The organism is Streptomyces sp. NPDC050738 (genome assembly GCF_040654175.1).
Taxonomy (GTDB): Bacteria; Actinomycetota; Actinomycetes; order Streptomycetales; family Streptomycetaceae; genus Streptomyces.
This window is the reverse complement of sequence record NZ_JBFAHN010000006.1, coordinates 225,731-281,056: the sequence shown is the minus strand read 5'-3', so window position 1 is coordinate 281,056 and position 55,326 is coordinate 225,731. Positions and strand designations below refer to the sequence as shown.

Genomic DNA, 55,326 nt, shown 5'->3' with positions numbered 1-55,326 from the left:
TCGCCTACTCGGACTCCTGGGCCGCCGCCGAGAACCAGCAGAACTTCATGCTCAAGCACGGCGGCGCGGAGGTCCCGCGCACCGACGTGAAGCCGGGCGACATCCTCTACTACGAGCAGGAGGGTTCCGGCGGCTCCAACGAGGTGGGCAACACCCACCACGCCGCCATCGTCACGGCCGTCATGCCGGACGGCGAGATCAAATACACCCAGCACTCGGACCCCAACCAGAACGTCAGCCTGGAAGGCCGCCTCCCCGCCACGGAGAAGGGCGAAGGGCAGCAGAACGTACGGATCGTCCGCCCGAACCCGGACTGGTACTGACACCCATGACAGACGTGAACACGATCAACGCCCCCGCCCGCCAGGGCGCGTTCCTGCTCGTCCCCCTCCTGGTGGCGGTGTCGGTCGCGCTCCTGGCCGCCTTCTTCTCCTTCGACGGCGACACCTTCCAGCACTGCGCGTACCTCGGCCCGTCCACCCGTATGTACGTCACCGCCTGGGCGGCCCCGCTCTGCGCCCTGGCGGCCGGCGCGCTCCTGCTCACGCTGCGCGCCCGCCCGCGCAGCGGCATGCGCACCTTCGCCACCTGCGTGGCCTGCCTCATCCCGGTGCTGCTGCTCGTCCAGGCCTTCGCGCTCTACACGGTGTACGCGGACGACCCTTCGGGCGGCGACGGCTGCAGCGGCCTCGTCGCCGCGCTCACCCCCTGGGTCTGAGCCAGACTGGGGGCATGCACACCGCACGCACCACCTACGGCCGCCTGCACGTCGAGGGCCAGGACCTGGCCCCGGCGCGCTGGCTGGAGCAGCGGCCGGCGGAGATCGACGACACCTTCTCCACGGTGGCGCGGGTGTGCGCCCCCGGCTTCCCCGCGTACGCGCGCATCCTGCACCCGGCGGGGCTCGCGGGTCGCTCCGTACGGTGGGACGAGGTGGCCGCCGCGTACGGCCGTACGGTGTCGGGCCCGACCCCCTGGCACGAGCTGATCGGCCTCGGCCACCGATTCGACCTCGACAACCGGGAGTTGAGCCGCCCCGGCGTCTGGGACGAACTCCCCAAGGAGGGCCCGACCCCTTCCGCCGTGGCCCGCACCATGATCCCCGTCCTGGCCCGGCACACCCGCACCGCCGACCGCTGCTGGTTCGGCCTCTGGGTGGGCTACGGACAGTACGAGTGGACCGGCGTCCCCGACTTCGAGACCCCCGGCCGCGAGGAGATCCTGCTCAGCGGCCGCCTCGCCGACGCCGCGTCCCCGGCCGAGGAGGGCGAGGCGGACCCCGACTGCCCCTGGCCCGACGAACTGCCCGACCTGTGGTGGCCCGACGACCGGTCCTGGTGCGTCGGCGGCGACACCGACCTGTTCAGTACGTACGTCGGCGGATCGGAGTCCTGCATCGCCGAACTCCTGGCGACCCCGGGCCTGGAGGCCCACCGCGTCACGGAGTCCACGCACCTCGACTAGGTCCAACTCCTCAGCGCGGCCCAGGTGTTCGGCCCCACCTGCCCGTCCACCTCAAGCCCCCGCGCGCTCTGGAACCGCTTCACCGCAGCCGTCGTGTCGGCGCCGAAGTCCCCGTCGACACCGGACGACCCGACCGAGTACCCGCGCTTGGTCAGCATGCACTGCACCTGCACCACCCGCTGCCCCTTGTCGCCCGCCTCGGTCTGCACGGTGCCCGAGTAGTACGTGCACTGGCTGATCCACGCCGGGGTGGGCTTGGGGGTCGGCTTCGGCGCCGGTTTCGTGCTGGTGGAAGCGGTGGCGCCCCGGGTGGGGGCGCTCGTCCTACGGGTGGCCTTCGCGGACGGCGCCCCCGCACCGCTGCCGCTCGCCCCGGGCTTCGGGGTCGAACTCGCCGCGCCGTCCGGGGTCTTCCTGCCCGACGCGGACGGGGTCGCGCCGACCTCCGAGCCCCCGAGCTCCGAACTCCCGCCCGCCTGCGACTCCTTGGCCCCGACCGGCGCCGACGCCGACGAGGCGGTGGTCGCCGTATCACCCTCCGACCCTCCGCCCCGCACCATGAGCACCCCGCCCACGGCCACCGCGCACACCGCCACCGCGGCGGCCACGGCGATCCCCGTGCGCCGGCGCCGGCTCCGGGCCACGGTCGCGGGCGATGCGACGGTGGGACGCGCGTCGGGGTTCCCCGCCGGGATACCGTTCGACGGCCGCAGGAACACCGTGTGCTCCACGTTCATGGAGGTCAGTACCTCGAACGCCCGCTGCCGCTCCCGCACTTCACCCGCGAGCGGCTCCTGCCACTGGGGCTCGGCCCCCTGCGAGCGGGCCGCCGCGTCGGCCAGATACTGCGGAATGGGCCGCCGCTCAGGCTCCTTCGCCAGACACGCGGCCAGCAGCTCCGCCAGCCGGGGATCGGCGGCGGCGAGCGCCCCGATGACCTCCGGGCGGGGCTGCTCGTACGCGACCCGGTGCATGACGTCCACCCCGGTGCCGTCCCCGAACGGGGCATGCCCCGTGGCCGCGTACATCAGCGTGCAGGCCAGCGAGAAGACATCCGAAGCGGTGTCGGTCCTGCCGTCCCGCAGATGCTCGGGCGACATATAGCTGGGGGTGCCGACCCGGGCCCCGGTCGAGGTGATCGCCGTCGACTCCACGGAGTGCGAGATCCCGAAGTCGATCACATGGGCGCCGGTCGCCGAGAGGATCACATTCGACGGCTTGAGATCCCGGTGCACGACACCGACCGCGGCCAGCGCCGACACCGCGCGCCCCAGATGCCCCACGAGCCGCCAGACCCCGGCCGGCTCCAGCGGGCCGTACGCCTTCACGGCCGCCGCGAGACTGATGCCGGGTATGAACTCCGTGCCCATCCACAGGAGTTCACCGTCGTAGCCGGTCCCGGTGAGTGCGGGAGCGTGCGCGCTGCGCACCCGCCCCACCACCGCGGCCTCCCGCTCGAAGCGCCGCCGGAAGGAGGGGTCCTCGGCGTACTCGGGCCGGATCACCTTCACGGCGACGAGCCCCGGACCCCCGTCCGCGGGACGCCCCAGATAGACCCGCCCCATGCCACCGCTGCCGAGCACACCCACCAGCGCGTACGGCCCGATCCTGGTCGGACCGTCGCCCGGCAGGGGCAGGGCGCCGACCCGTTCCAGTACGGCGGGTGGCTGCTGCTCCGGCATGGTGGTTCCCCCTAGTCCCTTCCGGCTCCCACCGGAAGAGGCGAGGCTACCGTCCCGGAGCGGCGGGGGTCAGCGCAGCCCGCGGAAGAATCCCCGCATGTCCTCGGTCATCACCTCGGGCTCCAGGTGGGCCGCGTAGTGTCCGCCCGGCTCCTTGTAGGTGTGCCACTGCGCGATGCTCTTGTGGTCGCGCTCGGCGAACCGGCGGATCGACTTGAAGTCGCCCTCGAACGAGGCCAGCCCCAGCGGCACGGTGGTCGGCTCCAGAGTTTCCGCTTCCGCGCCCTGCTGCTGCGCCTTGGCGTCCTCGTAGTAGAAGCGGATGGCGGAGCCGGCCGTACCGGTCAGCCAGTACAGCGCCACATTGGTGAGGATGAAGTCGTCGTCGATGCTCCGTCCGCCCATCATGTCGGCGGTGAACAGCTGCAGATTCCAGCCGAGCAGCCCGACCGGGGAGTCGGCGAGGGCGTGGGCAAGGGTCTGCGGCTGCTGGGAGTGCAGCTGATTGAAGGAGAACTTGTTCTCCATGAACCACTGCAGGACCTGCATGCCCGCCATGTCCTCCTCCGACATCCCGGCGAACTCGGCAGGGTCACCGCTGGGGAACGAGAAGACCTGTGTGACATGCACCCCGGCGACGTGCGCGCCGTCGATGCGGCCCATCACCGGGGAGATCATCGAACCTGCGTCGTTGCCGTGCGCCCCGTACTTCTCGTACCCGAGCCGCCGCATCAGCTCCGTCCAGGCCTTCGCGGTGCGCTCCGTGGTCCACCCCTTGTCCGTGGTCGGCCCCGAGAAGCCGAAACCGGGCAGGGACGGGATGACCAGGTGGAAGGCGTCGGCCGGGTCGCCGCCGTGCGCGGCGGGGTCGGTGAGCGGTCCGACGAGGTCGAGGAACTCCACGAACGAGCCGGGCCAGCCGTGCGTGAGGATCAGCGGGAAGGCGCCGGGCTCGGGAGAGCGGACGTGCAGGAAGTGGATGTTCTGCCCGTCGATCTCGGTGGTGTACTGCGGAAGCGCATTGATCCTGGCCTCCCACGCACGCCAGTCGTACCCGTCCCGCCAGTACTCGGCGAGCCGCCGCACCTCGCTGACGGAGACCCCGTACTCGCCTTCGTCGCCCGGACCGGAATCGGTCCAACGAGCCTTCGCCAGACGGTCGTTGAGGTCGTCGATGTCGGCCTGCGGTACGTCGATCCGGAAGCGCTTGATCTCTGTTGTCATGCCTCTACGATCCCGCGTACGCCGCCGCCCATCAACGGCGATCCGCAACACGACCGTGCTGCCGTACGCAACGATCCCTCACCCTGCGAAGGTGGCCCCGACCTCGCCCGAGACCTCGGCGAACGCCCGTGCCCAGTAAGTGTGTTGACCGTCCGCCCAGAGGGCCCTGACGGGCATCGGGGGCAGTCCGGTGAGCTCGGTGACGACCACGCCCGGCCGGTCGTACGCGTCGAGCAGGGAGGTGAACGTCAGATGTGCCAGATCTCCCTGCGTGACCATCCGCAGCACATCCTCGACATAGCCGGCGGGAAGACGCCACAGCTTGACGGGCAGCCCGCCAGGAGTGACGGACGGTGCCCACAACTCTCCGAACCACGGAGGGAGTTCGGGGTAGATCACCTCATGCCCGGCGAGCTCCTCGACGTCGATCGACGGCTGTCCCGCGAGCGGATGGCCGGACCCGAGCAGTACTGCGCGCGCCACGCGGTGGATGACGGGGCCGATCCGCAGCGGAGGCTCCACCGGTGCGGATCCAGTAGGCATCCAGCTGACGAAGACGTCGACCGGCCATTCCTTGCCGAGCCAGCGGAACAGGTCGGTGGTCGGCAGACCCGATGCCACGATCCGGCAGTCCGGATACTTCGCCTCGAACGCCGCGATGAGGGCGGGCCGCAGCTTCGCGGGCAGCGTCGTGGAGAACCCCACCCGCAGGACCCCGCCGCCCAGTTCGGTCGACCGCCGGACATCGTCAAGGGCGCGCTCCATACGGATGTACGCGGCCCGTAACTCCGCGAAGAGCTGCTCCCCGGGTGGTGTGAGGCGCACCACCCGGCTGGTCCGCTCGAAGAGGGCGGTCCCGGCCCGCCGCTCCACCACCCGTACGAGACTGCTCACCCGCGACGTCGAAAGCCGAAGCCTCTCGGCGGCCCGCCCGAAATGCAACTCCTCGGCCACGGCGAGGAAGGCCTCTATCTCACGCATCTCCAGCACGCCGTCAAGGTACTTCAGCCCCGCCGCACGGTCAGCCGAGTTCGACCCGCACGCTCAGCAGGTCGTTCCCCAGGGCGCGGACCGCGGCGCTGTTGAGGCGGGGCAGGGTCCGCAGGCGGGCGCGTGCGTCGTCCCCGGGGACCGGATGCGCGGTCCCGGTGTGCCACCGCCCCTTGATCCGGACCCGGACCTGCGGCTGCGCCAGGATGTTCCGCACGTACTGGGACCGCTCCCCGTACTCCGAGACGAACCAGAACTCCTGCCCGACGCGACGCCCGCCGACGGGTGTGCGCCGGGGCAGCCCGGACGTGCGTCCTGTGGTCTCCAGGAGGGTCTGTGTGGGCAGCCGTCTCAGCAGCGGATTGCCGATGCGCCGCTGGAAGGCGGTGACGGCCCGGAACTTGGCCTCGCGATAGCGCGACATGTGCGCATCTCCTCTTCGGTGGTCCGCCCATCTTCCACGGGCATCGGAGGAGCTCTGCTCCACCCGCGCGAAACGGCGCACCCGCTCGGCGTGGGCCCCGCCGGAGAAGGGGGTGATAGTCGTACAAGTAGGGCATGGCTCTGCGTGTCGTTTTCCGTCCCGGTACGGCCTTCCGCGGCCTCGCCGCGCTCGCCGTGCCGCTGCTGGCCCTGTCCGCCCTCGTGCCCGGGGCCGGCCCCCAGGCGCGGGCCGCAGCGGACGACGGGCCGACGATGCCCGGCGCGCAGGCCGCCTCGCGGGCGTGCGACAGCCCGACGCGGACGCTGAGCGGCGGCTCGACGGACGTGCTGACGTTCGCGTCGGGGGAGACGGTGCTGCTGAAGTCCGGCACGTACAGCGGCGGCGTGAACGCCTTCCCCCAGGGGGCCGTGGTGTGCGTGGCGTCCGACGCGACGTTCGCGCCGCCGTACATGAACAACGCGGCGGGCGCCCTGGTCGTCAAGGGGACGGCGACGCTCCAGTACCTGACCGTGGTCAGCGGTTTCCGGCTGGTCAACGAGGGTTCCGTCAGCGCCCAGGGCCTCACCGCGAACGGCACGGTCCTCATCGAGAACACCCGCCGTCACACCATGGACCTGCCCAACGCACTCACCCTCAACGACGGCAGCATGCTGCACAACGCGGGCACGGTGAAGACCGGTTCGATCGTCGTCGCCGCCGATGCCACCGTCGTCAACTCGGGCACCCTCTCCGGCGCGGGCAGCGGCTTCGCGCTCAACGGCACCCTCGACAACACCGGCACGGTCTCCATCAACCAGTACCTCAACGCGTCCACCACCTCGGTGATCAACAACAGATGTGTCATCACCACCACCCAGGGCTGGGCCAACGCGGGCAAGGCCGTCAACCAGGGCCGCATCACGATGGGCGCCGACTACCTCAACAACTCCGGCAGCATCGAGCAGAGCGAGGACGGGGTCATCGCAGGCGCCGAGTTCACCAACGGCGGCACCATCACCGGTTACGGCGGTTACCGCTTCACCGGCAACACCACCAACTTCGGTACGTTCACCGGCGATGCGGCCGATGAGCCGGTGCGGTTCTGGGACACGACGAACTCCGGCGGCGCCGTCTTCGACACCACGGGCGGGACCGTCCGGAACGTCCTACGCCAGGAAGTGACCGTCGACCCCGACACGGGCCCCGCCGGCTGCCACCCCCTCGTTCCGTTCCTCGGCAAATCCGCGGACCTGTACGTGTCCAAGACCGGGCCCGCCGACGTCGCCACCGGAGGCCGGGTCACCTACGAGGTGGCCGTCACCAACCTCGGCCCCGAAGATGCCCGGAACGTCGTCGTCACGGACGCCCTGCCCGCCGCGCTCACCGGGGTGACGGCATCCGGCGGCGGCACCGTCTCCTCCGACGGCACGAAGGTCACCTGGAACGTCGGCACGCTCGCCGCGGACGCGGTGCGGCGCTTCACCGTCACCGGTACGGCAGCGAGCCCCGGCGTCCTCCTCGACATCGTCTCCGGTACGTCGTCCACCATCGACCCCGACGCCTCGGACAACGACGGCAGCGCGGAAACCGCCCGCGTCACGACCACGGTCACCAACTCCGTACCGCTCAACCACGCCCCCACGATCGACGACCAGAGCGTGACCACGACGACGGGCCACCGCCACTTCGGAGCGGTCGCCGCCACCGACCCGGACGCCGGGCAGGAACTGACGTACTTCCTGCCGGAGGCGGTCCAGAACGGAACCGTGGGGCACAGCACCGCGCACGGCAGCGTCGAGCTGCTGCCGAGCGGCCTCTACACCTATACGCCGTCGGGCAACTTCACCGGAAAGGACTCCTTCGAGACGGAAGTCTGCGACGACGGCACCCCCGTGATGTGCGCCAGGGCGACCGTGACGGTGACCGTGCTGCCGATCGCCCAGGACGACTTCCTGACCGTTTCGGCCGACTCGGCCAACGTCATCGACGTCACCCTCAACGACCTCGGGCAGGTGAACGCGCCCACGGTCCTCGCCCAGCCGAAGCACGGCACGGCGGTCGTCAGGGACGGCGTCGTGGTCTACACCCCCGACCCCGGCTACACGGGCGCCGATTCGTTCCCGTACCGCGTCTGCAGCCCCAACGACGCCACCGTGTGCGCCGATGCCACCGTGCACCTGGTGGTGATCGAGAAGCCCGAGCCGCCCGTCGTCGGCGACGACCGGCAGACGATCCACGTGGATGAGACGGCGGCCGGCAGCGTCGTGGTGACCCCCGCACGGAACGGCGCCGTCCTCGTCCGGATCGGCCGGAAACCGCTGCACGGCACCGCCACCAGCACGGGGGGCGGTGGCTACACCTACCGCCCCGACCCCGGCTGGACCGGCACGGACACCTTCACGCTGATCGGCTGCGAGACCCGTACGACGGTCCTCTGCGACACCGGCACCGTGACGATCACGGTCCTGCCGCGCACCTCCCCGTCCCCCTCGCCCTCCCCGACGCCGGCTCCGTCCCACTCCCCGTCGCCGCCCGCGCCGCCTGCCCCGATCGGCCCCAACGGCCCCGACGGAGGCGGCGGTTCGGGCCTGGCCGACACGGGCCCGGGCGACTTCTGGATCCTGAGCGCATCGGCGGCCGCCCTCACGCTGGGCACCGGCACCCTGACGTTCCTGCTGGCCGCCAGAGCCCGCCGCCGGACGTAACGCCCCTGTACATGCCGACAGCACCTGGCTTCGCGCGAAGGCCAGGTGCTGTCGGTGTGTGCGGGGACGGATCAGGCGTCAGGCCTTCTTCGTCTCCCAGAAGATCCGGTCGATCTCGGCGATGAGCTCGAGAGCCTTCTCGCCGGTCTTCGGGTCGGTCGAGCCCTTGGCGGCCGAGAGGGCCTTCAGGGTGTCGTTGACCAGCTGGTGCAGCTCCGGGTACTTCTCGAAGTGCGGCGGCTTGAAGTAGTCGCTCCAGAGCACCGAGACGTGGTGCTTGGCGAGCTCCGCGCGCTCTTCCTTGATGACGGTGGCGCGAGCCTGGAAGTGCGCGTCGTCGTTGGCGGCCATCTTTTCCTGGACGGCCTTGACCGACTCGGCCTCGATACGGGCCTGGGCCGGGTCGTACACGCCGCACGGCAGGTCGCAGTGGGCGCTGACCTGAACCTTGGGGGCAAACAGGCGGGAAAGCATCTAGCTGTCCTTCCTCGTGATCGTCTTCTCAGGTGGGACATTACTCCGTGGCAGAGCCGTTTTCGCGGGTGCCCCCTAGGGCTTAGGTCAAAAGACCGGGGTCATCATGGGACTTGTGGAGGAACGGACATGGCTCGTACCGGGAGGTGCCGAGTGACGGATCTGGAGCGGGAGCCACGCGTGCCGTTGGGGATTGCAGAGGTGATGGGAGCCTCGATGGTGCCCACATTGCGCCAGGGCGACCAGGTGCTCGTGCACTACGGGGCGCAGCTGCGACCGGGTGACGTGGCGGTGCTGCGGCATCCCCTGCAGCAGGATCTGCTGATCGTGAAGCGGCTGATCGAGCGACGCGAGGAGGGCTGGTGGGTGCTCGGCGACAGCCTCGCGGAGAACGCGCTCGACAGCCGGGTGTTCGGCACCGTGCCCGACGAGCTGGTGCTCGGCCGGGTGCGCGGGCGCTACCGGCCGGTGGAGGCCGGGCGCCGGCGGTCGGTGGGTGTGGTGCTGGGGTGGCTCTATCGGTCGCTGCGGCCCGTGCTGTCGGACAAGGACGTCTCCAAGCGCTTGCGTGCGCGGTAGGCGGCGACGTTGGCGCGGGTCGCGCAGCGGTCCGAGCAGTAGCGGCGTGAGCGGTTGGTCGAGGTGTCGAGATAGGCGTTGCGGCACGGCGCTGCCTCGCACAGGCCGAGGCGGTCGACACCGAACTCGGTGAGGGCGAAGGCGAGCCCCATGGCGGCGATCGCGGCATAGCCGGCCGTGACGTTGGAGGGGTGGTCGGCCAGGTGCATGTGCCAGTCCGGGGTGCCGTCCTCCTTGGGATGGTCGTGGCCGGAGATCTGCGGGGAGACCGGGAACTCCAGGAGCAGGGAGTTCAGCAGGTCGACGGCGAGCGTCTGGTCGCCGCCGTCCGCCGCCTCGAAGACCGCGCGCAGCCTTGCCCGTACGGAACGGAAGCGGGTCACGTCGGAGTCGGTCGCCCGCCGGGAGGCCTGCACATTGGCGCCGAAGAGCTCGCGGATCACCTCGACGGAGGTGAGGGAGTCCTTGTTGCGGGCCGGCTCCTCGGTGTTGACCAGACGCACGGCGTAGTCCGAGTAATAGGCCAGTTCCACTTGTAGTCCTTACGAGGGCGGTCTAGGGTCTGACGTGGCAGTCGGTCGTAACGGGCGATCTGGCGTCCAGGGTATTACATGTGGGGTGGTTCCTGATGGCGCAGACAGTGGCGGGTACGGACTGGGCGGGCTGGCAGCGGAGCTGGGACCGCCAGCAGGAGGTGTACCTCCCCGACCGCGAGGAGCGGTTCCGGGTGATGCTGGACATGATCGAGGCGCTGGTGGGGCCCGCGCCGCGGGTGCTGGATCTCGCGTGCGGTACGGGAAGTATTACGGACCGGGTGCTGCGCAGGTTCCCGGACGCCGTCTCCACCGGGGTCGACCTCGACCCCGCGCTGCTGACGATCGCGCAGGGCTACTTCGCCGGGGACGAGCGCGTGAGCTTCGTGACCGCGGACCTGAAGGACCCGGCATGGACCGAGCGGCTTCCGTACGAGAGCTACGACGCCGTGCTCACCGCGACCGCCCTGCACTGGCTGCACCTCGAACCGCTCGCCGCGCTGTACGGACAGATCGGCCGGCTGGTGCGCGACGGGGGCGTGTTCATGAACGCCGACCACATGCGCCACGAGGGAACGCCGCGGATCGACGCCGCCGTCAGGGCGGGCGAGGAGCGCGCCATGGAGAGCGCCAAGGCGGACGGCGCGCTCGACTGGCGTCAGTGGTGGGATGTGGCGGGCAAGGACCCGGTCCTCGCCGAGGCGACCGCGCGCCGTTACGAGATCTACGGGGAGCACGCGGACGGCGAGATGCCGCCGCTGGACTGGCATGTGGCGACGCTCAAGGGCGCCGGATTCGGGGAGGCGCGGGGCGTGTGGGCCTCGCCCGGGGACTCCCTGGTGCTCGCGCTGAAGTAGGCGGGGAGAGACGGAGCAGGGGCGGTACGGGATTCCGTACCGCCCCTGCCTCATGCCGGTGATCGCCGTACTCCTAGAGCACCTTCGACAGGAACGACTTCGTCCGGTCGTGCTGCGGGTTGGTCAGCACATCGCGCGGGCTGCCCGCCTCGACCACCACACCCTCGTCCATGAAGACCAGGGAGTCGCCCACCTCGCGGGCGAAGCCCATCTCATGGGTGACCACGATCATCGTCATGCCGTCCTCGGCGAGGCCCCGCATGACGTCCAGGACGTCGCCCACCAGCTCGGGGTCGAGCGCGGAGGTCGGCTCGTCGAAGAGCATCAGCTTGGGCTCCATCGCCAGCGCACGGGCGATGGCGACGCGCTGCTGCTGGCCGCCGGAGAGCTGCGAGGGGTAGTTCCCCGCCTTGTCCGAGAGGCCGACGCGGTCGAGCAGGCGCTCGGCGCGCGCACGCGCCACGGCCTTCGTCTCGCCCTTGACCTGGACCGGGGCCTCCATGACGTTCTCGATCGCCGTCATGTGGGGGAAGAGGTTGAAGCGCTGGAAGACCATGCCGATGTCCCGGCGCTTCAGGGCGACTTCGCTGTCCTTGAGCTCGTAGAGCTTGCCGCCCTTCTCGCGGTAGCCGACGAGTTCGCCGTCGACGGACAGGCGTCCGGCGTTGACCTTCTCCAGGTGGTTGATGCACCGCAGGAACGTCGACTTGCCGGAGCCGGACGGGCCGACCAGGCAGAAGACCTCCTGCGGGGCGACCTCCAGATCGATGCCCTTGAGGACCTCGACGCTGCCGTAGGACTTGTGGACGCCCTCGGCCTTGACCATGGCGGTGGCGGTCATGCCTTACCTCCCGAGGGGCGGCGGCCGAGCGCCGTACGCAGACGCTGGAGCGGGGTGGGCGGCAGGGCGCGGGTCGAGCCGCGTGCGTAGTACCGCTCCAGGTAGTACTGGCCGACGCTGAAGATCGAGGTCAGCACCAGATACCAGGCGGCGGCGAGGAAGAGCATCTCCACCGTCGAACCTGCTGTCTGCCCGATGTCCTGGGCCACCTTGAGCAGATCCAGGAACTGCACCGCCGAGACGAGCGAGGTCGTCTTCAGCATGTTGATGACTTCGTTGCCCGTCGGCGGGACGATCACGCGCATCGCCTGCGGGACCACGATCCGGCGCAGGGTCTTGGAGTGGCTCATGCCGAGCGCGTGGGCTGCCTCGGTCTGGCCGTCGTCGACCGCGAGCAGGCCGGCGCGGCAGATCTCCGACATGTACGCGGCCTCGTTGAGACCGAGCCCCAGCAGCGCCGTCAGCAGCGGCGTCATGAAGCTGGCCCAGTAGTCCTTGTAGAGCGGACCGAGGTTGATGTACTCGAAGACCAGGCCCAGGTTGAACCAGACGAAGAGCTGGACCAGGACCGGGGTGCCGCGGAAGAACCAGATGTAGAACCAGGCGATGGAGCTGGTCACCGGGTTCTTCGACATCCGCATCACGGCGAGCAGCAGACCGCCCGCGATACCGATGGCCATGGAGAGCACGGTCAGTTCGAGCGTCTTCCACACGCCGGTGACGATCCGGTCGTTGAAGAAGTAGTCGGGGACGGTGCCCCAGTTGATCTTGCCCTGCGAGAAGGCGTAGACGATCGCCACGAGAAGGCCGATCGCGACGGCCGCGGACACATAGCGCCACGGGTGCCGGACCGGGACGGCCACGAGGGCCTCCGGTCCGGCAGCGGGCGGCGGAGTGTCGGCGGGGCCGTCCGTCTTGCTGACGTCAACAGTCACGGATGGTGCCTTTCAGGTCCCCCGTTGGTGAGCGGTACGGACGCGGGTCAGGAACCGCCGTTGATCTTCGCGTCGTGGTTGATGCCGGCCTCGACGCCCCACTTCGCGATGATCTTGTCGTACTCGCCACTCTTGATGATCGCCTTGAGGGCGGCCTGGATGGCGTCGCGCAGCTTGTCGTTGCCCTTGGCGAGCGCGATCCCGTACGGGCCGGCCTCGACCTGCTCGCCGACGATCTCGAAGTACTCGCCCTTGCCGGAATTCTTCACCGAGTAGGCGGCGATGGGGAAGTCCGCGGACACCGCGTCGACGCCCTTGGAGCGCATACGCGTCTCGGCCTCGGGGTTGGTCGGGAAGTCCTCGATCTTCAGGGTCTTCTTGCCGTCCGCGACGCACTTCTTGGCCTGGGCCTTGGCGAGGTCCTGGGAGAAGGTGGCGGTCTGCACGCCGATCGACTTCCCGCAGAGGTCGTCCCAGGTCTTGATGCCCTGGGTGGCGCCCTTGTTGGTGTAGATCGAGACACCGGCGGTGAAGTAGTCGACGAAGTCGACGCCCGCGCCGACCTTCTTCTTGGTTTCGCCGTCGACGCCGTTCTGGCGGTCCTTGGTGTCCGTCATGGCCGACATGGCGATGTCGTAGCGCTTGGCCGCGAGACCACCGATGAGGTCGGCGAACTTGCCGTTCTGGAACTCGAACTTCACACCGAGCTGCTTGCCGAGGGCCTCGGCGATGTCCGGGTCGATGCCCACCGTCTTGCCCGAGGCGTCCGTGGACTCGACCGGCGCGTACGCGATGTCGGAGCCGACCTTGATGGTGCCCTTGGCCTTGACGTCGGCGGGGAGCAGGTTGGCGAGCGGCGCGGAGGACTTGGAGGAACCCGAGTCCTTCGTGTCGTCGCTCTTCGTCTGGTCGCCGCAGGCGGTCAGCAGCAGGGCGCCGGCGACCGCGATCGCGCCGACCGCGGCTATACGGGACTTCGCGGCGGTCGAACGACGGATGGTGCTTGCGGTCATGATCTGGATCCTCCGGCAGGTGGGGAGTTACCGAGTACGGCGTCGACCTCCGACGCGTCCTTGCGTGCGGTGATCGTGTGTGATTAGGGCATCTTGCCATTCGGACTCACCCATTCAGGGGGTCGGCCATGTCAAAATCGGATAACGGGTGACCCCCGTTCCTCAACTGGCCGGTACAGCAAGGCCGGACCATCTGTGGGAAACCAGGCATCCTGCCGGAGAATCTCCGGCACATCTCGCCTGATGGACGTGTTTGATGTCGCGTAGCGGACTTGTCCAGATATTCGGCTATGAGTCATGTCACGGCGTCGATACGCACTCGTGCACGGCACCGTCCATCCGGTAGAAAAGCTCTTTACACCCCTCATCCGGGGCTCAGGGCGCGTGTGCGGCGCGCCCGCGCGTTCGTACCTCCTCCTGCCAGGGCGGGCCAACCGCCTTACGCAGGTCACGGACGTGGTGCCCACCCACCCCTCCTCAACCAGGAGTGGCCACCCTCAACTGATGAAGACTTAAGGGGTCAAACCAATGGCAGCGGAGATCGTCAATCCTCGCAGCGACACCACGACCGACGAACCTTTCGATGCGGCCTTCGCGCTGCACCGCGGCGGGAAGATGGCCGTGCAGGCCACCGTCCCGGTGCGCGACACGGCCGACCTGTCCCTGGCGTACACCCCCGGTGTCGCCAAAGTGTGCAGCGCGATCGCGGAGAACCCCGAGCTCGTCCACGACTACACCTGGAAGTCCAACGTCGTCGCCGTCGTGACGGACGGGACGGCCGTCCTGGGACTCGGTGACATCGGCCCCGAGGCCTCCCTCCCCGTGATGGAGGGGAAGGCGATCCTCTTCAAGCAGTTCGGCGGCGTCGACGCGGTCCCGATCGCGCTCGCCACCACCGACGTCGACGAGATCATCGAGACCGTCGTGCGCCTCGCCCCGTCCTTCGGTGGCGTCAACCTGGAGGACATCTCGGCACCCCGCTGCTTCGAGATCGAGAAGCGGCTCCAGGACGCGCTGGACATTCCGGTCTTCCACGACGACCAGCACGGCACGGCCGTCGTCACGCTTGCCGCCCTGCGCAACGCCGCCGTGCTGACCGGGCGTTCGCTCGGCCAGCTGCGCGCGGTGATCTCGGGCGCGGGTGCGGCGGGTGTCGCCATCGCGAAGATCCTCATCGAGGCCGGTATCGGCGATGTCGCGGTGTGCGACCGCAAGGGCATCGTCTCGGCCGACCGCGAGGACCTCACCGCCATCAAGCGCGAGGTTGCGGGCTTCACCAACAAGGCCGGCCTGAGCGGCCCGCTGGAGACCGCGCTCAAGGGTGCGGACGTCTTCATCGGAGTCTCCGGCGGTACGGTCCCTGAGCCGGCCGTGGCGTCGATGGCCAAGGGGGCGTTCATCTTCGCGATGGCCAACCCGAATCCGGAGATCCACCCCGATATCGCCCACAAGTACGCGGCGGTCGTGGCCACGGGCCGCTCCGACTTCCCGAACCAGATCAACAACGTGCTTGCCTTCCCCGGCATCTTCGCGGGTGCGCTGCAGGTGCGGGCGTCGCGTATCACCGAGGGCATGAAGCTCGCGGCGGCCGAGGCGCTCGCCGCTGTCGTCGCCGATGAGCTGAGCGCGGAGTGCGTGATCCCGTCGCCGTTCGACGAGCGGGTCGCGCCTGCCGTCACGGCCGCGGTGGCCGCTGCGGCCCGGGCCGAGGGCGTGGCGCGCCGCTGATGCGCGCAGGGGGTACGGGACGCGGCTCACACCGGTGCACGGTTACGCCGCGTCCCGTACCCGCCCTATCGTCAAGGTCATGTTCGCCGCCTACGCAGCACGAATCGACCCTGACCGGCCTCTCGAAGGACTCGAGTTGGGGGAGCGTCCCGCCCCCGTCGACCGACCCGGCTGGACGACCGTCAATGTCCGCGCCGCCTCCCTGAACCACCACGACCTCTGGTCGCTCCGGGGCGTCGGCCTCGGGCAGGAAGCCCTCCCGATGATCCTCGGCTGCGACGCGGCCGGCATCGACCAGGACGGCAACGAGGTCGTCCTGCACTCCGTCATCGGTGAGAAGGGGTACGGGGTCGGGACGAAGGAGCGCCGCTCCATCCTCACCGAGAAGTACCAGGGGACTTTCGCCGAGCAGGTCACCGTCCCCGAGTGGAACGTCCTGCGCAAGCCCAAGGAGCTCAGCTTCGCGGAGGCCGCCTGCCTGCCCACCGCCTGGCTCACCGCGTACCGCATGCTCTTCACCAACGCCGGTGTGCGGCCCGGGGATTCGGTCCTCGTGCAGGGCGCGGGCGGCGGGGTCGCGACCGCGGCGATCGTCCTCGGCAAGGCTGCCGGACTGCGGGTGTACGCCACCAGCCGCGACGAGGCCAAGCGCAAGCGGGCGGTCGAGCTCGGCGCGGTCGAGGCGTACGAGAGCGGTGCGCGACTCCCCGAGCGGGTGGACGCGGTGATCGAGACGGTCGGCGCCGCCACCTGGTCGCACTCCGTCAAGTCGCTGAAGCCCGGCGGGACTCTGGTCATTTCGGGTGCCACGTCGGGGCCGAACCCGCCGTCCGCCGAGCTGACCCGGATCTTCTTCCTGGAGCTCAAGGTCGTCGGCTCCACGATGGGCTCCAAGGACGAGCTGGAGGACCTGCTCGCGTTCTGTGCGGCGACGGGTGTACGTCCGGTGATCGACGAGGTGCTGCCGCTGGACCGGGCGCGCGAGGGCTTCGAGCGGATGGCCTCCGGTGACCTCTTCGGGAAGATCGTTCTGACGAACCAGTGAGTGGTTGTCAATGTTGGTTGACAGGCCTCCCCTGTCAACCTACATTGACATCATGAGTGACGCGACGGATCTCGCCCAACGGGCGAGCGACAGCGACCCGCGGATCGGGCTGCGGGCGGTGGCCGCACTGCGGCGACTGCTCGAACAGCTCGAATCCGTACAGGTGCGCAGTGCGCGCAACAAGGGCTGGTCGTGGCAGGAGATCGCGGCCGAACTGGGTGTCAGCAGGCAGGCGGTCCACAAGAAGCACGGGAGGCAGTGATGTTCGAGCGGTTCACGAAGAGTGCCCGGGGCGTGGTGGAGGGTGCGGTCGTACGGGCCGAGCGCGCGGGCGATCCCGCCGTCACGGAGGAACATCTGCTGCTCGCCCTCCTCGACCAGGAGGGCACCCGCTCGTCCTTCGCCTTCTCCTCGCTCGGTGTCGCGCAGCGGCGCGCCTCGGTGGAGCGGGGCCTGGAGCAGGCGCGGCGGCGGGGCGGGATGTCACGGGCGGACACGGAGGCCCTGGCCGGGCTGGGGATCGATGTCGACGCGGTGGTGGGCCGCCTCGAAGAGGCCCACGGGGAAGGCGTGCTGGCCAAGCGCAAGCCCGTGCGGCGGGGCCGTCGCACGCTGACCCCGGGCGCGAAGGACACGCTGACGCGGACGCTGCGGGTGGCGGTGGGCCACGGTGACCGCCGCATCGGCGACGAGCACTTTCTGCTGGCGCTGGCGGGGCGGCCCGGGGTGGTTGCGGATGTGCTGAGCGAGCACGGGGCGTCGTACGGGGCGGTGGAGCGGGTGCTGTACGGGGGAAGCCCGTCCGGCGATTGAGGACAGGCGGCCGTAGGCCGCTTACCGGGGGCCCGGGGGCCTGCCCCCGGTTTCGGGAAGGGGCGGGGTGGGGGAGAGCTCCTCAGGCCCCCGGGCCCCGCAGTGCGGTCGCGATGCGGGTCGCCGCCGTGGCCAGGTCGGCGCGGGCTTCGCGGAGTTGGGACTCCGTGACCCCGTTGTCCCGGGCCGCATCGCGGATCTCGTCGCGGAAGCGGTCGAGGAGTCGGTCGAGGTCGCGGGCCGGGTCACCGGAGGAGTCCTCCTGGGCCCACTTGGGCTCCGGCCCCGGCGCGGCGGCGGGCTTCCCGAAGCCGCCGAACTCCTTCGTGAGCTCCGCCAGTCCCTCGCGTACGCCCGTCGGCCAGTCGCCCCGCGCGAAGTGGTCCTGCACCTGCTCGGCCACCCTGCGCACCTTGTCCTGGGCCTCCTTGGCCTGGCGGCGCGCCTGCTGGGCGTCCTCGCGGGCCCGGCGGGACTCGTCCTTCGCCCGGCGCGCCTGCTCCTTCCACTCCTGCTTGGCGCGCTTGAACTCCTCCTTGGCCTGCTTCCAGCTCTCCTTGTCGCCCCAGGGACCGCCGAGGAAGTCGGCCGGGTCGGGGAAGTCGGGGAAGGGCTTTCCTGAGGTGGCCCGCTCGGAGCCCGCGCCGCGCGCCTCCTTCGCCGCAGCCCGCATCTCGCGCCGCAGGTCGCTCGCGGAGCCGCTCACGTCCGCGCGGATCTCGGCGGCGAGTTCGGAGACGGACTCGCGGATCTCCATCTCCAGATCGGCCAGTTCACCGCCCCGGCCCGCCAACTCCTCGCGCCCCGCGTCGGTGATCGAGTAGACCTTGCGGCCGCCTTCGGAGGCGTGCGTGACCAGGCCTTCGGCCTCCAGCTTGGCCAGGCGCGGATAGACGGTGCCGGCGCTCGGTGCGTACAGCCCCTGGAAGCGCTCCTCGAGGAGTCTGATGACTTCGTAGCCGTGGCGCGGGGCCTCGTCGAGCAGCTTCAGCAAGTACAGGCGCAGGCGGCCGTGGGCGAATACGGGAGGCATGGTTCAGAGCTCCTTGGTGAGCGATGCGGGCGCGTCCGGCACGTCGGTGGCGGGCCTGCGCAGCAGTGCGATCGAGCCGGACACGGTGGACGCCCTGAGCTTGCCGCTGCCGGCCCCCAGTGTCCCGGTGATCCTCTTCGCGCCCCACTTGCCGCTGACCCGCAGGTCCTCGAAGGCGTTGGAGACGGAGCCGGTCGCGGTGTTCGCCTCGACCTTGGCGTCGGCGGGGTGGGGGAGGCGGATGGCGACCTCTCCCGAGACGGTGGTCAGCCCGATGTCGGCCGGCCGGTCCGTACCCGCGGGATCGAGGTCGACGACCATGTCGCCGCTGACCGACTCCGCCCGGACGGACGAGCCGATGCCCTCGAACACGGTGAGGTTTCCGCTGACCGACTTGAAGTGCAGATCGCCGCTGACGGCCTGGGCCTCCAGATTTCCGGAGACGGTGTCGGCCGCCACCTTGCCCGCGACCCCCACCAGCGTGGTGTCACCGGTGACGCCGCGTACTTCGGTGCGTCCCCGTACGCCCGAGATGACGGACCCGGCGCCGACCGTGCCGACCGCGACGCTCGCGTCCGCGGGGACGGTGAGCGAGACGACCGCGCGGCGGGGCTTCCAGCCCTTGCGGTCGAGCCACTTCGGCAGGTCCTTCCAGGTCAGGTCCTCGTACGTGACCGTGAGGGTGCCGCCCTCCTGGGTCACGATCAGCGGCGGTCCGTCGATCTCGGAGACCTCCAGGCGCGCGGAGGAACCTTCGTCGGTGCCCACGACGTTGACCGTTCCGTTGACGATGCGGACGTTCAGCGCCGTCACCGGCTCGTCGAACGTGAGCTTCTGCGGCTCAGACACGGACCACTCGGACATGGTGCAGACCTCCCCGTACGGGCGATGACGCAACATATCGCGTCTCTTGTTAAACAAGATATATCGCGTGTCGCGAAAGTCAAGCGAGCTGGTCGCGAGGGGGTGACGGTGGGTGATTTGTCCTAGCGTGGTGCACATGTCTGTGCCGTCGCCCGACCATGCCGCCACCGGAGCGCTCCTTCTCTGCCGCGCCGACCCCGCGGCCGTACGCCCTGCGGCCCACCTCCTGCGCGAGCGGCTGCTCCTCGCCCCCGCGGGCGACGAGTGGAGCGTCCTGGTCCCCGAGACCAAGCCCTGGCTGCAGGGCGCCGACCCCGTCGACCGCGTCGTCACGGGCTGGGCGACGGCCCTCGCGGTCCCCGTTCCCTGGCCGGTGCTCGCCCTCTGGTGGGACCGCGACCGCGCCGGATTCACCCTGGCGGCGGGCTTCCGCCGCACCGTCACCTACGTATGGCTCGCGGACGGCACCCCGGCCGGCGAGGACGAGGCGATGCGCACCTTCGGAGCCCGCCTCGGGCTCGACCCCGTCCTGGGCTTCCAGGCGCTGACCCCGCTCACCCGCCCGGACACCGACGCGGACGCCCGCGCCCGGTTGATCGCTCTCACCGCGGTCCTCGCCCGTACGGGCCTGGCCCTGCCGGCCGGTCTGGGCCCGGGCGAACCGGCCGACCGGCTGCGCGAAGTCGCCCGTATCCAGAGCGCGGCCGAACAGATCGACTCCTCGGGCTGGCGCGACGCGGTACGGGCCGAACTGGACGTGGTGGAGGAGGGCCCCCTCGGCCCCTGGCTCCGCGGCCCGAAGGCGCGGCTGCTCGGCGCGGCCCAACTGGCGGTCGGCATCCCCCTGTTGGCCTGGGGTGCGACGCGGCGCAGCGGCGGCTGGACGGCGGCCGGGGCACTGCTGGTCACGCATGGCGCGCTGGGTCTCGCGTACGACCGGATGCGCACCGGGGCATAGCGCCTGCTACTCGTCCTCGTCCTCGTCGTCCAGACGCGCCAGCCAGGTGGCCAGGCGCTCGACGGGGACCTCGAAGTCGGGGTTGAGATCGACGAAGGTGCGCAGTTGCTCGGCGAGCCACTCGAAGGTGACCTCCTCCTCGCCCCGCCGCTTCGCCAGTTCTTCGATGCCTCGGTCCGTGAAGTACATGCCACCAGAATAAGTGCAGGAAAACGGCCGGGCCGCACCCCCCGGAGGGGATGCGGCCCGGCCGCGTGACGCTGAAGCGCGCGACTACGCGTCGAACACCTCGTGCACCAGCTGCTCCTGCTCGGCCTGGTGGCGCTTGGCCGAACCGACCGCCGGGGACGAGCTGTGCGGGCGCGAGATGCGGCGCAGGCGCTCGCCGTGCGGGACGTCCGCGCCGACGGCCAGGTCCAGGTGGTCGATCAGGTTGAGCGCGATGAAGGGCCATGCACCCTGGTTCGCCGGCTCCTCCTGGACCCACAGGTACTTCTCGGCGTTCGGGTACTTGGCGATCTCGGCCTGGAGCTCCGCACCCGGCAGCGGGTACAGGCGCTCGAGGCGGATGATCGCGGTGTCCGTGGCGCCGCGCTTCTGCCGCTCGTTCTCCAGGTCGTAGTAGACCTTGCCCGCGCAGAAGACGACCTTGCGGACCGCGGAGGCCTCCACCGAAGCGTCGCCGATGACGGGGCGGAAGCCGCCCGTCGTGAACTCCTCCGCCTTCGACGCGGCCGCCTTGAGGCGGAGCATCGACTTCGGGGTGAAGACCACCAGCGGCTTGTGGTGCGGGTTGTGCACCTGCCACCGCAGGAGGTGGAAGTAGTTCGACGGGAGGGTCGGCATGGCGACCGTCATGTTGTCCTGCGCGCACATCTGGAGGAAGCGCTCGGGGCGTGCGGACGAGTGGTCCGGGCCCTGGCCCTCGTAGCCGTGCGGCAGGAGCAGCGTGACGCCCGAGTGCTGGCCCCACTTCTGCTCGGCGGCCGAGATGTACTCGTCGATGACCGACTGGGCGCCGTTGACGAAGTCGCCGAACTGGGCTTCCCACATGACGAGCGACTCGGGACGGGCCAGCGAGTAGCCGTACTCGAAGCCCATCACCGCGTACTCGGAGAGCAGCGAGTCGTAGACGTTGTAGCGGGCCTGGTCCTCGGAGAGGTAGAGCAGCGGGGTGAAGTCCTCGCCGGTCTCCCGGTCGATGAGGACCGCGTGGCGCTGGCCGAAGGTGCCGCGGCGCGAGTCCTGGCCCGAGAGGCGCACCGGGGTGCCCTCCAGGAGGAGCGAGCCGATGGCGAGGGTCTCGCCCATGCCCCAGTCGATCGTGCCGTCCTCGACCATGGCCGCGCGGCGCTGCAGCTGGGGCAGCAGACGCGGGTGGACGGTGACGCGGTCGGGGATGTTGACCTGCGACTCGGCGATCCGCTTGACGGTCTCCGCGGAGATCGCCGTGTTCACGGCCACCGGGAACGCGGGCTGCGGGTCGGAGAGCTCGGACGACGCGGGTGCCGCGACGGCTTCGCGTACCTCGGCGAAGACCTTCTCCAGCTGGCCCTGGAAGTCCTGGAGCGCCTGCTCCGCCTCTTCGAGGGTGATGTCGCCGCGACCGATGAGGGACTCGGTGTAGAGCTTGCGCACCGAGCGCTTCTTGTCGATCAGGTCGTACATCAGCGGCTGGGTGAACGCCGGGTTGTCCGACTCGTTGTGACCGCGGCGGCGGTAGCAGATGAGGTCGATGACGACGTCCTTGTTGAACGCCTGGCGGAACTCGAAGGCCAGACGGGCAACGCGGACGACGGCCTCGGGGTCGTCGCCGTTCACGTGGAAGATCGGCGCCTCGATCATGCGGGCCACGTCGGTGGCGTACATCGAGGAGCGCGAGGACTCCGGGGCGGCGGTGAAGCCGACCTGGTTGTTGATGACGATGTGGACCGTGCCGCCGGTGCGGTAGCCGCGCAGCTGCGACATGTTGAGCGTCTCGGCCACCACGCCCTGGCCCGCGAAGGCCGCGTCACCGTGCAGGGCGACGGGCAGGACCGTGAAGTCCGTGCCGCCCTTGTTGATGATGTCCTGCTTGGCGCGGACGATGCCCTCGATGACCGGGTCGACCGTCTCCAGGTGGGAGGGGTTCGCGGCCAGCGAGACCTTGATCTGCTCGCCGTCCAGGCCCGTGAAGGTGCCCTGGGCGCCCAGGTGGTACTTGACGTCGCCGGAGCCGTGCATCGACTTCGGGTCGAGGTTGCCCTCGAACTCGCGGAAGATCTGCGCGTACGACTTGCCGACGATGTTGGCGAGGACGTTCAGGCGGCCGCGGTGGGCCATGCCGATGACGACCTCGTCCAGGCGGGACTCCGCGGCGCTGTCGATGACCGCGTCGAGCAGCGGGATGACGGACTCGCCGCCCTCCAGGGAGAAGCGCTTCTGGCCGACGTACTTCGTCTGCAGGAAGGTCTCGAACGCCTCGGCGGCGTTCAGGCGGCGCAGGATCCGCAGCTGCTCCTCGCGCTCCGGCTTGGAGTGCGGGCGCTCGATGCGGTCCTGGATCCACTTGCGCTGCTTCGGGTCCTGGATGTGCATGAACTCGACGCCGGTCGTGCGGCAGTACGAGTCGCGGAGCACGCCCAGGATGTCGCGCAGCTTCATCATCGACTTGCCGGCGAAGCCGCCGACCGCGAACTCGCGCTCCAGGTCCCACAGGGTGAGGCCGTGCTCGATGATGTCGAGGTCGGGGTGCTTGCGCTGCTTGTACTCCAGCGGGTCGGTGTCGGCCATGACGTGGCCGCGGACCCGGTAGGAGTGGATGAGCTCGAAGACGCGCGCGGCCTTGGTGACGTCGTCGTCGTGCGAGACGTCGATGTCCTTGAGCCAGCGGACCGGCTCGTACGGGATGCGCAGGGCCTCGAAGATGTCGTCGTAGAAGCCGCTCTCACCGAGGAGCAGGTTGGCGACGATACGGAGGAACTCGCCGGAGGCGGCACCCTGGACGACGCGGTGGTCGTACGTCGAGGTGAGGGTCATCACCTTGGAGATGCCCAGCTTGTTCAGGGTGTCCTGCGAGGTGCCCTGGAACTCGGCCGGGTAGTCCATCGAGCCGACGCCCATGATGACCGACTGTCCGGGCATCAGGCGGGGGACCGAGTGGACGGTGCCGAGGCCGCCGGGGTTGGTGAGGGAGACCGTCACGCCGGTGAAGTCGTCCATCGTCAGCTTGCCGACGCGGGCGCGCTTGACGATGTCCTCGTAGGCCTGCCAGAACTCGAAGAAGTTCAGGGTCTCGGCCTTCTTGATGCCCGCGACGACCAGCTGGCGGTCGCCGTTGGGCTTCACCAGGTCGATGGCGAGGCCGAAGTTGATGTGCTCCGGCTTGACCAGGGTCGGCTTGCCGTCCTTCTCCATGAAGGAGTAGTTCATCGACGGCATGGCCTTGATGGCCTGCACCATGGCGAACCCGATGAGGTGCGTGAAGGAGATCTTCCCGCCGCGGGCGCGCTTGAGGTGGTTGTTGATGACGATGCGGTTGTCGAAGAGCAGCTTCACCGGAAGCGCACGGACGGACGTGGCCGTCGGCACCTCGATGGAGGCGTTCATGTTCTTCGCGACCGCGGCGGCAGGACCGCGCAGGGTGACGTATTCGGGACCGGCCGGAGCCTCGGTGGCCGGAGCCGCCTGGGCGGGGGCCGCCTTCGCCGGGGCCGGGGCGGCAGCCGCGGGCTTCGCCGCAGGAGCGGCGGGCGCGGTCTGGGCCGGGGCCTGGGCAGGGGTGGCGGGCTTCGCCGGGGCAGGCGCGGCCTGGACCGGAGCCTGAGCCGGGGTGGCCGGAGCGGGGGCTGCTGCAGCCCCCGCGGCTGCGGCGACCGGAGCGGCGGGGGCTGCAGGTGCCTCCGGCGCGGCGGGATTACCCGGCTTGTAGTCGGCGAAGAAGTCCCACCAGGCACGATCGACCGAATTCGGGTCCTGGAGGTACTGCTGGTAGATCTCGTCGACGAGCCACTCATTGGGACCGAAGGCCGCGGCAGGGCTCTTGCCCTGCCCCGCTTGGTCGGTCGAGATGCTCGAGTTACTGGGGGACTGAGACGACACGGCGGTAACCGCCCTCTTCCGCTTCACAAGGTGATGGACAGCGGGAATAAAGGCTACGCCTCTGTGGCCGTGAGGTGCAGACCGGGCTGGCCAACGTCACGTAAGTCACATCGAAACCTGTGTTTCGTGCCTTGAAATGGCGGGAAACAAGCGTGGTTCCGTGCGTTACGGGTACGCGGTGCCGCGGCTGCGACCCCTGGGGCCCGCATCCCACACCCGCTAAGACGCAGAACGTCCGCTTCCGGTTCGAACCCTACGTCAACCGCGTGCGGCAAGCCTGCCCGGAAGAGTGACCTGTATCCGGCAGCCGCGGACCGATTCGGCCACCCCGATCCGGCCGCCGTGCAGGTCCACGGCCCAGCGCGCGATGGCCAGACCGAGGCCCGTACCGCCGTCGCCGTGCCGGGCGTTCCCGCGGTTGAAGCGCTCGAAGACCTGGTGCCACTCCGACTCGGGGATCCCGGGCCCCTCGTCCATGACCTCCAGGGTCAGCGACTCGGGCTGTGCGCCGCGCCGGGCGCGGACGGTGACCCGGCCGTGCGGCGGGGAGTGCTTGACCGCGTTGTCGATCAGATTGGCCACCACCTGGTGCAGCCGCTCCGCGTCCGCGTGCGCGGTCAGCTCGGGCGGCGAGACGTCCAGGTGCAGATGGACGTCGGTACGGGTGTGCTGGCCGCCGGAGCCCCCGGAGGAGGCCCGCTGGGCCGCGGCGAGGTTCGCCTCTTTCAGTACGCCCGAGAGGTACGGCCAGACCTCGAAGCGGTGGGCCTTGAGCGGGACCACGCCGTTGTCGAGCCGGGACAGGTCCAGGAGCGTCTCGACCAGCCGGCCCAGGCGCTCCGTCTGCTTCAGCGCGGTGCGCATCGTCGCGGGGTCGGCGTCCGAGACCCCGTCCACGACGTTCTCCAGGACCGCGCGCAGCGCGGCGATGGGGGTGCGCAGCTCGTGCGAGACATTGGCCACCAGCTCCTTGCGGTGCCGGTCGACCGCCTCCAGGTCCTCGGCCATGCGGTTGATCGTCGTGGCGAGCTCGCCGAATGCGTCGCGGCGGTCGGCGCCGCGCACCCGGCGCGTGTAGTCGCCGTGCGAGATCGACCGGGCGACGGTGTTCATCTCGTCGAGCGGGGAGGCGAGGGCGTGCGCCGCGAACTGGGTGATCAGCACCGAGGCGATCACCGAGAAGATCGTCACGAAACGCAGTTCGATCTTCGCGGTCAGGGCAGCCGTCAGCAGGCCGGTGGTGGTCAGGACCGAGACGACCACCAGGGTGGCGAGTTTGGTCCTGATCGAGATGGAGCGCTTGCGCGTCCCCGCCCGCACCATCCCCGTGCGCACGCCGGTCATGGCGCCGGGGTCTCCAGGGCGTAACCCACACCGTGGACGGTACGGATCCGCTCCGCGCCGATCTTCCGGCGCAGCGCCTTGATGTGGCTGTCGACGGTCCGGGTGCCCGACGCGTCCGCCCAGTCCCACACCTCGGCGAGCAGCTGCTCGCGCGAGAGGACCGCGCGCGGCGTGTTCGCCAGGCAGACCAGCAGATCGAACTCGGTGGGAGTGAGGTGGACGTCCTCGTTGCGCACCCGCACCCGGCGCTGTGCGTGGTCGATCTCCAGCTCGCCGAGGCGCAGGATTCCGCTGCGCGGTGTCGAGGCGGCGATCGTCGCCCGCTCCACCCGGCGCAGCAGCACGTGCACCCTGGCCGCCAGTTCACGCATCGAGAACGGCTTGGTCATGTAGTCGTCGGCGCCCACGCCGAGTCCGACCAGCATGTCGGTCTCGTCGTCGCGTGCCGTGAGCATCAGGACGGGCACCGGCCGCTGCGCCTGGACGCGGCGGCAGACCTCCAGTCCGTCGAAGCCCGGCAGCATGACGTCCAGGACCATCAGGTCCGGCTGCCACGCCTCGGCCGCGTCCACTGCCGCGGGTCCGTCGACGGCCGTCTGCACCTGGAAGCCCTCGGCGCGGAGCCGGGCTGCGATGGCGTCGACGATCGTCGCGTCGTCCTCGACGACGAGCACCCGGCGCTGGGCGCCCGGCGTTGCCGCGACGCCGTTGTGGGTGGTGTGTGTCTGCTCCATCGCCCGCCCCTGCTGCTGTGCTTTCGCAACGTGCTTGGTCTTAAGGTCGTTCAGCAGACTAGAGGCAGTGGCGGCGTCCCGGCTACGCAGGGCGAACACCGAGATGGACCACGTCAGGGACGCCTCGGGCAACCATGATCTCTTCGGTTCTTACGTGCTCAAATCCGGCATTCCGCATAGCCGCTTCGAAGGCTTCGGACGGCTGCGCGGACCACACGGCGAGGATTCCGCCCGGTTTGAGACGGTCGTGGCAGGCGGCGAGTCCTTCGGGGCCGTAGAGGCTGCCGTTTCCGTCGGTAACCGTCCAGTCGGGTCCGTTGTCGATATCCAGACAGAGCGCATCAAAGCGCTCATCATTGGTCTGGACAAATACGACGAGATCGGTGGGCAGGATCACAGTCCTCGGATCGGCGATCGCGGCCCCCGAGATCCGCGCGAGCGGCCCGTCCAGATGCCAGTCGATGATGGCCTGTTCCCGCTCGACGACCGCGATGCGTCCCCAGCGGGGGTCGGCCGCCGCGTGCGCGAGCGAAAATCCGACGCCGAGGCCGCCGATCAGGACGCTCGGCCCGCTCCGGTCCGCGAGGGCGTCCAGCGCGACGTCGATCAGCAGCCGCTCGGAACGGCCGTCCGAAGTGTCCATCAGAAAGCACCCGTTGGCGATGATTTCGTAGTGTTCGCCCCGGCTGCGCAGCACGACCTCGCCGTACGGGCCCTCGCGCCGCTCCACCGTGCGCACCTCTGTCTGCACACCGTTGACGGTGATCGCCTCCTCGGCACGGCGCTGCGCGGACGCCGCTCAAGTCCCATTGGTTGCTCTGTGCGTTGCCTGTGTGGCGCACGTCATAGACGTGGCCGGAGGCTATCGCGGAGAGTGCGCGTTGTACGAGTGAGTTTGTGACGCATGAGGACGACGAGCAGACAGAGGGGGCCTGGGCTCAATGCACCCTGTACGTACGCGCACTGTGCTGGACGGCATCCCGTCCCAGCGCGGCGGCGCCACCGCCGGACCCGTGCCCGCCTCCGGGGCGGCCGGCGCGGACCCCGCCACCTTCGCGGTCGCTCCGGACGCCTCGCTCCCCGCTCTTCCCCCGGCGGCCGCCGTACGACGCCCGTGGCGGCGCCTGTCGAAGCTGCTGCCCACGCCCGCGGGGACCCCGTTCACCTTCGGCTACGCGCTGGTCCTGCTCGCCACGTCCCTCTTCGCCGACCATGCCGACCCCGGCATCGTCGGCGACCTGCTGCGCGGTTCCAGCACCGATGTCGCCCACCTCGCCCAGACCCCGCTGCTCGCCCTGGTGGGCAGCGCCCTGTGGATCGCGGGCGGCCTGCTCACCCCGTACGCCGTCGGATTCCTCTTCGTCCTCACCGCGCTGGAGCGCCGCATCGGCGGCCGGCGCGCGGTGGGGATCTTCCTTTTCGGCCATGTGACGGCGACCCTCGCCACCGAACTCCCGGTGGGCTTCTCGGTCGTCGCGGGCCACCTCCCCGACTCCTCGCTGCACCGCCTCGACTACGGCATCAGCTTCGGCCTGATGACCAGCTTCGGCGCTCTCGCGGGCCTGGTCGCGCCCCTGCTGCGGTGGTCGGCGCTCGGGGTGCTGACGGTGGTGCTCGTCCAGGACCTGCTGTCCTTCGCCGATCCGCTCACCGGCTGGGGGCATCTGATGGCGCTGGCGATCGGTGTCGCCTGCTGGCCGCTGGTGCGGCGGTGGAACCGGGTGCGGGAGCGCGAGGCCGCCCGTACCGCACCGGGCAGTGCCGTTACCGCTTGACGTAGCGCGGGCCGTGCGGGATCGGGGGTGCTCAGCGCTCGTCCGGCGCGAAGTACAGGCTGGCCATGGGGGAGAGCGTGCGCCAGCCCAGCGCCGTGTAGAGGGCCTCGCCCTCGGGGGTGCCGACCAGGACGCCGGTCGTGGCGCCCGCTTCGTACGCCGTGTTCTGCAGCGTCCGCATCACCAGCGATCCCAGGCCCTTGCGCTGATGCGCGGGCGCCGTCTCGATCTGGTCGGCCACGGCGGTGGTGCCGGTCGGGGCGATCTGGCCGCGCGCGGCGAAGTGGCCCTCGGGCGTACGGACCAGGACGCGGGTGACGCCGCCGCGGGTCCAGGAGGTGAGGGTGTAGCCGGCCGGGACCTGGGGGCGGGCGGGGGAGAGGTCCACCGTCATCAGGAAGCCGGGCTGGTCGAACCGCCAGCCGGGGCCGAGCCAGGGCCGTACCGTCGCGTCGTCCGCGAAGAGTTTCAGCCAGGTGCCGGGGGCGGTCGTCGCGGCGACCAGTTTGCGGACGGTCGGCTCGTCCGGGGCGGGCACCACATGGCGTGCGACGTGCTTGGCCTGGCCGACGTCGATGGTGAAGCCCCACGGCTCGGCGATCGGGTCCGAAGTCCCGCGCGACACGATCCAGCCCTTGATCCAGGCCTCCACGCCCTCTGCAACCCGCTCCATGACACCCTCCCGAAGGTAATAGTCAGTACCGCTGAAGGGATATTACATAGCCGCATCGCTGAGAGCGAACATTCTTTGGGGAACATCCTGGGGCTCCCGAGCATTGAGTCGGCATAGCTCAAGTTCACTGCCTAAGGGGAGATCATGGCTTCCACGTCCACACCGCTCACCTTGCCCGTGCTGCCCCTCGACGACGAGGTCGTGCTGCCGGGAATGGTGGTGCCCCTGGACCTGTCCGACACCGAGGTACGCGCAGCCGTGGAGGCCGCGCAGGCCGCCGCCCGTTCCACTGGCAACAAGCCGCGGGTGCTCCTCGTTCCCCGTATCGACGGTACGTACGCGAGCACCGGAGTCCTCGGCACCGTCGAGCAGGTGGGCCGGCTCTCCGACGGCGACCCCGGCGCGCTGATCAAGGGCCGCGGCCGGGTGCGGATCGGGGCCGGGACGACCGGGCCCGGCGCGGCCCTGTGGGTCGAGGGGAGCGAGGTCGAGGAGGTGCTCCCCGAGCCGCTGCCCGGATCCGTCACCGAACTGGTCAAGGAGTACAAGGCGCTCGCCACCAGCTGGCTGAAGAAGCGCGGCGCCTGGCAGGTCGTGGACCGCGTCCAGCAGATCGACGGCGTCTCCGCCCTCGCCGACAACTCCGGCTACTCACCCTTCCTGACCACCGCCCAGAAGGTGGAGCTCCTGGAGACCGCCGACCCGGTCGCCCGCCTCAAGCTCGCCGTCGGCTGGCTGAGCGAGCACCTGGCCGAGCAGGACGTCGCCGAGTCCATCGCCAAGGACGTCCAGGAGGGCGTCGACAAGCAGCAGCGCGAGTTCCTGCTGAGGCGCCAGCTGGAGGCCGTACGCAAGGAGCTCGCCGAAATCAACGGCGACCCCGAGGACGAGTCCGACGACTACCGGGCGCGCGTCGAGGCCGCGGATCTCCCGGCGAACGTGAAGGAAGCCGCCCTCAAGGAGGTCGACAAGCTGGAGCGCTCCTCCGACCAGTCCCCCGAGGGCTCCTGGATCCGCACCTGGCTGGACACCGTCCTCGAACTCCCGTGGAACGAGCGGACGGAGGATGAGTACGACATCCAGGGCGCCCGGACGATCCTCGACGCCGAGCACGCCGGCCTGGCCGACGTGAAGGAGCGCATCACCGAGTACCTCGCGGTGCGCAAGCGCCGTGCCGACCGGGGCCTCGGCGTGGTCGGCGGGCGGCGCGGCGGGGCCGTGCTCGCGCTGGTCGGGCCTCCTGGGGTCGGAAAGACCTCGCTGGGCGAGAGCGTCGCGCACGCCATGGGCCGCAAGTTCGTACGGGTCGCACTCGGCGGCGTACGCGACGAGGCGGAGATCCGCGGTCACCGTCGTACGTACGTCGGCGCGCTCCCCGGCCGCATCGTCCGCGCGATCAAGGAGGCCGGGTCGATGAACCCCGTCGTCCTCCTCGACGAGATCGACAAGGTCGGCTCCGACTTCCGCGGCGACCCCGCCGCAGCGCTCCTCGAAGTCCTCGACCCCGCCCAGAACCACACCTTCCGCGACCACTACCTGGAGGTCGAACTCGACCTCTCCGACGTGGTGTTCCTCGCCACGGCGAACGTCCTGGAAGCCATCCCGGAGGCGCTGCTCGACCGTATGGAGCTGGTGCGCCTGGACGGCTACACGGAGGACGAGAAGGTCGTCATCGCCCGCGACCACCTGCTCCCGCGCCAGCTGGAGCGGGCAGGCCTGGAGGCCGACGAGGTCACCCTCTCGGAGTCCGCGCTGCGCAGGCTGGCGGGCGAGTACACGCGTGAGGCAGGCGTACGGAACCTGGAGCGTTCCGTCGCCCGGCTGCTCCGCAAGGTGGCGGCCCAGCACGAACTGGGCGAGCGGGAGCTCCCGTTCACCATCAAGGACGCCGATCTGCGCGGGCTCATCGGCCGGCCCCATCACGTCCCCGAGTCCGCCCAGGACCCGGCCGAGCGCCGCACCGCGGTGCCCGGCGTGGCCACCGGGCTCGCGGTCACGGGCGCGGGCGGCGACGTCCTGTTCGTGGAGGCGTCCCTGGCCGACCCGGAGACGGGCGCGGCCGGCCTGACCCTGACGGGCCAGCTCGGCGACGTCATGAAGGAATCGGCGCAGATCGCGCTCTCCTTCCTCCGCTCGCACGGGGCCGAACTGGAGCTCCCGGTCACCGACTTGAAGGACCGGGGCGCGCACATCCACTTCCCGGCTGGCGCGGTCCCCAAGGACGGCCCGAGCGCGGGCATCACCCTGACGACCGCACTCGCCTCGCTGCTGAGCGGGCGGCTCGTCCGTACGGATGTGGCGATGACCGGTGAGGTGTCGCTGACCGGGCGGGTCCTGCCGATCGGCGGCCTGAAGCAGAAGCTCCTCGCCGCGCACCGGGCGGGCATCACCACCGTGGTGATCCCCAAGCGGAACGAGGCCGACCTGGACGACGTACCCGCCGAGGTCCTGGACACCCTGGACATCCACCCGGTGACGGACGTACGTCAGGTCCTGGAGATCGCGCTGGCACCGGCGGAGCTGGCGGTGACGGTGGCCGCCTGACGGTGGCGAGCGGACAGCGAGGGCCCGCACCCCCATCTCGGGGGATGCGGGCCCTCAGCGCGCTCGCGTGAGGCGCGCGACGCGCCTCACGCGGTCAGCCAGCCCTTGAGCGTCGCCTGCACTCCGGCCTGGAAGCGGGTCTCGACATTCAGGACCTGCATCAGGCGGCTGATGCGGCGGCGCACCGTATGCACATGCATGTCCAGGCGCCGGGCGATCGCCTCGTCCTTGAGCCCTGAGGCGAGCATGGTCAGCAACTCGCGCTCCTCGTCGGTGATCTGGCCCTCTTGAGCGGAACTGATGGGCGCCGCCCTCTCCCAGACGGCCTCGAAGAGCGGCACCAGGGCGTTGCTCAGGAGGGCGTCGCTCACCACCAGGGCCGAGGCCGTCGGGTCGGCCGCGTCGGTCGGCGGGAGCAGGGTCATCCGACGGTCGACGGATATGAGTTTGGTCGGAAGGTCGGTGCCCATCCGGATCTGGACGCCTTGCGCGGCCAGTTCGTTGAGCCCCCGTGCGCGGCCCTGGAAGCTCAGACCCTCCCGGTCCACGACGGCCCGCACCTGCACCCCGCGTCGCATCGCTTCGGTGAAGTCCAGCGGGGCGGGCATGCCGTCCGCCGCGCTCGCCGCATAGGGCGGACGGTCCAGGAGTGCCACCTCCTGGGTCGCCGAGACCAGCATCGCGCCCACGCGTTCGGCGATGGCCTTGCTGCCGCGGATCGATTCGACGCCGAGTGAATGGGGGCTGTGTGCCGTACGCAGCAGCCGGTCGGCGATCCGGTCCACGGATCCGGTCAGCTCTTCCAAATCCGCCGATTTGCGCAGGAGTTCCGCCTGGTGCAGATGGATCAGGTTGCGCAGGGCGGTCGCCGGGGCGACGGCTCCGGGCAGGGCGGGGGCGGTCCCGTGGGCGGGCGGCAGGGTGAAGCCGCGGTCGGCGAGCAGTCCGAGAGCGGCCGAGACGCGGCGGGCGGAGAGACCCAGTGACCGGGCGAGAGAGACGCGGGTGCGGGGCGAGGGTGCGTCCAGCAGTGCCTCGTACACCCGGAGTTCATCGGTTCCGAGCCCGAGGGCCTGCCATTGTGCATCCCATTCGTCCCTGACCACGCACTGATCTTCACCCGTGTGCGCAGGCCACACAAGTGTGCACGTACACAAGTTGGCACCCGGGACGCATTGTTCACACCCCTGTTCCGGTACTTGCATGTCGGCATCCGATATCCGTTCATGCAGCAGTGCCACCGGAGGGGACCCCCGTGCGGAGTTCAGAACGCAGATCAGCAGCCCGAGCAGGAGGGGCGGCGCGCGGCGCACGCCGCTCCGGCGGGATATCCGTCGGCCACGGTGTGGCGGCTCTGCTCGCCGCCGCGGGCCTGGTGATGACCGGTATGCCGGCCGCCCAGGCGGCAACGGGTACGGACACGACCGGTACGGCTGTCGTCGCGGGCGACGGCACCTCCGCCACTGACACCCCGGCGCTGGTCACCGGGCTGAACGAGACCGCGGATGCCTCGGTCAGCGCGGCCGACGCGGCGCGCGGGCACCTCGCGGGGAAGAAGGGCCGCTACCACATCGCGGACACCTCGTCGAAGGACCTGGCGACGGTCAGCACCGACAGCCAGGGCGGCCGGGAGACCGTCCGCCTGCAGCAGAAGTACAAAGGCGTGACGGTCATGGGCGGCGAGTACGTCGTCCGTATGGACAAGAAGGCCGGCAAGCGCACGGTCACCGGCACCTCTGGCAAGTACTTCACCCAGCTGAAGCTCGCCACGGTCACCCCGAAGGTGTCGGAGGACACGGCGGTCCAGCGCGCGATCGGCGCGGTCACCTCGCAGCTCGGCAGTGCCCCGCTGCGCGCCCCGGCCAAGGGCGCGAAGCCCGGCACCACCCAGCTCACCGGCACGGCCGGCGAACTGACCATCCTGCCGCAGGGCACCGGCGTGCTCACCCGCCACATCACCGTCACGGGCGTCAACCCGGCCGACGGCACGGCGGTCAAGCAGGAGGTGTACGTCGACGCGCACTCCGGCTTCCCGCTGCTGCAGTACAGCGGCATCCAGACGTTCGGCTCGACGGACACCCGGGCGAGCGCCGCGGGTGCGACCGCGGCGACCCCGGACGACGCCTCCGCGCCGGCCGCCACGTCGTTCGTCGTCAAGGGCACCGGCACCCGCTACAACGGCCAGAAGGTCGATCTCAACCTGTACAAGGGTTCCGACGGCACCTACCAGATGTACGACTACGGCTTCCGGGACGCCGCCACCCCGTACACCGGGCCGCTGCTGCAGACCTGGGACGCCAAGGGCGCCGACGTCTCCAGCGCCTCGGGCGTCTGGCCGTCCGCCGCCAAGATCGTCAGTTCGGCCACTACGGACCTCGGCGCGGACTACACCAACTCCGGTGTGGTCGACGCCCACTGGGCCGCGAACAAGGTGTACGCGTACTACAAGGACAACTTCGGCCGTAAGGGCCTCGACGACAACGACGGGTACATGTACTCGATCGTCGGCGTCACCGCCAACGGTCAGCCGTACGACAACGCCTTCTGGGACGGCTCCAAGATGGTGTACGGAAAGGGCGGCGGCGACTACCGCACCTTCTCCGCGGACACCGACGTCGTCGGCCACGAGATGACCCACGCCGTCACCCAGCACACCGCCAACCTCGTCTACGCCGGGCAGTCCGGCGCGATGAACGAGGCGATCTCCGACTACTTCGGCAACGCCATCGACCTGGAGGCCAACGGCCAGTCGATGGACGACCCCGACGCCGGTCTGCTCGGCGAGGACCTGTGCACCACGCTCAGCCCGCGCGAGTGCGCCCTGCGCGACCTGAACGACGGCGCGACCACGTCGAAGAACTTCATCGGCGCCTCCTACCGCAGTGACAACGGCGGTGTGCACCTCAACTCCACGATCTTCTCCGGCGCACTGTGGGACATCCGCCAGGACCTCGACCCCGCGCTCGCCGACAAGATCGTCTACCGCGCCCTGAGCGCGTACATGACGCCGCTCGACGGCTTCACCGAGGGCCGCGCCGCGGTCATCGCGGCCGCTCAGGAGCTGGGCGCCACCAAGGCCCAGATGACGGCCGTCAAGCGGGCGTTCGCCGCGCACGGCATCGTGCCCGGCTGGGAGACGGCGATCGGTGTCGACACCGACACGCTGCTGACCAAGGACAATGTCGCGGGCACCGGCGTCGGCGCGGGCGGCGGCAAGTACGCGGTCTCGCGCTCCAACGAGGACGGCAGCGAGCCCTACTCGGTCTGGGTCGGCAACACCAGCGGCAAGGGCCAGCCGCAGCTGATCAGCGGCAACAACGGTGACTTCAACGTCTACGCGGCCACCGACGGCAAGAACGTCGTATGGGCCGACTACGGGCCCAACGACGTCCGCATCAAGGTGCGCCCGGTCGGCGCCGGCATCGAGAAGACCCTCGCCGGGTTCGGCTCCGACGTCTCCTCGCTCGCCATCGACGGCGACTACGTCACCTACACCGTGATCGATCCCTCGAGCGGTCTCAGCCACGTCGGCTACACCCGGCTGAGCACCGGCAAGAGCGGCCTGGTCGACAACGGTACGTACCAGCAGACGGCTCTTCCGTCGCTGAAGGACGGCAAGATCGCGTACGCCAAGATGTGGCCCGAGTCGAGCGGCTACAAGCTCGGCGTCGAGGTCTTCGACACGGCGACCGGTACCAAGACGCTGATGCCGGTCGACAAGAACAAGCTGATGGGCGTCGGCCAGACCGCCGTCACCGACGACGGAGTCTTCTGGATCGACGACCAGGACATCACCGACACCGGCCAGGCCGCCGTGATGCGCGCGGGCGTCGACGGCAAGAACCTCGTCACCATCACCCCGGAGGCGGGCGCGGGTTCCCTGTACGCCTACTCCCTCACGGCCTCGGACGACGCGGTCACCGTCACCACGCTGCCCCCGGCCACCTCCTATGCCAATGAGACGCTGCCGAAGCTCTATCAGATCGCGTCCGACGGCAAGGGCGGCGCGCAGCGCATGTCCTGCAACCGCGGCGACCAGGTCTACGCCTCAGCGGACGAGGGCCAGCGCGTCCTGTGGCTGGACGGCACGACCGGCTGGACGAACCTCGTGAAGCGGGACCGTCCGGCGGGCAACTGCTGACCTGAGCTCTCGCTCATGAACACAACGGCCGGACTCCCCAAGGGAGTCCGGCCGTCGGGCATGCCGTACGCAGGTCAGCCGTTGGCCAGCGCCTGGACGCGGGACAGGTCGCCGTTGAAGTGGCTGTGGTCACCGACCGTGGGGCCGGTCGACGTGTACTGCCACATCGTCTGGACTCCCCAGCCGGCCGGCAGCGTGCCGACGGCGGAGGCGTAACGGGCCACCCAGAGCGGGTTGATGGACCCGAAGGAGGCCGAGTTGCCCGTGCACTGCGTCCACCAGCTGGTGGCGGTGTAGATCACCGGGTCGCGTCCGGTCTTCGCCTTGTAGGTGTTGACGAAGTCCTTGATCCAGCTCACCATCGAGGCCGCGCTCTTGCCGTAGCAGGCGGCGCCGTACGGATTCCACTCGATGTCCAGCGCACCGGGAAGCGTGCGTCCGTCCTTCGACCAGCCACCACCATGGGCGATGAAGTAGTTGGCCTGGGTGGCGCCGGTCGTGGTGTCGGGGGTGGCGAAGTGGTACGAGCCGCGGATCATCCCGACGTTGTACGAGCCGTTGTACTGCTGCGCGAAGTACGGGTTGGTGTAGGAGTTGGACTCCGTGGCCTTCACATAGGCCCACTTCACGCCGGAGCTCCACAGCGTCGACCAGGCGACGTTGCCGTTGTGGCTGCTGGTGTCCACGCCTTCGGTCTGGGTGACCTGGGGGGTGATCCCACCGGTCTGGACGCCGTCGTGTGCGGCGACCCCCATCCCCAGCCATGCGGTGCCGCGGGCGGGCACCTGGGCGGCACCCGCACTGCCGGGAAGGGCGAGAATGAGGGCGAGGACTGCGAGGAGGATCCCTGCCGCGACGATGTGCGGGCGGCCTACGGTTCCGGATCTGTGCACGGGCATGTACATGCCTCCGAAAGGCTCGGTGGTGCTCGGTGGGGGGAAGAGCAGTGACTGAGCAGTGGTGCGGCAACGAAGCTACGCACGTAGACCGGTGTGGCGAAAGAGGGCCTGGATGCTGCCGATGGTCTACTCCTGCGAAATACTGACGGAGCTGCGGCGATGTCGGCCGCTGAAAGAAACTTTCACGATCGGGAAAGCTCGGGATGGGTGCTGACGTGCACGAGAGTGGTACGGGGAGTGAAGCGGAGCCCACGGCCGGAAGTGGTGTGGACCAGGAATTTCTGGCACTGGAGCGGGAGTTGACCGTTTTCCTCCGCCGCGCCAGAGCCTCGTCGGGCGAGATGTCGCGCGAGGTCCACCCCGATCTGGAGGCCGCCGCCTACGGACTGCTCGTCTGCCTCGACGAGTGGGGTGGCCAGCGGGCGACCGATCTGGCCGCGTACATCGGCATCGGCAAGGCGACCGTGAGCCGTCAGCTCCGCGCCCTGGAGGACCTCGGTCTGGTGCGGCGCGAGCCCGACCCGGTCGACGGCAGGGCCTTCCGGATCGACCTCACCGGCGAGGGCCGGGAGCGGCTGCGCAGGGTGCGGGACGCGCGCCGGGCGACGTACATGACGAAGATGGACGGCTGGGACCGGAGCGAGGTCGCCGAACTGGCCCGCCTGCTCCACCAGTTCAACGCCCGCGCGGCGGATTGATCCCTCGCGGCCGACGCTACGGCTCCAGGAACACCGCGGTCGCGTCGTCGTGCGTCTTGCTCCGCCGCAGGTACCTGCGCTCCGTGTCCCCGTCCTCCAGGGCCCGCACCCGGTCGATCAGCCCCTGCGGCCCCTCCTTGCGCAGTACGCCGAAGCAGTCGGCCCAGTCGCCCTCGCCGAACTTCTCCACCCAGCGGCTCGCCCCGTCGGTGAGCGCCGCCAGGGCCCGTACCTCCGCCAGCGGCACCCGTCCCGTGACCGCCCGTACGGCCACCGAGGGGTCCGCGGCCGCCGTGAAGAAGCCGCCCTCCTGATTGCGCGCCGTGTCCGCCGTCGCCTCCGTGGCCAGCAGCGCGCGCGGCAGCCGGTCCAGGCGGTCGTCGAGCACCGCCCGTACGCCGCCCTCCGGGTCCTCCAGGAGCAGTACGGAGTCCGACAGCACCAGGTACTCGAGCCAGGCCGCGTCCCAGCGCGCCGCGACCACCGTTGCCTGAGGGGTACGTGCGTGAGAAAGGTCACAGGTTACGGAGTGGGTCTCCGCGGTGCGCCGGATTGCCTCGGACAGGATCTCAGGGAGCGTCATATCCCGCCGCGAACCGGACAGTTCGACCATCGCGCCCCCGAGCCGGGCCGTGAACCACGGCACCCCGTGCACGCACCCGTCGTCCCCCGCGGGCGGTGTCACGCCGTCCAGCAGAACGAGCGCGCCGCCGCCGCCCGATGCGGGCAGGACCGTACCGCTCCAGTCCTCGTTGGGCCGTGCGGGATCTCCGGGGATGGTGCCGAGTTCGATGCGCATGGCGAGAAGTCTGCACGACGCCTTCACGGCACGAGCACAGCGAGGGCGGGGGCGGAGAGGTGCGCGCCCTGGTCTGAACCAGCAGGTCAACCACCCCGATCCGAGCGGAAGAAGCCCCTCCGGGAAGCTGCGGGCGCGCATCCTGCCAAAGCCGCTCCCGAAGATCCAGCCGGGCCGCCGGCTCCGCCCCGCGCACGCCGATCGCAGAGTTGTTCGCCAACTCGGCTGTGATGTTCACTCGTTCGGGTGGCCCACCCGACGATGCACGCCCCCTCGCCACAGCCACTGAAATGGTCAGGAGCCATGCCAGGGACGGGGGTTCTCTTGTGTGACCAGCGAGTCAAGGATGCGAGCACCGATGCGGAACAAGTGGCCTCGGGGCAGTAACGACCCGCGCACCATGCGCGTGCGCAGAAGGCTCGTGGCAGGTGTCGCCGTCGTCGGGATCACCGTCCTCGCCGCCGGAGCCCCCTCGGTCGTCACCGCCTCGTCCGAAGTGTCGGACGCCCAGCACCTGGTGGACCTGGCCGCTCTCAACCAGCAGGCCGTCTCCCTGGCGCACACCCTGGCCGACGAGCGCGACGACGTGACCGTCTACATCGCCGCGGGCCGCGACGGGAAGAAGCCGGAGACCGGCGGAGTCGACCGGGCGATCGACGAGATCAGCGTGGAAGAGGCCGGCGCCCCGGACAGCCTGCGCCGCGACCTGGCGGACGTCCCCGGTATCCGGCGTACGGCACTGACGGGCAAGGGCACCGCCCTGGACGCCCAGCGGGCCTACTCCGAGGTCGTCACCAAGCTCCAGGACCTCGCCGAGCAGCTCTCTGAGCAGACGCCGCCCGAAGCCGCCGCGACCACCCGCGCGCCCCTCGCACTGGCCCGCGCCGTCGACCAGGCCTCCGCCACCCGCGGTCAGCTGCTCGCCGCGTTCGCCGTCCCGCGCCCGCCCAAGGAGACGGTCTACGACCCCGTCACGGGCACCTACGTCACCCGGCAGAAGTCCGATCCGGGCAGCGCGACCCGCGACGCCCTGAGCGCCGCCGCCCAGCAGTCCAGGGTCCGCGAACTCGGCGCGCTGGCCGACTTCGACCAGGCCGCGCAGCCCGACGCCCGCGAATCCCTGGCCGCCACGGTCTCCGGCACCGAGGTCAACAGCGCCGAGCGCTATCTGACCCGCCTCGCCGACCAGCCGCAGCTCTCCTCGGCCGACCTGAAGACCAGCCGCACCAAGCTCGACGACGCGCTCTCCGCCAGGACCGACCAGATGCGCAGCGTCGAGTCGACGCTCGGCGTGCAGCAGGAGCAGCGTCTCGCGAAGCTGCGCGACGACAAGGTCACCGATCTGGAGATCCAGATCGCCGAGACCGTCGCCCTGATGCTCCTGGCGATCGGCGTCTCCACCGCCGTGGCCCGCACCCTCACCCGCCCGCTCGCCGTCCTGCGCATCGGCGCGGCCCGGCTGGCCGCCGACCCCGAGGCGGAGGAGCCGGTCCGCTTCACCGGCCGCAACGACGAGTTCGCCCAGGTCGTACGGTCCCTGAACACCCTGCACGGCAAGCTGCTCGCCGCCGGCTCCCGGGCCCAGTCCCTCGTGGGCGACCACGGCCAACTGGCCGCCGAGCGCGAGGTGCTGGCCGCCGAGCGCGCCGAGCTCGAAGCCCGTACGGTCGACCTGGAGGCGCACGCGGCCAAGGTCGCCGCCCAGCTGGACCAGCTGCGCTCCACGGTCCACTCCACCTTCGTCAACCTCGCCCTGCGCAGCCTCGGCGTCGTCGACCGCCAGCTCACCGTCATCGAGTCCCTCGAAGAGCGCGAGCAGGACCCCGAGGGCCTCGCGACCCTCTTCAAGCTCGACCACATGGCGACCGTGCTGCGCCGCCACAGCGAGAACCTCCTGGTCCTGGCAGGCGCGGAGCACGGCAACAGCCACGGCGGCGCGGTCCCGCTCGTCGACGTACTGCGCGCCTCCGTCTCCGAGATCGAGCGCTACGAACGCGTGGCCATCCAGTCGCTCCCGCCGCACGCCCAGGTCGCGGGCTTCGCCGCCGACGACATCAGCCACCTGGTCGCCGAACTCCTGGAGAACGCCACCTCGTTCTCGCCGCCCGACGCCCAAGTGCAGCTCTCCGCCTGGATGCTGGAGAGCGGCGAGGTGATGATCTCGGTCCAGGACGAGGGCATCGGCATGGCCGCCGCCCGCCGCACCGAGATCAACGCCCGCCTCGCCGCCCCGGACCCCGAGGCCGCGGACACCACCACAGGCCTTGGCCTGCACGTGGCGGCGCTGCTGGCCGCACGTCATGGCGTACGGGTCGAGCTGCGCGAGCAGCAGCAGGGCGGCACGGCCGCGGTCGTGGTCCTGCCCCCCGCCCTGCTCCCGACCGAGCCGCCGGTCCTCGCCGCCCCGCGCCGCGCCCCGGTGCCGGGCGCCGCGCCCGCGCTGAATCTGCCCGGTCAGGTGGCGGAGGCCAACTCCAACGCGCTGCCGGCCGTGCACCGTGCCGTGTCGCCGTACGAGATCGGCCCCGACGCCCACGACCGCACGCCCGAACCGCAGCTGGACGAGCCGACGTTCACGATGCGTCGCCCGGAGGCGCCGACCGCACCGGAGCCCGCACCCGAGGCGGCCCACGCGGCGCCCGCAGCCCCCGTGCCGGCCGCCACGACGGCTAAGGGCCTCCCCAAGCGCACCCCGAAGATCACCCGCCCCGAAGGGGCAGCCGCACCCGCCACGCGCCCCGCCGGGGTCGACGCCGAAGCCCTGCGCCGCAGGCTCGGAGGCTTCCACCAGGGAGCCAAGGACGGCCGCAGAGACGTACAGGCCGAGATCGACGACATCGACGCGATGAACGAGACCGATTCCGATTCCGATTCCGATGACGCGGGGGACAGTGTCGAGGAGGCACGCAGTTGACCGCTCCCAGCACATCCGGCACACCCGGCGCATTCGGCCTGAGCAGTGAAGCCCGCAATCTCCACTGGCTGTTGCGGAACCTCGTGGAGGAGGTGCCGGGGGTCCACTCGGTCACGGTCGTCTCCTCCGACGGCCTGATGCTGCTCTCCTCCGAGCCCGACCAGGCAGGCGGCGCCCCTCAGGCGTACGGCAACAGCCCCAAGGGCTCGTCGGCCGACCTCGCCACCATCGTCTCCGGCATCGCCAGCCTCACCGTCGGCGCCGCCAAGCTGATGGACGGCGGCGGCGTCAAGCAGACGATGGTCGCGATGGCCGAGGGCAGCGTCTTCGTCATGGCCATCAGCGACGGCTCGCTCCTTGGCGTACATGCCACGCCCGACTGCGACATGAGCGTCGTGGCGTACCACATGGCGCTCTTCGTCGGCCGCGCCGGACATGTCCTGACCCCCGAACTCCGCAGCGAGCTGCGCCAATCGATGGAGAGCACCAGGTGACACCGCCCGTACCCCAGCTGCCCTCCCGCCGCCCCGCGCGCGTACGCCCGTACTCGCTCACCGGCGGTCGCACCAAATTCGGCCACGTCCTGTTCGTGGAGACCTTCGTGGCCGCGCTGGACGCGGCGCCGACCCGCCCCGAACTGCTCGGCGGCGGCCCGAGGCACCTCATGCCGGAGATGCGGGCGATCGTCGAGATCTGCCGCCGGATGCGTACGGTCGCCGAGATCTCCGCGCTCCTGAAGATGCCGCTCGGCGTCGTCCGCGTACTCCTCAGCGACCTCGCTGACCAGGGAAAGATCCGTGTGTACGGAACCGGGCACGGCGAAGGCCAGCCCGACCGTGCGTTGCTCGAAAGGGTGCTGAATGGTCTCCGCCGTCTCTGAAGCCCAGGCCGACGAGAACATCCAGCCCTGGCAGAACGACCGGACCAGGGCCCCCGTCTCCACCAAGATCGTGGTGGCGGGAGGCTTCGGCGTGGGCAAGACCACCTTCGTCACCGCGGTCTCGGAGATCACCCCGCTGCAGACCGAAGCGCTGATGACGCAGGCGAGCGAGGACACCGACGACCTCGCGGCGACACCGGAGAAGCTGACGACGACGGTCGCCATGGACTTCGGCCGCATCACGCTCGACGACGACCTCGTCCTGTACGTCTTCGGCACGCCTGGCCAGCAGCGCTTCTGGTTCATGTGGGACGACCTGGTGCGCGGCGCGATCGGCGCGGTGGTCCTTGCGGACACCCGCCGGCTGGCGGACTGCTTCCCGGCCCTCGACTACTTCGAGAGCTGCGGCCTGCCCTACGTGGTGGCGGTCAACCACTTCGAAGGCACCCCGGGCTTCGAGCCGGACGACGTACGCGAGGCCCTCACCATTCCCCGTCACGTCCCCGTCCGGATCATGGACGCGCGAAATCGCATCACGGTGATCGAGTCCCTGCTGACCCTGGTCGGCCACGCACTCGACGCCACCCCCGAATAGGAGCAGCCCCGCCATGCGGAAGATACTCATCGTCGGAGCCGGCCAGTCCGGGCTCCAACTCGCCCTCGGTCTCCAGTCGCAGGGCTACGAGGTCACCCTCATGTCCAACCGCACCGCGGACGAGATCCGGGGCGGCCGGGTCATGTCGACCCAGTGCATGTTCGACACCGCGCTGCAGCACGAGCGGGACCTGGGGATCAACTTCTGGGAGTCGCAGGCGCCGAGGATCGAAGGCCTGGGCGTCTCGGTCGCAGGTCCCGAGTCCCAGCGGGTGATCGACTGGGTGGGCAAGCTCGACGGCTACGCCCAGTCGGTCGACCAGCGGGTGAAGATGGCCGGCTGGATGGAGACCTTCGCGCAGCGCGGCGGCCAGCTGGTCATCCACGGGGCGGCAGTCTCCGACCTGGACTTCTTCGCCCGGACGTACGACCTGGTGATGGTCTCGGCGGGCAAGGGCGAACTGGTCTCGATGTTCGGCAGGGACGCTTCACGCTCCCCGTACTCCGTCCCCCAGCGCGCGCTCGCCGTCGCGTACGTCCACGGCATGGGCCCGCGCCCCGAGCACCCCGACTTCGACGCGGTCCGCTGCAACCTGGTCCCCGGCGTGGGTGAACTCTTCGTCATGCCGACGCTGACGACGACGGGCCGGGCGGACATCCTCTTCTGGGAGGGCGTCCCGGGCGGCCCGCTGGACGCGTTCCAGGGCGTCAAGGACCCGTCGGACCACCTGGCGCTCACGCTCGAACTCATGGAGAAGTTCACGCCGTGGGAGTACGCGAGGGCGACGAAGGTCGAACTCACGGACGCGAACGGCACGCTGGCCGGCCGCTACGCCCCCACGGTCCGCAACCCCATCGGCCGCCTCCCCGGCGGCGGCCTGGTGCTCGGCGTCGCGGACGTGGTCGTCGCGAACGACCCGATCACGGGTCAGGGCTCCAACTCGGCGTCCAAGTGCGCGGCTTCGTACCTGTCCTCGATCGTCGAGAGGGGCGACGCGCCCTTCGACGAAGCGTGGATGCAGCAGACGTTCGACGGCTACTGGAACACGGCCCAGCACGTCACCAAGTGGACGAACGCGATGCTGGGTGTTCCGCCGGAGCACGTGCTGAACCTGATCGGCGCGGCGGGCCAACTCCAGCCGGTGGCCGACCGCTTCGCGAACGGGTTCAACAACCCGGCGGACTTCGAGAACTTCTTCTATGACCCGGAGAAGACGGGTGCGTATCTGGCGGAGGTCGGGGCGGCGGCGGCGACGCCGGCAGCGTAGCGGGCGGGCGGGTCCGGGGGCGCTGCCCCCGGACCTCCGAAAAATCAAGCCCGTCCGGCGATTGAGGACACGCGGCCGAAGGTCGCCTACGGGGGTGCAGGGGGCGCAGCGCCCGCTTACCGGGGGTCGGGGGTCTGGGGCGCAGCCCCAGTTTCGGGAAGGGGCGGGGCTGGGGAAATCTCCGGCACCACCGGCGGCGCATACGACGCCACCGGCATCGCCCGCCCCCCAGGATCCGGCCGCACAGCCCCCAGCAGAGGATTCGACGCGATCGGCGACACCTTCACCCGATCCCCGGGCCGCGGCGCCTGCACCACCATCCCGCCCCCCAGATAGATCGCCACATGCGTGGCCTTGGGGAAGTAGACGACCAGGTCCCCAGGCCGAAGCGCCCGCAGGGACACCCGCGGCAACTGCGCCCACTGCTCCTCGCTCGTCCGCGGAATCACCCGCCCCGCATGCGCCCACGCCTGCGACGTGAGCCCCGAACAGTCGAACGAAGAGGGCCCCTCCGCCCCCCACACGTACGGCTTCCCGATCTGCCGGACCGCGTACTTCAGCGCGGAGTCCCCCTCCACGGAGGGCGCCCGCGCAGCCACCCCCGGCGATCCCCCCAGCACCCCGGACCCGATCAGCGTCCGCTGAGCCCCGTCCACGGACGCCTGCTCCAGCCGCGCCACATCGGCCAGTTGCTCCGCGGTGAGCGAGGCCAGCAGCGCCTCGACCGCCTTGAGCCGGCTCTGCACCCCGTCCCGCAGCCGCTTCTGCTTCGCCGCGAGCACCTGCTCCGTGTCCAGCGCCTGCTGCGACCGCGCCGCCAGCCCGCTCGCCGCCTTCTCGGACCCCTCCAGGCGTGACACCCGTGCCAGCCGCTCCGACGAGGCCCGCTCGATCTGATGCCCCTGGTCGATGAACTCCTGAGGGCTGCGCGCGAGCAGCAGCTGCAGATAGTCCGAGAGCCCGGTCTGCCCCTGGTACTGCTCCCGGGCCATCCGCCCGATCTCGCTCCGCCCGCCCGCCAGCGAGATCCGTACCTTGGCGAGCTGCGCATCGAGCCGCTTGGTCTCCGCGGTCTGCGCCTTGAGATCGGCGGCGGTGGCGTTGTACGTCTCGCTGGCCTCCTCGGCCTGCTGGTACAGGGTCTGCAGCTCGCTCAGCGCGCCCGCGACCGTGGTGGGCTGTGGGTCCACGGGTGGGTCCACAGGCACCGCGAAAGCCGGTGCCGCCGCGACCACCGTCGCCATGGCCGCCGTACAGATGGACCGGAGAAGTCGCCCTGACATCCCATCACCTCCGCCCCGACCATGGGGTGATGGCGTCAGGACCGCCTCATGGGTGACCGATTCGGCCCAACGAGGTCACTCGGTCCGGTCCATCCCCGGCGTGGCGTCCGGCTTGACCGCAGGGTCCGGTTTCGACCAGGGCCACTTCACACCGGATGGCGGTTTGCCCTCGGGGGAGTGGACATACTTCCACCGCCGGGTGAGCCCGACCCGCTTCGCGGACTGCCCCGCAGGCGTCCGTACGTACACGAGCACGGTCGGCGCCCCGCCGTCGTCGTCCGGCACCGGCACCTTGTACAGCTTCGGCGGGTGCCCGGTGGCCCCGAGCAGCACGGGCAGCACGCGCCCGTCCAGCGGCCCGCCTTCGAAAGGGGTGTCTTCGCTCTTCACCCCACCAGTGTCCATCACGGTCACAGCAGGTGGGCGGCCTCGCCGACGACGGGGATCACCCGCCGGGCGAGCACCCCCGCCGAACCCTCGGCCGTCTCCAGCGCCAGCGCGGCCTTCACCGCTTCGGCGGCCTGCGCGTCGGTCGCGGCGGTGACGGTCAGCAGTCCCACCAGGTGGTCGACGAGCCAGTCGCGCAATTCGGCCCGCGGCGGCTGCTTCTCCTCGTCGAGCCAGATCAGTGAAGCCGCCTCGACGGCGGCGATCCACGTCCGGACCATCATCCGCAGCCGGGGCCCGGGGCCGGGTATCCCGAAGTGGACGAGGATCTGCTCGGCTGCGGCCCGCCGCACCTCGTCGACGATCGCGCTCGTACGGGACGTCTCGGCGACGGAGCCGCCTTGGAGCAGCGCGGAGAACCCGGTGTCGTGCTCGTCCACAAAGGTCAGATACCGGTCGAGGGCCCTGGTGAGGCGCAGGGTGAGCGGCCCGCTCTGCGCCTCGGCGAAGCACTGCTCCAGCTCGTCGGCCGCGGAGCGGAGCGCGGCCTCGTACAACTGCTGCTTGCCGCCGGGGAAGTAGCGGTAGACGAGCGGCCGCGACACCCCGGCCGTCTCGGCGACCTCGTCGAGGGAGACGTCCTCGGGCGCCCGGTGGGCGAAGAGGGACAGCGCGGCGTGGAGGAGCTGTTTGCGGCGCTCCTCGACGCTGAGCCGTCGGTAGGCGGGGACTGCTGCGGGGGTCACTCCCGCAGCGTAAGCCCGTATGCCGGCTACTTGGCCAGCAATCCCGAGCTCACCCACAGCCGCCGCCCGACCCCCTGCAGGACCCCGATGTCATCGAGAAAGTCGGTCAGCCGCTTCGCGCCGCTCTGCATGACCTCCGCGCGGTGGCCGCTCGCCTTCACCTGGGCGACGGCCGCGCGGCGGTCGAGCCCGACGTTCGTGTACACCTGCGGGTTGATGAAGCAGGTGGAGAAGACCCGGGCGGCCTCTCCGCAGCTGACCCGGGTCAAGTGCTGCTCCCAGCGCGGTGCGGTGACCATCTGGCGCCGCAACTCCTCGCGTGCATACCGCACATGGCGTGCTTCCTCGACCACATGGATACGGGTCACCCCGCGCACCAGGGTCTGCACGCGCTCGTCCGGGAAGGTCAGCCGCTGCATGTAGTCGAGGATCTCCTCGCCGAGCAGAGTCGCGGCGAACGATCCGGGCGTCGTGGAGACGGTCTTCAGGACGCGCGCCAGATTGTGGTAGAAGCGCGGCACCGGATAGCTCGGAGCCTCGCCCTTCTCGATCATCTTCGCGAACATCATCGAGTGCCGGCATTCGTCGGCTATCTCGGTCAGGGCGTAGCGCACATGCTTGCTGGTCACGGACTTGTCGAAGATGTGGCGTACGAGCAGTTGCATCAGGATGATCTCGAACCAGATCCCGAGCGCGGCGATCGAGGCGGCCTCGTGCCGGGCGAGGTCCATGCGCTGGTCCTCGCTCATCCTGCGCCACATCGGGGTGTCGTACAGCGACACCAGCTCCGGCGGCCAGAACCACTTCCCGTCCTCGATCGGCGCTTCCCAGTCGAGTTCCTTCTCGGGGTCGAAGGAGTGCTTGGCGGACGACTCCAGCAGCCGCTCGGCAACCTGTTCGCGGTCCCGGAGGAGGCCGAGGGCGTCGCGGAGCACTTCGCGTTCGGTCACGGTGGTCATCTCTGAGAACACCTCATGCGATCGGGCGGGGGTCTGGGGGTGTCCCCCGGAGGGCACAGTCCGGGGGTCACGTCTTATGAGACTGCGTGTCAGCAAGCTCGTCAATCCCTCACGCACGACTTGTTGACCCGGCGTCTACCACCGTGTGAACCTGCGAAGCATGTCGACACATGAGCTCTACACGGGCGGACCGATCGACCCCAACTGGCAAGTGCCTTCTTCGAGTTCAGCGCGCTTCAGCTGGGAGTACGACGACGGCCGCGACCGCCTCCTCGCCCTCTATCAGAAGGGCAAGGACAAGCAGTGGGACGGCGCGAAGCGCATCGACTGGTCCCTCGAAGTGGATCCGCAGGACCCGCTCGGGACCCCCGACGAGGCGATGACGCTCTACGGCACCCCGTACTGGTCGAAGATGACCGACAAGAACAAGGGCGACCTGCGACGCCACTACACCGCCTGGCAGTTCAGCCAGTTCCTGCACGGCGAGCAGGGCGCGATGATCTGCGCGGCCCGCATCGTCGAATCGGTCCCCGACCTGGACGCCAAGTTCTATTCGGCGACCCAGACCATGGACGAGGCGCGCCACGCGGAGATCTACGGCCGCTTCCTCCACGAGAAGATCGGCATGCTCTACCCGATCAACGACAACCTCCAGGGCCTGCTCGGCGACACCCTGCGCGACTCACGCTGGGACATGCCCTATCTGGGCATGCAGGTCCTGATCGAGGGCCTGGCCCTCGCCGCCTTCGGCATGATCCGCGACACGACGGACAAGCCGCTGCCCAAGCAGATCCTCGCGTACGTCATGCAGGACGAGGCCCGCCACGTCGCCTTCGGCCGCATGGCGCTGCGCGACTACTACAAGCAGCTCTCGGACGCGGAACTGCGCGAGCGCGAGGAATTCGTCATCGAGGGCTGCTACTTGATGCGCGACCGCCTGCGCGGGGTCGAGGTCCTGGAGAACTTCGGCATCCCGAAGAAGGAGGCCGAACAGCTCTCGGAGGAGTCGGAGTTCCTGGCCCTCTTCCGTCAGCTGCTCTTCAGCCGCATCGTCCCGTGCGTCAAGGACATCGGCCTGTGGGGCGAGCGCCTGCAGAAGGCGTACGTCGACATGGGCGTCTTCGAGATGGGCAACTCCAACCTGGACCTCCTGATGACCCAGGACGAGGAGATCGCGGAAGCGCTGGACCAGGAGCGCTTCGAGGAGGAGGAGCAGGCGCGGGTCACGGAGGTGAGGGATGCCATCGCCGACGGGGCGGCCTCCTGAGTCCGGCGCCCTCGTATGGAGTAGCGTGCTGGCGTGTCCATGCCCCCGCCACCCCAGCAGCCGCAGCCGAACCCCTACGGCCAGCAGCCCGCCCCCTATGGCCAGCAGCCGACGCCGTACGGCCAGCAGCAGCCCGCGCCGTACGGCCAGCAGCCGTACCCCGGAGCCCCATACGGCCAGCAGCCCCAGACCCCCTGGGGAGCCCCGCCGATGGGCTTCCCGATGGCTCCGCCGCCCAAGAAGAGCCGCAAGGGCCTGATCTTCGGCATCGTCGGCGGAGTCGCGGTGCTGGTGGTGGGCGTGGTGGTGGCCCTGGCCCTGATCGGCCAGAAGGTGGTGGGCGGCTTCCCGGAGGCGGAGTACGAACTCACGCTGCCCAAGACTCTCCTGGACGGCAAGTACCAGCTCACCAAGGACCAGTCCTCCACCGTGGGCGCGGACGTCGAGAACGAGGTGGACGACGTCCGGGACGCGAAGGACCCCCACGGGGTGGCGGCCCAGTACGGGGTGGGCGGCGTCGACGCCAAGGGCGTCCTGTCGGTGACCGGCATGTACGGCCGCTTCAAGAACACGGGTGAGGGCCGCCGCAGCCTGATGAAGGGCGCCGCGAAGGGCGCGGGCGCCGTGGTCGCGGTCCAGCCGAAGGACTTCCGCCCGGCGGGCTCCGACATCCCGATCGCCTGCGAGGTTCTCACGAAGACCCAGTCCGGGGCCCGCACCACGATGCCCATCTGCTCCTGGATGGACGGCAATACGAGTGCGACCGTCGCGGAGATCAGCCAGGAGTCGGTCCGGCAGGACCCCGCCGACGTGGACCTGGACGCGGCAGCGGCGGCGACGGCGAAGGTCCGCGCCGAAATGCGCAAGCCGCTCGGCTGACGCCCAGCACTCCGACCGGCGTTCGAGCGCCTGCTCCCTGCGAAAGCCCGGGGGCAGGCGCTCGCGCATGTGCGGCGCCCAACGGCCGCCCCGAGTAAAGGAGTTCCCCGCGTCCTGCCTCCTCCGGCACCATGGCCCCCATGACCGCCAACCCCGTCGCCGCCCGCCGCAGCCTCGAAGGCCTCGCTCTCGGGGACGCCTTCGGGGAGCGGTGGTTCCCGCTCTTCCGCGAGCCGCGGCAGGCGTACGACGACATCCGCGCCCGCCGCACCCCCGAAGAGCCCCGCTGGCACTGGACCGACGACACCGCCCTCGCCCTGGCGGTCCAGCGCGTCCTCGACGAGCACGGCGCCATCGTCCAGGACCGGCTCGCCGCCTGCTTCGCGCTCACCTTCGACGCGGATCAGGGCCGCGGGTACGGGCACGGGATGCACATGCTGCTGCCCGCCCTGCTCGCCGCGCCCGAGGAGTGGCGCACCCTCGCGCCCGGACTCTTCGACGGGGGCAGCCTCGGCAACGGCGCCGCGATGAGGGTCGCGCCGCTCGGCGCCTGGTTCAGCGACGACCTCGAAGTCGTCGCCCGCCAGGCCGAGTTGTCCGCCGAGGTCACCCACGCCCATCCCCAGGGCATCGCGGGCGCCGTGGCCGTCGCCACCGCCGCGGCACTTTCCGTACGGGGAGAACTCGCCATCCGGACCGTGGCCGACCGGACCCCGCAGGGCCCCGTGCGCGACGGACTCCTGCGCGCCGCCGACGTCCCCTTCGCCACCGAACCCTGGAAGGCCTCCGACCTCCTGGGCAACGGGCAGCGCATCCGTGCCGACGACACCGTCCCCTTCGCCGTCTGGACCGCGGCCCGCCACCAGGAGGATCTGGAGGCGGCGCTCTGGGCGACGGCGGAAGGGCTCGGCGACGTCGACACGACCTGCGCGATCAGCGGCGGCATCGTGGCCGCCCGCACCGGGGTGGACGGCGTCCCGCCGCAGTGGCTGGCGCGGCGCGAGGCGCTTCCGGGAGGGCAGAGCTAGGCCGACGGCGGCGGGAAGCTCGTACGCAGCGTGAAGGCCGTGGCCGTCGGACCGTTCTCGCGCAGCTCCACCAGGCGGGCCTCGGCGTCCTGGGGTGTGGGGCGGTGGCCGGCCGGGACCCACCACAGGGCCGTCATCGCCTCCTCGATCCGCTCGAAGAACTCGTAGCGGCGACCGAGGAGTTCGCGGTGCTGCCCCTGGTACATGAATGCCGTGAGAGCGTTCGGGTCCCGCCACACCGACATGTTGATCATCAGCCAGTCGTCGCCGAAGACGCGCAGCTCCGTCGCGTCGCCGGCCTCCGTCTGGAGGCGCCAGATGAAGCCGTCGGCCGCGTCGGCCACGGCGTTCACCGGTTCAAGACCGTCCATGAACGGCTTCAACTCGGGTGAATCCAAAGGGGCTTTGAGGCGGGCTATGTTCACCTGGGCGAGTTCGTACGGTGCGATGGGATTCGTCATGAGCCGCACTCTAATCATGGCCCGCCCACCGCGCGGCTCAATTCAGCGCCGCCTCCATGACCGCCTTCGCGATCGGCGCCGCGTTGCCGCCGCCGCTCACATCCGAGCGGTTGGCCGACGCGTCCTCGACGACCACAGCGACCGCCACGGCCGGGGTGCCGGAGTCCGATTTCTGCGCGTAGGAGATGAACCAGGCATACGGCGTACCGGAGTTGTCGACGCCGTTCTGCGCGGTGCCCGTCTTGCCGCCGACCGTCGCCCCTTCGATCGCCGCGTTCGTGCCGGTGCCGTCGGTGACCACGGCCTCCATCATCGTCTTGAGCTGGGCGGCCGTGGTCACCGTCATCGCCTGCCGGTAGTTCTTGGTGCCGGTGTCGGAGACCGTGGCGCCGTTCGACCGAGTCGTCTTGTCGACCAGGTGCGGGTACATGATCTGGCCGTCGTTGGCGACCGCGGCGGCGACCATGGCCATCTGCAGCGGCGTGGCGCTCGTGTTGTACTGCCCGATGCTGGACTGGGCGAGATGGTCGTTGCTCATCTTCGTGTCGAAGTTGCTGGCCGCGACCCCCGAGGGGATCTTCAGGCCGCTGTCGTTGAAGCCGAAGCTCTCCGCGGTCTTCACCATGCCGCTCAGCCCCACGTCCACGCCCAGCTTGGCGAAGACCGTGTTGCACGACACCTCGAAGGCGTAGAGCAGCGTCGCGTCGGTGCACTGCTCGGAGGCGCTCTCGTTGGTCAGCTGGAAGGTGGTGCCGGGCAGGGTGTACGGATTCGGGGTGTCCGTCGCGGAGTTGATGTCGGTGACCACCCCGTTGTCCAGGATCCCCGCGGCCGTGACCACCTTGAAGGTCGAGCCCGGCGGATAGACCTGGCGGATCGCCCGGTTGAGCATCGGCTGGTTGGCGTCGGAGTTCAGCGAGGTCCAAGCCCGCGTGGTGGAGGAGCTGGTGCCGGAGAGCAGCCCGGGATCGTACGAGGGGGTGGAGACCAGCGCGAGGATCTTGCCGGTGGTGGGCTCGATCGCCGCCACCGCGCCCTTCTTGGAGCCGAGCCCGTCGTACGCCGCCTTCTGCATGTCCGCCTGGATGGTGGAGGCGACATTGCCGCCGGGCTGCTGGGCCCGGGTCAGCTCGTTGAGCAGCGGCACGGTGGAGAGCATGGAGTCGGTGCCGGCGAGGATTCCGTCCTCGGCGTTCTCGATGAGGGTGGTGCCGTACGTCTGCGAGGCGTAGCCGGTGACCGGCGCGTAGAGCGGGCCGTCGGTGTAGGTCCGCTCGTACCTCAGCTGCTGGCCGGTGTCCTTGGATCCGGTGACGGTCTTGCCGTCGACCAGGATGTTGCCGCGCGCCTGGTCGTAACGGGCGATCGTCTGGCGGCGGTTGGCGGAGTTCTTGTCGAGGGAGTCCGCGTCGAAGACCTGGACGCGCATCGCGTTGAGGAGGAGTGCGACGAGCAGGACCAGGCAGAAGCCGGCCGCTCGGCGGATGTAGCGGATCATGACTCGTCGTCCTCCACGATCGGGGCTGTGCTCGCGATGAGTCCGGTCTCGACGGTGCCGGGGTGCGGGGCGCGGGCGGAGTCGCTCATCCTGATCAGGAGCGCGACGATCATCCAGTTGGTGACGAGGGACGATCCGCCCTGGGCCAGGAAGGGCATCGCCATACCGGTCAGCGGGATCAGGTCCATGACGCCGCCCGCGATCACGAAGACCTGGATGGCGATGATCGAGGCGAGGCCGATCGCGAGCAGCCGGCCGAAGGGATCGCGCAGGGCCAGGCCCGCGCGGTAGCCGCGGGCCGCGAGCAGGGCGTACAGCATGAAGATCGCGGTGAGGCCGAAGAGGCCGAGCTCCTCGCCCGCGGTCGCCAGGATGAAGTCGGACTTGGCGGCGAAGCCGATGAGGATGGAGTGGCCCTCGCCCAGACCCGTGCCGAGCATCGCGCCGGCGCCGAAGGCGAAGAGCGACTGGGCGAGCTGGCTGGCGCCCTCGCCCGCGTCGATCGAGGCGAAGGGGTGCAACCAGTCCTCCACGCGGCTGCGCACGTGCGGCTCCAGCGTGCCGACGACCGCGGCGCCGACGGCGGCGAGCACCATCCCGATCGCGATCCAGCTGCCGCGGCCCGTGGCCACGTACAGCATGATCACGAAGAGTCCGAAGAAGAGGAGCGAGGTGCCGAGGTCGCGCTCCATGACCAGGACGCCGACGCTGATCAGCCAGATCGCGAGGATCGGGGCGAAGACCCGCATGGTGGGGAGCTGGAGCTTCCAGATCTTGCGGCCGGTGTACGCGAGTGCGTTGCGGTTGCCCGAGAGGTACGCGGCGAAGAAGACCGCCAGGAGGATCTTGGCGAACTCGCCGGGCTGGATGGAGAAGCCCGCGACGCGGATCCAGATCTTCGCACCGTTCACGGCGGGGAAGAAGATCGGGATGATCATCAGCACCAGGGCGGTGGCCACCGAGAGGTAGGCGTAGCGCTGGAGGATGCGGTGGTCGCGCAGGAAGACGATGACGCCGATGAAGAGGGCGACTCCGAGCGTGGACCAGATCAGCTGGGTGGGGGCGGCCTGGTCGCCGGGGGTCTCCAGGTCGAGCCGGTAGATCAGGACCAGGCCGATTCCGTTGAGGAGCACGGCGATCGGCAGGAGCAGCGGGTCGGCGTACGGGGCGCGGAAGCGGACGGCGAGGTGGGCCAGGAGGGCGAGGAGGCCGAGCCCCGCGCCGTAACTGAGCGCATCGGCGGGTGCGGAGCCGTTTTTGGCGAGACCGACGTCGATGTAGCCGAAGACGGAGATCAGGACGGCGGCCACGAGGAGCACGAGTTCGACGCCGCGCCGTTTGGGGAGGCGTAGTTCGGGCGGGAGCGCGTCCGCCGTCGTTGCGGTCATGCCAGGCAACGTAGCAAGGCGAAGCCCTTATGTCCCTTTATGTCATAGTGTGCCGAAGAATGCTGACGGCCTGTCATGCATCGTCGAAGCTCACGTACTCGGGCAGGGTGAGCCGGGCCTCGGCCCCGCCGCCCTCCGCGTTGCGGAACACGAGCTCGGCCCCGATCACCGCCGCCTGGCCGGCCGCGATGGTCAGCCCCAGGCCGTGCCCCTTGGTCTCGGCACTCGTACGGAAACGCTGCGGCCCGTGCGCGAGCAGGTACTCCGGATAACCGTCGCCGTGATCGCGCACCGTCACCACGGGCCCATCGACGCTCACCACCACCGGCGCCCGCCCGTGCTGGTGCGCATTGCCGACGAGATTGCCGATGACCCGCTCCAGGCGCCGCCTGTCGCTCTCCACGCGGGTCGCCCTCCCCACCCGTACCTCCGTCTCCGCCGCCCCGGCGCGTGCCACCCGCTCCGCGATCGGCGGCAGGAGATGGAAGGCGAGGTCGACGGTCTCGCTCCCCGCGTCGAGACGGGAGATCTCGAGCAGGTCCTCCGTGAGGGACCGCAGCGCCCGCACCCGGTCCTGCACCAGCTCGGAGGGGCGGCCGGGCGGCAGCAGTTCGGCTGCGGCGTGCAGCCCGGTCAGCGGGGTGCGCAGCTCGTGCGCCACGTCGGCGGTGAAGCGCTGCTCGTTCTCCAGCTTCCGCTGCAGCGAGGACGCCATGGTGTCCAGCGCCCCCGACAGCGTCGCCACCTCGTCCTGCCGCCGGCGCGGCCCCTTCGTCCTGGGATCGTTCACCCGCGCATCCAGGTCGCCCGCGCTGATCCGGCCCGCGACCAGCGCGGCCTTGCGCAGGCGGCGGGTGACACGGGTGACGGCGAAGGCGCCGATGAGGAGCGTGGCCCCGATGGCCAGGACGGACGAGGCGAGGATCGACTGGTCCAGGCCGGTGATGGTCTTCGCGCTCTGGCTGTAGTCGACGGCGGTGGCGATGACCTTGCCGTCGGCCGGGCCCGCCGCCCACATCACGGGCCGCCCGCCCCGGTCGGCCACCATGGTGCCGCGCTGCCCCTTCAGAGCGAGGGCGCGCAGGGACGGCGGCAGCCCTGGCGGGTCGATGCCGGAGCGCCAGGGGAGCGGCTCGCCCGCCTCGTACGCGTCGACGGTCTCCGACAGGCGCGTCAGCGCCTTGTCGCGGACCTGGCCGACCGTCTGGTGGGTCACCGACGCATGCACCAGGGTGCCGAGCAGCGTGGCGAGGACCACGCACATCACCAGGATGAAGGTCGCGGCCTTCCAGGTGAGCGAGGCCGTCCAGGACGGCACGAGACGGGCTCTCATCCCTCGCCCCCGCCCTCTCCCTCTCCGTCCTCCTCGCCCGTACGCCGGGCCGGCCGCGCGGAGGAGAGGGGCGCCGGTGACTTCCGCGGCAGTACGCGCAGGATCTCGTCCCGGGTGGGGAGCATCGCGCGCTGGCTGGCGTCCCAGGACCACGAGGTCCGGTACTCGTACCCGGGGAGCCCCGCGGGATCCCGGATGATCACATCCCGGTCGGACAGCTCCACGCTGATCACGTCGTCGACCGTGTCCATGATGCGCAGCAGCTTGCCCCCGTGGGCCCAGTAGCAGTTGATCGCCAGCTGGCCGTTGGACAGCGTGATGCCGGTGATCAGCTCGTCGCGGTGGTCGCCCGTCAGATCCCGGTAGTACGGCTGCAGCACATCGCCCGAGGCGATGTACTCGGAGGTGGTGGGGTCGGCGTGCACCACGGCGGCCGGGTCCAGCTTGTGCACGTCGTCGCCCGGCACCTTGATCCCGGGGACTGCCTCCGAAGCGGTCGACGGCGGCCCCGAGGGCTCCACGGAGGCGGGCGGCAGGCTGGGCCACAGCTGGGTGGGGCCGATGGCGGTCGGGGTGGCACCCGCGCTCTGCA

General features: G+C 70.2%; 52 protein-coding genes (2 of these 52 only partly in view). 23 read left to right on the top strand and 29 right to left on the bottom strand.

The genetic code is table 11. The features are described 5' to 3' along the window. The 3 genes in view from AB0H78_RS18220 to AB0H78_RS18210 are tightly spaced (at most 14 nt apart) and all read left to right on the top strand, a layout consistent with a single transcriptional unit that may run on beyond the window. Window positions 1–323: the final stretch of an amidase domain-containing protein gene (locus tag AB0H78_RS18220; RefSeq protein WP_363235424.1), read on the top strand. The gene continues 937 nt to the left of window position 1, outside the view; the window shows 323 of its 1,260 coding nt (coding positions 938–1,260); its start codon lies beyond the left edge, outside the window; the stop codon is at window positions 321–323. 5 nt (window positions 324–328) lie between these two features. Beyond that, on the top strand, window positions 329–718 hold the full coding sequence (locus AB0H78_RS18215; RefSeq protein ID WP_363235423.1) for a hypothetical protein: 390 nt from the start codon (window positions 329–331) through the stop codon (window positions 716–718). Between the two features lie 14 nt (window positions 719–732). Next, window positions 733–1,464 (top strand): hypothetical protein, encoded by a 732-nt coding sequence (locus tag AB0H78_RS18210; protein WP_363235422.1) that lies wholly within the window; start codon window positions 733–735, stop codon window positions 1,462–1,464. On the opposite strand, the gene AB0H78_RS18205 is transcribed toward AB0H78_RS18210, so the two are convergent. The 4 genes from AB0H78_RS18205 to AB0H78_RS18190 all read right to left on the bottom strand — a co-directional run bounded on the left by AB0H78_RS18205 (window position 1,461) and on the right by AB0H78_RS18190 (window position 5,784). Then, entirely contained in the window at window positions 1,461–3,146 is a 1,686-nt protein-coding gene (locus AB0H78_RS18205) for a serine/threonine-protein kinase (RefSeq protein ID WP_363235421.1), read from the bottom strand. The two genes, AB0H78_RS18210 and AB0H78_RS18205, sit on opposite strands and share 4 nt — an antisense overlap. Before the next feature lie 69 nt (window positions 3,147–3,215). Beyond that, window positions 3,216–4,370: an epoxide hydrolase family protein gene (locus tag AB0H78_RS18200; protein ID WP_363235420.1), complete on the bottom strand. Its 1,155-nt coding sequence runs from the start codon at window positions 4,368–4,370 to the stop codon at window positions 3,216–3,218. 78 nt (window positions 4,371–4,448) lie between these two features. Next, window positions 4,449–5,351 carry a LysR family transcriptional regulator gene (locus AB0H78_RS18195; protein ID WP_363235647.1) on the bottom strand — a complete coding sequence of 301 codons (903 nt, stop codon included), beginning with the start codon at window positions 5,349–5,351 and terminating at the stop codon, window positions 4,449–4,451. Window positions 5,352–5,391: 40 nt separating this feature from the next. Next, window positions 5,392–5,784: a nitroreductase/quinone reductase family protein gene (locus tag AB0H78_RS18190; protein ID WP_363235419.1), complete on the bottom strand. Its 393-nt coding sequence runs from the start codon at window positions 5,782–5,784 to the stop codon at window positions 5,392–5,394. Between the two features lie 134 nt (window positions 5,785–5,918). Between AB0H78_RS18190 and AB0H78_RS18185 the strand changes: the two genes are divergently transcribed. Then, window positions 5,919–8,489 carry an Ig-like domain-containing protein gene (locus AB0H78_RS18185; RefSeq protein WP_363235418.1) on the top strand — a complete coding sequence of 857 codons (2,571 nt, stop codon included), beginning with the start codon at window positions 5,919–5,921 and terminating at the stop codon, window positions 8,487–8,489. Between the two features lie 78 nt (window positions 8,490–8,567). Here AB0H78_RS18185 and sodN read toward each other — a convergent pair whose 3' ends face one another. Further along, window positions 8,568–8,963, bottom strand: coding sequence for a superoxide dismutase, Ni (sodN, locus tag AB0H78_RS18180; protein WP_363235417.1), 396 nt, complete (start codon window positions 8,961–8,963; stop codon window positions 8,568–8,570). 129 nt (window positions 8,964–9,092) lie between these two features. On the opposite strand from sodN, the gene sodX reads away from it, so the two are divergent. Continuing rightward, window positions 9,093–9,542, top strand: a complete 450-nt coding sequence (sodX, locus tag AB0H78_RS18175) for a nickel-type superoxide dismutase maturation protease (RefSeq protein ID WP_363235416.1) — start codon at window positions 9,093–9,095, stop codon at window positions 9,540–9,542. Here sodX and AB0H78_RS18170 read toward each other — a convergent pair. Next, window positions 9,479–10,075, bottom strand: a complete 597-nt coding sequence (locus AB0H78_RS18170) for a CGNR zinc finger domain-containing protein (RefSeq protein ID WP_363235415.1) — start codon at window positions 10,073–10,075, stop codon at window positions 9,479–9,481. The genes sodX and AB0H78_RS18170 overlap by 64 nt on opposite strands. A gap of 95 nt (window positions 10,076–10,170) precedes the next feature. On the opposite strand from AB0H78_RS18170, the gene AB0H78_RS18165 reads away from it, so the two are divergent. Continuing rightward, the gene (locus AB0H78_RS18165; RefSeq protein WP_363235413.1) at window positions 10,171–10,932 is read left to right on the top strand and encodes a class I SAM-dependent methyltransferase; all 762 of its coding nucleotides are present in this window, start codon (window positions 10,171–10,173) and stop codon (window positions 10,930–10,932) included. 73 nt (window positions 10,933–11,005) lie between these two features. Here AB0H78_RS18165 and AB0H78_RS18160 read toward each other — a convergent pair whose 3' ends face one another. Genes AB0H78_RS18160 through AB0H78_RS18150 form a run of 3 tightly spaced genes read right to left on the bottom strand, consistent with a single transcriptional unit; the run spans window position 11,006 to window position 13,721 of the window. Continuing rightward, window positions 11,006–11,773 (bottom strand): amino acid ABC transporter ATP-binding protein, encoded by a 768-nt coding sequence (locus AB0H78_RS18160; RefSeq protein ID WP_363235412.1) that lies wholly within the window; start codon window positions 11,771–11,773, stop codon window positions 11,006–11,008. Beyond that, on the bottom strand, window positions 11,770–12,708 hold the full coding sequence (locus tag AB0H78_RS18155; protein WP_363235411.1) for an amino acid ABC transporter permease: 939 nt from the start codon (window positions 12,706–12,708) through the stop codon (window positions 11,770–11,772). The genes AB0H78_RS18160 and AB0H78_RS18155 overlap by 4 nt, the downstream gene beginning before the upstream one ends. Before the next feature lie 47 nt (window positions 12,709–12,755). After that, window positions 12,756–13,721: an ABC transporter substrate-binding protein gene (locus AB0H78_RS18150; RefSeq protein WP_363235410.1), complete on the bottom strand. Its 966-nt coding sequence runs from the start codon at window positions 13,719–13,721 to the stop codon at window positions 12,756–12,758. 528 nt (window positions 13,722–14,249) lie between these two features. On the opposite strand from AB0H78_RS18150, the gene AB0H78_RS18145 reads away from it, so the two are divergent. The 4 genes from AB0H78_RS18145 to AB0H78_RS18130 all read left to right on the top strand — a co-directional run bounded on the left by AB0H78_RS18145 (window position 14,250) and on the right by AB0H78_RS18130 (window position 17,307). Further along, a complete protein-coding gene (locus AB0H78_RS18145) occupies window positions 14,250–15,449 on the top strand; it encodes an NADP-dependent malic enzyme (protein WP_363235408.1) in 1,200 nt (399 codons plus the stop codon). A 79-nt stretch (window positions 15,450–15,528) separates the two neighbouring features. Then, window positions 15,529–16,494: a zinc-binding dehydrogenase gene (locus AB0H78_RS18140; RefSeq protein WP_363235407.1), complete on the top strand. Its 966-nt coding sequence runs from the start codon at window positions 15,529–15,531 to the stop codon at window positions 16,492–16,494. 52 nt (window positions 16,495–16,546) lie between these two features. Then, on the top strand, window positions 16,547–16,756 hold the full coding sequence (locus tag AB0H78_RS18135) for an HTH domain-containing protein (protein ID WP_363235406.1): 210 nt from the start codon (window positions 16,547–16,549) through the stop codon (window positions 16,754–16,756). Then, window positions 16,756–17,307 carry a Clp protease N-terminal domain-containing protein gene (locus tag AB0H78_RS18130; RefSeq protein ID WP_363235405.1) on the top strand — a complete coding sequence of 184 codons (552 nt, stop codon included), beginning with the start codon at window positions 16,756–16,758 and terminating at the stop codon, window positions 17,305–17,307. The genes AB0H78_RS18135 and AB0H78_RS18130 overlap by 1 nt, the downstream gene beginning before the upstream one ends. A gap of 82 nt (window positions 17,308–17,389) precedes the next feature. Here the strand turns inward: AB0H78_RS18130 and AB0H78_RS18125 are convergent, their stop codons facing one another. Then, entirely contained in the window at window positions 17,390–18,340 is a 951-nt protein-coding gene (locus tag AB0H78_RS18125) for a helix-turn-helix transcriptional regulator (RefSeq protein ID WP_363235404.1), read from the bottom strand. Window positions 18,341–18,343: 3 nt separating this feature from the next. After that, window positions 18,344–19,204 (bottom strand): DUF4097 family beta strand repeat-containing protein, encoded by an 861-nt coding sequence (locus AB0H78_RS18120; protein ID WP_363235403.1) that lies wholly within the window; start codon window positions 19,202–19,204, stop codon window positions 18,344–18,346. 136 nt (window positions 19,205–19,340) lie between these two features. Between AB0H78_RS18120 and AB0H78_RS18115 the strand changes: the two genes are divergently transcribed. Further along, window positions 19,341–20,162 (top strand): hypothetical protein, encoded by an 822-nt coding sequence (locus AB0H78_RS18115; protein WP_363235402.1) that lies wholly within the window; start codon window positions 19,341–19,343, stop codon window positions 20,160–20,162. 6 nt (window positions 20,163–20,168) lie between these two features. Here AB0H78_RS18115 and AB0H78_RS18110 read toward each other — a convergent pair whose 3' ends face one another. From AB0H78_RS18110 to AB0H78_RS18090, 5 genes are all read right to left on the bottom strand, one after another. After that, window positions 20,169–20,351, bottom strand: coding sequence for a DUF6104 family protein (locus AB0H78_RS18110; protein WP_161252429.1), 183 nt, complete (start codon window positions 20,349–20,351; stop codon window positions 20,169–20,171). A gap of 84 nt (window positions 20,352–20,435) precedes the next feature. After that, on the bottom strand, window positions 20,436–24,242 hold the full coding sequence (locus AB0H78_RS18105; RefSeq protein WP_363235401.1) for a multifunctional oxoglutarate decarboxylase/oxoglutarate dehydrogenase thiamine pyrophosphate-binding subunit/dihydrolipoyllysine-residue succinyltransferase subunit: 3,807 nt from the start codon (window positions 24,240–24,242) through the stop codon (window positions 20,436–20,438). 258 nt (window positions 24,243–24,500) lie between these two features. Next, window positions 24,501–25,565 (bottom strand): HAMP domain-containing sensor histidine kinase, encoded by a 1,065-nt coding sequence (locus tag AB0H78_RS18100; protein WP_363235646.1) that lies wholly within the window; start codon window positions 25,563–25,565, stop codon window positions 24,501–24,503. 17 nt (window positions 25,566–25,582) lie between these two features. After that, a complete protein-coding gene (locus tag AB0H78_RS18095; protein ID WP_363235400.1) occupies window positions 25,583–26,320 on the bottom strand; it encodes a response regulator transcription factor in 738 nt (245 codons plus the stop codon). A gap of 82 nt (window positions 26,321–26,402) precedes the next feature. After that, on the bottom strand, window positions 26,403–27,071 hold the full coding sequence (locus AB0H78_RS18090; protein ID WP_363235399.1) for a spermidine synthase: 669 nt from the start codon (window positions 27,069–27,071) through the stop codon (window positions 26,403–26,405). Between the two features lie 190 nt (window positions 27,072–27,261). Here AB0H78_RS18090 and AB0H78_RS18085 point away from each other — a divergent pair, with 190 nt between their 5' ends. Further along, window positions 27,262–28,095 (top strand): rhomboid-like protein, encoded by an 834-nt coding sequence (locus AB0H78_RS18085; protein ID WP_363235398.1) that lies wholly within the window; start codon window positions 27,262–27,264, stop codon window positions 28,093–28,095. Between the two features lie 31 nt (window positions 28,096–28,126). On the opposite strand, the gene AB0H78_RS18080 is transcribed toward AB0H78_RS18085, so the two are convergent. Beyond that, window positions 28,127–28,768 (bottom strand): GNAT family N-acetyltransferase, encoded by a 642-nt coding sequence (locus AB0H78_RS18080; protein ID WP_363235397.1) that lies wholly within the window; start codon window positions 28,766–28,768, stop codon window positions 28,127–28,129. A gap of 144 nt (window positions 28,769–28,912) precedes the next feature. Between AB0H78_RS18080 and lon the strand changes: the two genes are divergently transcribed. After that, window positions 28,913–31,312: an endopeptidase La gene (gene lon / locus AB0H78_RS18075; protein ID WP_363235396.1), complete on the top strand. Its 2,400-nt coding sequence runs from the start codon at window positions 28,913–28,915 to the stop codon at window positions 31,310–31,312. 86 nt (window positions 31,313–31,398) lie between these two features. On the opposite strand, the gene AB0H78_RS18070 is transcribed toward lon, so the two are convergent. Continuing rightward, entirely contained in the window at window positions 31,399–32,418 is a 1,020-nt protein-coding gene (locus AB0H78_RS18070) for a LuxR C-terminal-related transcriptional regulator (RefSeq protein WP_363235395.1), read from the bottom strand. 149 nt (window positions 32,419–32,567) lie between these two features. Between AB0H78_RS18070 and AB0H78_RS18065 the strand changes: the two genes are divergently transcribed. After that, on the top strand, window positions 32,568–35,453 hold the full coding sequence (locus AB0H78_RS18065; RefSeq protein ID WP_363235393.1) for a M4 family metallopeptidase: 2,886 nt from the start codon (window positions 32,568–32,570) through the stop codon (window positions 35,451–35,453). 74 nt (window positions 35,454–35,527) lie between these two features. On the opposite strand, the gene AB0H78_RS18060 is transcribed toward AB0H78_RS18065, so the two are convergent. Continuing rightward, complete coding sequence (locus tag AB0H78_RS18060; RefSeq protein WP_363235392.1) at window positions 35,528–36,352, bottom strand: lysozyme; 825 nt, start codon at window positions 36,350–36,352, stop codon at window positions 35,528–35,530. 215 nt (window positions 36,353–36,567) lie between these two features. Here AB0H78_RS18060 and AB0H78_RS18055 point away from each other — a divergent pair, with 215 nt between their 5' ends. Next, window positions 36,568–37,050 carry a MarR family transcriptional regulator gene (locus tag AB0H78_RS18055; protein ID WP_363235645.1) on the top strand — a complete coding sequence of 161 codons (483 nt, stop codon included), beginning with the start codon at window positions 36,568–36,570 and terminating at the stop codon, window positions 37,048–37,050. Window positions 37,051–37,066: 16 nt separating this feature from the next. Here AB0H78_RS18055 and AB0H78_RS18050 read toward each other — a convergent pair whose 3' ends face one another. Then, window positions 37,067–37,849, bottom strand: coding sequence for a hypothetical protein (locus AB0H78_RS18050; protein ID WP_363235391.1), 783 nt, complete (start codon window positions 37,847–37,849; stop codon window positions 37,067–37,069). A gap of 358 nt (window positions 37,850–38,207) precedes the next feature. Between AB0H78_RS18050 and AB0H78_RS18045 the strand changes: the two genes are divergently transcribed. The 5 genes from AB0H78_RS18045 to AB0H78_RS18025 are packed head-to-tail and all read left to right on the top strand — an operon-like array spanning window position 38,208 to window position 43,505. Further along, complete coding sequence (locus AB0H78_RS18045; RefSeq protein WP_363235390.1) at window positions 38,208–40,763, top strand: nitrate- and nitrite sensing domain-containing protein; 2,556 nt, start codon at window positions 38,208–38,210, stop codon at window positions 40,761–40,763. Then, on the top strand, window positions 40,760–41,257 hold the full coding sequence (locus AB0H78_RS18040) for a roadblock/LC7 domain-containing protein (RefSeq protein WP_363235388.1): 498 nt from the start codon (window positions 40,760–40,762) through the stop codon (window positions 41,255–41,257). Before AB0H78_RS18045 ends, AB0H78_RS18040 begins: the two co-directional genes overlap by 4 nt. Then, window positions 41,254–41,643, top strand: coding sequence for a DUF742 domain-containing protein (locus tag AB0H78_RS18035; RefSeq protein WP_363235387.1), 390 nt, complete (start codon window positions 41,254–41,256; stop codon window positions 41,641–41,643). The genes AB0H78_RS18040 and AB0H78_RS18035 overlap by 4 nt, the downstream gene beginning before the upstream one ends. Then, window positions 41,624–42,238 (top strand): ATP/GTP-binding protein, encoded by a 615-nt coding sequence (locus tag AB0H78_RS18030; protein WP_363235386.1) that lies wholly within the window; start codon window positions 41,624–41,626, stop codon window positions 42,236–42,238. The genes AB0H78_RS18035 and AB0H78_RS18030 overlap by 20 nt, the downstream gene beginning before the upstream one ends. Window positions 42,239–42,251: 13 nt before the next feature. Further along, window positions 42,252–43,505, top strand: a complete 1,254-nt coding sequence (locus AB0H78_RS18025; protein ID WP_363235385.1) for a styrene monooxygenase/indole monooxygenase family protein — start codon at window positions 42,252–42,254, stop codon at window positions 43,503–43,505. Between the two features lie 116 nt (window positions 43,506–43,621). Here the strand turns inward: AB0H78_RS18025 and AB0H78_RS18020 are convergent, their stop codons facing one another. The 4 genes from AB0H78_RS18020 to AB0H78_RS18005 all read right to left on the bottom strand — a co-directional run bounded on the left by AB0H78_RS18020 (window position 43,622) and on the right by AB0H78_RS18005 (window position 46,880). Next, window positions 43,622–44,788 (bottom strand): NlpC/P60 family protein, encoded by a 1,167-nt coding sequence (locus AB0H78_RS18020; protein WP_363235384.1) that lies wholly within the window; start codon window positions 44,786–44,788, stop codon window positions 43,622–43,624. 75 nt (window positions 44,789–44,863) lie between these two features. After that, window positions 44,864–45,193 carry a hypothetical protein gene (locus AB0H78_RS18015; protein WP_363235383.1) on the bottom strand — a complete coding sequence of 110 codons (330 nt, stop codon included), beginning with the start codon at window positions 45,191–45,193 and terminating at the stop codon, window positions 44,864–44,866. Between the two features lie 5 nt (window positions 45,194–45,198). Then, window positions 45,199–45,921, bottom strand: a complete 723-nt coding sequence (locus AB0H78_RS18010; protein WP_363235382.1) for a helix-turn-helix domain-containing protein — start codon at window positions 45,919–45,921, stop codon at window positions 45,199–45,201. A 26-nt stretch (window positions 45,922–45,947) separates the two neighbouring features. Then, window positions 45,948–46,880: a diiron oxygenase gene (locus AB0H78_RS18005; RefSeq protein WP_363235381.1), complete on the bottom strand. Its 933-nt coding sequence runs from the start codon at window positions 46,878–46,880 to the stop codon at window positions 45,948–45,950. Window positions 46,881–47,040: 160 nt separating this feature from the next. Between AB0H78_RS18005 and AB0H78_RS18000 the strand changes: the two genes are divergently transcribed. The 3 genes from AB0H78_RS18000 (at window position 47,041) to AB0H78_RS17990 (ending at window position 50,054) form a co-directional block, all read left to right on the top strand. Then, on the top strand, window positions 47,041–48,147 hold the full coding sequence (locus AB0H78_RS18000) for a ferritin-like domain-containing protein (RefSeq protein WP_363235380.1): 1,107 nt from the start codon (window positions 47,041–47,043) through the stop codon (window positions 48,145–48,147). A gap of 39 nt (window positions 48,148–48,186) precedes the next feature. After that, complete coding sequence (locus tag AB0H78_RS17995) at window positions 48,187–49,026, top strand: hypothetical protein (protein WP_363235644.1); 840 nt, start codon at window positions 48,187–48,189, stop codon at window positions 49,024–49,026. Between the two features lie 140 nt (window positions 49,027–49,166). Then, on the top strand, window positions 49,167–50,054 hold the full coding sequence (locus tag AB0H78_RS17990) for an ADP-ribosylglycohydrolase family protein (protein ID WP_363235379.1): 888 nt from the start codon (window positions 49,167–49,169) through the stop codon (window positions 50,052–50,054). Here AB0H78_RS17990 and AB0H78_RS17985 read toward each other — a convergent pair. The 5 genes from AB0H78_RS17985 to AB0H78_RS17965 all read right to left on the bottom strand — a co-directional run. Beyond that, window positions 50,051–50,515, bottom strand: a complete 465-nt coding sequence (locus AB0H78_RS17985) for a DUF3291 domain-containing protein (RefSeq protein ID WP_363235378.1) — start codon at window positions 50,513–50,515, stop codon at window positions 50,051–50,053. The two genes, AB0H78_RS17990 and AB0H78_RS17985, sit on opposite strands and share 4 nt — an antisense overlap. A gap of 37 nt (window positions 50,516–50,552) precedes the next feature. Continuing rightward, complete coding sequence (locus AB0H78_RS17980; protein WP_363235377.1) at window positions 50,553–52,013, bottom strand: penicillin-binding transpeptidase domain-containing protein; 1,461 nt, start codon at window positions 52,011–52,013, stop codon at window positions 50,553–50,555. Continuing rightward, window positions 52,010–53,401: an FtsW/RodA/SpoVE family cell cycle protein gene (locus AB0H78_RS17975; RefSeq protein WP_363235376.1), complete on the bottom strand. Its 1,392-nt coding sequence runs from the start codon at window positions 53,399–53,401 to the stop codon at window positions 52,010–52,012. The genes AB0H78_RS17980 and AB0H78_RS17975 overlap by 4 nt, the downstream gene beginning before the upstream one ends. Window positions 53,402–53,474: 73 nt before the next feature. Continuing rightward, complete coding sequence (locus AB0H78_RS17970) at window positions 53,475–54,734, bottom strand: HAMP domain-containing sensor histidine kinase (protein ID WP_363235374.1); 1,260 nt, start codon at window positions 54,732–54,734, stop codon at window positions 53,475–53,477. After that, window positions 54,731–55,326: the 3' portion of a hypothetical protein gene (locus AB0H78_RS17965; protein WP_363235373.1), read on the bottom strand. 97 nt of this gene lie beyond the right edge of the window; only the last 596 of its 693 coding nucleotides appear in the window; its start codon lies beyond the right edge, outside the window — the gene reads right to left on this strand; the stop codon is at window positions 54,731–54,733. The genes AB0H78_RS17970 and AB0H78_RS17965 overlap by 4 nt, the downstream gene beginning before the upstream one ends.

Excerpts from the sequence above, each read along its gene's own strand:
- AB0H78_RS18215 (WP_363235423.1), top strand. The coding sequence starts at position 329 with ATGACAGACGTGAACACGATCAACGCCCCCGCCCGCCAGGGCGCGTTC.
- AB0H78_RS18210 (WP_363235422.1), top strand. The coding sequence starts at position 733 with ATGCACACCGCACGCACCACCTACGGCCGCCTGCACGTCGAGGGCCAG.
- AB0H78_RS18205 (WP_363235421.1), bottom strand. The coding sequence starts at position 3,146 with ATGCCGGAGCAGCAGCCACCCGCCGTACTGGAACGGGTCGGCGCCCTG.
- AB0H78_RS18200 (WP_363235420.1), bottom strand. The coding sequence starts at position 4,370 with ATGACAACAGAGATCAAGCGCTTCCGGATCGACGTACCGCAGGCCGAC.
- AB0H78_RS18195 (WP_363235647.1), bottom strand. The coding sequence starts at position 5,351 with ATGCGTGAGATAGAGGCCTTCCTCGCCGTGGCCGAGGAGTTGCATTTC.
- AB0H78_RS18190 (WP_363235419.1), bottom strand. The coding sequence starts at position 5,784 with ATGTCGCGCTATCGCGAGGCCAAGTTCCGGGCCGTCACCGCCTTCCAG.
- AB0H78_RS18185 (WP_363235418.1), top strand. The coding sequence starts at position 5,919 with ATGGCTCTGCGTGTCGTTTTCCGTCCCGGTACGGCCTTCCGCGGCCTC.
- sodN (WP_363235417.1), bottom strand. The coding sequence starts at position 8,963 with ATGCTTTCCCGCCTGTTTGCCCCCAAGGTTCAGGTCAGCGCCCACTGC.
- sodX (WP_363235416.1), top strand. The coding sequence starts at position 9,093 with ATGGCTCGTACCGGGAGGTGCCGAGTGACGGATCTGGAGCGGGAGCCA.
- AB0H78_RS18165 (WP_363235413.1), top strand. The coding sequence starts at position 10,171 with ATGGCGCAGACAGTGGCGGGTACGGACTGGGCGGGCTGGCAGCGGAGC.
- AB0H78_RS18160 (WP_363235412.1), bottom strand. The coding sequence starts at position 11,773 with ATGACCGCCACCGCCATGGTCAAGGCCGAGGGCGTCCACAAGTCCTAC.
- AB0H78_RS18150 (WP_363235410.1), bottom strand. The coding sequence starts at position 13,721 with ATGACCGCAAGCACCATCCGTCGTTCGACCGCCGCGAAGTCCCGTATA.
- AB0H78_RS18145 (WP_363235408.1), top strand. The coding sequence starts at position 14,250 with ATGGCAGCGGAGATCGTCAATCCTCGCAGCGACACCACGACCGACGAA.
- AB0H78_RS18140 (WP_363235407.1), top strand. The coding sequence starts at position 15,529 with ATGTTCGCCGCCTACGCAGCACGAATCGACCCTGACCGGCCTCTCGAA.
- AB0H78_RS18135 (WP_363235406.1), top strand. The coding sequence starts at position 16,547 with ATGAGTGACGCGACGGATCTCGCCCAACGGGCGAGCGACAGCGACCCG.
- AB0H78_RS18130 (WP_363235405.1), top strand. The coding sequence starts at position 16,756 with ATGTTCGAGCGGTTCACGAAGAGTGCCCGGGGCGTGGTGGAGGGTGCG.
- AB0H78_RS18125 (WP_363235404.1), bottom strand. The coding sequence starts at position 18,340 with ATGCCTCCCGTATTCGCCCACGGCCGCCTGCGCCTGTACTTGCTGAAG.
- AB0H78_RS18120 (WP_363235403.1), bottom strand. The coding sequence starts at position 19,204 with ATGTCCGAGTGGTCCGTGTCTGAGCCGCAGAAGCTCACGTTCGACGAG.
- AB0H78_RS18115 (WP_363235402.1), top strand. The coding sequence starts at position 19,341 with ATGTCTGTGCCGTCGCCCGACCATGCCGCCACCGGAGCGCTCCTTCTC.
- AB0H78_RS18110 (WP_161252429.1), bottom strand. The coding sequence starts at position 20,351 with ATGTACTTCACGGACCGAGGCATCGAAGAACTGGCGAAGCGGCGGGGC.
- AB0H78_RS18100 (WP_363235646.1), bottom strand. The coding sequence starts at position 25,565 with ATGGTGCGGGCGGGGACGCGCAAGCGCTCCATCTCGATCAGGACCAAA.
- AB0H78_RS18095 (WP_363235400.1), bottom strand. The coding sequence starts at position 26,320 with ATGGAGCAGACACACACCACCCACAACGGCGTCGCGGCAACGCCGGGC.
- AB0H78_RS18085 (WP_363235398.1), top strand. The coding sequence starts at position 27,262 with ATGCACCCTGTACGTACGCGCACTGTGCTGGACGGCATCCCGTCCCAG.
- AB0H78_RS18080 (WP_363235397.1), bottom strand. The coding sequence starts at position 28,768 with ATGGAGCGGGTTGCAGAGGGCGTGGAGGCCTGGATCAAGGGCTGGATC.
- lon (WP_363235396.1), top strand. The coding sequence starts at position 28,913 with ATGGCTTCCACGTCCACACCGCTCACCTTGCCCGTGCTGCCCCTCGAC.
- AB0H78_RS18060 (WP_363235392.1), bottom strand. The coding sequence starts at position 36,352 with ATGCCCGTGCACAGATCCGGAACCGTAGGCCGCCCGCACATCGTCGCG.
- AB0H78_RS18050 (WP_363235391.1), bottom strand. The coding sequence starts at position 37,849 with ATGCGCATCGAACTCGGCACCATCCCCGGAGATCCCGCACGGCCCAAC.
- AB0H78_RS18045 (WP_363235390.1), top strand. The coding sequence starts at position 38,208 with ATGCGGAACAAGTGGCCTCGGGGCAGTAACGACCCGCGCACCATGCGC.
- AB0H78_RS18030 (WP_363235386.1), top strand. The coding sequence starts at position 41,624 with ATGGTCTCCGCCGTCTCTGAAGCCCAGGCCGACGAGAACATCCAGCCC.
- AB0H78_RS18025 (WP_363235385.1), top strand. The coding sequence starts at position 42,252 with ATGCGGAAGATACTCATCGTCGGAGCCGGCCAGTCCGGGCTCCAACTC.
- AB0H78_RS18020 (WP_363235384.1), bottom strand. The coding sequence starts at position 44,788 with ATGTCAGGGCGACTTCTCCGGTCCATCTGTACGGCGGCCATGGCGACG.
- AB0H78_RS18015 (WP_363235383.1), bottom strand. The coding sequence starts at position 45,193 with ATGGACACTGGTGGGGTGAAGAGCGAAGACACCCCTTTCGAAGGCGGG.
- AB0H78_RS18005 (WP_363235381.1), bottom strand. The coding sequence starts at position 46,880 with ATGACCACCGTGACCGAACGCGAAGTGCTCCGCGACGCCCTCGGCCTC.
- AB0H78_RS18000 (WP_363235380.1), top strand. The coding sequence starts at position 47,041 with ATGTCGACACATGAGCTCTACACGGGCGGACCGATCGACCCCAACTGG.
- AB0H78_RS17995 (WP_363235644.1), top strand. The coding sequence starts at position 48,187 with ATGCCCCCGCCACCCCAGCAGCCGCAGCCGAACCCCTACGGCCAGCAG.
- AB0H78_RS17990 (WP_363235379.1), top strand. The coding sequence starts at position 49,167 with ATGACCGCCAACCCCGTCGCCGCCCGCCGCAGCCTCGAAGGCCTCGCT.
- AB0H78_RS17985 (WP_363235378.1), bottom strand. The coding sequence starts at position 50,515 with ATGACGAATCCCATCGCACCGTACGAACTCGCCCAGGTGAACATAGCC.
- AB0H78_RS17980 (WP_363235377.1), bottom strand. The coding sequence starts at position 52,013 with ATGATCCGCTACATCCGCCGAGCGGCCGGCTTCTGCCTGGTCCTGCTC.
- AB0H78_RS17975 (WP_363235376.1), bottom strand. The coding sequence starts at position 53,401 with ATGACCGCAACGACGGCGGACGCGCTCCCGCCCGAACTACGCCTCCCC.
- AB0H78_RS17970 (WP_363235374.1), bottom strand. The coding sequence starts at position 54,734 with ATGAGAGCCCGTCTCGTGCCGTCCTGGACGGCCTCGCTCACCTGGAAG.